This is a genomic window from Paenibacillus sp. OSY-SE, assembly GCF_000283315.1.
GTDB lineage: Bacteria > Bacillota > Bacilli > Paenibacillales > Paenibacillaceae > Paenibacillus_B > Paenibacillus_B profundus.
Map to the genome: position 1 here is coordinate 1 of NZ_ALKF01000180.1, position 57,671 is coordinate 57,671.

A 57,671-nucleotide genomic window follows, 5' to 3' on the forward strand; every position below is an offset into this window, starting at 1 on the left:
CCGATTCGGCTGGTCCCGACCCTACAGAGGAAATGCGAAAGCAGCTCACTGGCGCCAATCCGGTCGATGTCGTCATTTTAGATAGAGATTCATTTCAGCAATTTGTCCGGGACGGACAGTTCAAGCAATTGGATGCGCTGATCCAAAAGGATGGCTTCGATACGAGCGACATCATTCCTTCCGTTATGGACACCATCAAAATGATGGGAGACGGCAATATTTATGGATTGACGCCGACCTTCACATCAAACGCATTGTATTATAATAAAACGTTGTTCAAGGAAGCCGGAGTCGAGCTGCCAACCGACAACATGACGTGGGATGAAGCGTTCGAGTTGGCCCGCAGAGTCGCCAATGGCGAGGGAAAAGACCGGACATACGGCTTCAGCTTCAATCAGTATCGCGGGGGGAATGCTTTTTATAGCGTTGCCAATTATGCGGCGCCGCTGCAGCTGCGCAAGTATGACGACAAGGCTGAAAAGATGACGATCAATACGCCGCAATGGGAGAAGTTGTACGATACAATTGCGAAGCTGTCCCAAGATAACATAATGCCTGGCCGTAAAGATGAAGACAATGGCGGCAGCTACGGCGAGGGGCGTTACAGTCCACTGGACAACGATCTGTTTCTGTCAGGAAAAGCCGCAATGATACTCAGCTACTACAGCTATACTTCGGATTTGTTTGACGCAAACAAAAATGCAGGGAAAATCAAAAACTTCCAAATGCCAGAATGGGATGTCGTCACCATTCCGCACCATCCGGAAGCGCCTGGAATAAGCAGCGGTATGCGCTTCGACTCCATTATGGCCATCAATACGCAAGCGCAGAATCCGGATGACGCTTGGAAATTCGTACAGTTCATCAACGGCGAGGATTGGGCAAAAATCAGATCCCGCTCCACCTATGAGTTGGTGACTCGCAAATCCTTTATTAAACCGAAAGAAGGAATGAATTATAACATCCAGTCCTTCTATGCTATGAAGCCGGCTCCCAGCAATCCTGTCGAAGACAAACTCAACCGTGAGTATAGAAATATGTGGATGATTGATAACTCAGTCTATGAACTATTCGAAAAAAGGATAGAAGGCAAATTAACGACGGCCGACATGCTGAAGCAATGGGAGACAAAAGGGAACCAATTGCTGCCGATGATTAAAAAGAATGATGATGAGGCAGTAATGAAGGAAGTATATGGAGATTAATTGAATACGAAAAAATGCTTCGCGCCGCATTCCGGTCGGAGCATTTTTTGGGTTGAAATGAAGTCATGAAACGAATCCGTTTGCTTTGACGTATGTAATAGCATATTCTTGAATAAGGTGATTATAGGGGCGTTCTCTTCTATCATGATAAGGATCGGCCACTCACAAGTAACAGTCAAAGGAGTCCACGATTTAGATGCAAATTTCGAAAGATTTTTTCAAAGGCCCGGGAATCAAGCGAATCCTTATCTTACTCTTCTTCATCGCACTGCTATTTGCCTTAAGGAGCATTTTACATCTGATTCTTATCACCTTCATCTTGACTTACCTGGTTGACAGGCTGCATATGTTCATTCACAAGGGCATCAACAAGTATGTCAAAATCAATTATAAGGTTACCGTGCTGTGCTTATATGCGGCCCTGCTCCTGATGATGGCTTGGGGAACCTATAATTATTTACCGAAGATCATTACCCAGATCAATCAGTTGGTTAATGTAGTGGTCCATTTCTATAATGTAACCTATATCAACTATGATAATGATATTATGGAGTACATTATGGATTCGCTGCAGAAGATTGACTTGGCCAGCTATTTGAACAAAGGCTTTGATTTCCTAGTTAAATCGATCACCGATCTGAGCCAATGGGGTACCCGCTTCATCATCGCCTTCATACTTAGCCTGTTCTTCGTACTGGAGAAGAAGAGAGTGAAGGAATTTACGATGAATTTCAAGACGAGCAAAATTGCGCCAATCTATTCGGAGCTCGAATATTTCGGCAACAAGTTCTTGTATTCATTCGGCAAGGTCATTGAAGTGCAGTTCCTGATTGCGCTGATCAACTGCATCTTGAGCACGCTGTTCCTCTGGATGATGGGCTTCCCGCAGTTGTTCGGACTGGCGATTATGATTTTCCTGCTCGGCTTGATTCCGGTAATGGGCGTCATCATTTCCCTCATTCCGCTCTGTGCAATTGCATTTAGCATTGGCGGCGTGGTGAAAGTAGTATACGTCATCGTCATGATCTGTGTTGTACATGCTATCGAGGCTTATATTTTGAATCCGAAGCTGATGTCTTCCAAGATACATCTTCCCATCTTCTATACCTTTGCGATTCTAATCGTCTCCCAGCACTTCTTGGGCGTATGGGGATTGATACTCGGCGTGCCAATCTTCATGTTTTTGCTAGATTTGCTTGAAGTCGATGTGAAGGCAGGGAATAAAATCAAATGAAGAAACTAGCCCTAGGCCGAATGCTTTGTCGGTCAAGGGCTTTATTTATGGCCCGTTAACGTTGGCCCAGTCTCCCCCCTCTAGAGCCTTACAGCGGGATAAGATCGCCGTGACGACGAGCTGCTGAAGTGTAGCGCTCTGATGTCTAGAATTTAGAACACTGCGGGATCTTTTAGAACGCTCCATTGGACAATTGGTTTTCCAACCGGGGTGACTGACATTGAGCCTACATAAATATCCGGCTCGGCGGAATGCAGCGCATAATGCTCCAGCATCTTGGTAACAATGGCCGACATGTGCAATTGCGGAAGCGCTTGCGGATGAATCCAGTGCAATTCTCCTTCTGCAGACGATACGACGTTCGGATGGACAGTAGAGGCAAAATAAACATATTGCTGGCGAATCTCCGTCTCTTTCTGGCGCAGCAAAATATACCGCAGGCGGATGTCACGCAGGTCCTTCGCTTGCAGCCCGGTTTCTTCTTCTATTTCCCTGAGACACGCCTCTAACGGATGATTGAGCTCGGCAGGCTCCAAATGCCCTCCAACCCCACTCCAAAACTCAGATGAGCAAATCCGGCTCTCCGACTTTTTCATTAGTAAAATCTGATCCTGATGAAACAGGAATGCGGTTGCCATTTCCCTAATACGCATTACCTCACCTCCGATATCTATTTCTATGTATGTAAAGTGAATGATTGAACTTCGCAATTGTCACTCCCTCACTACACTCTACCAAAGTGATTATTTGCTGCTTCGCATGTAGAAGCCATATCCCTATATTGTTATTCGCGGCCACAGCGAGAAGAGTCGAACCGGATGAGTATCTCCAACACGATTCATTAACGAAGAATTTAGTTCAATTTATATATTATAGAAACAAGAGCAGAAATCCTTCCATTTTCATGAAACGTATAAAAAGAAAGCAGGCCGCTGCCCACAAACCGCTGTTCATGGGCTCGACCTGCTCTCACTTCCTTAACTGTATCCGCAATTATTCATTGTGCCGCGGCATCCATCCATGCCTCGTACATCATTTCCAGCTTGGCCTGCAGCGCTTCCCGCTCCGCGTGCAGGACGGCAAGCTTCTCCGCGTCAGCGGCGAGCGCAGGCGCCATCATCGCTGCGTCCAAGCTGCGCAGCTCCTGCTCCAGCTCGGCGATGTCCCGTTCCAGCCGTAACGGATCTGCGGCGCGATCGTGCGAACGGCCTCCTGAACGCGCGGATTCATCGGACTGCCCCCGTGCAGCCATTGTTTTTCCAGCGCCCGCTTGGTCCAAGCTCTTCTGCCGATCCGTGCATCCAGAGGGATTGGCGTGTGTCCGCGCGGCATCCACCTGTGATGCCGGCACTTTCCTGGCCGTGCTGGTGCTCCTGGCAGCATCCTCCCGTTCACGGCCTTTCGGAGAAGCGCCTCCTTCCCTGGCGCTGTCAGCCTTCGCCTTGTAATTGTCGAAGTTGCCATGCACCGTAACCAGTTGACCTTCCTCCAACGACCAGATCCTCACGGCCAACCGATTAATGAAGTAGCGGTCGTGCGATACGGCGAGCACCGTGCCAGGGAACTCCTCGAGCGCCTCCTCCAATGCCTCGCGGGAATCGATATCGAGATGATTCGTCGGCTCATCAAGCACGAGCAAATTCGGCTGCCGATGCATGAGCAATGCGAATCGCAGACGGCTCCACTCACCGCCGGATAGCGATCGTATGGACTTGAAGACGTCGGCGCCGCAGAACAGGAAACGCGCAAGACGTCCCCGGGCTTCGCCTTCCTCCATTCCGACTGCTTCGCGGAAGTGTTGCAGCACCGTGGCGTTCTCGTCCTCCGGTGCGGCCTCTTGGGCCAAATAACCGACGTCGACTCGCGAACCGAGCCGGATCTCACCTTCGTCCGGTGCTTCAACCCCTAAAATGCACTTTAAGAGCGTGCTCTTGCCTGATCCGTTCTCACCGATGAGCGCTACCCGCTCCCCATAACGGAGCAGTTCGCGTACACCGCTGAACAGCACTCGTTCTCCGAACGCCTTCCCCACGTCTTCCAACGTCAACACTTGGTTGCCAGAGCGGTCGCCTTGCTGCAGCTCGAGCTCCATGGCCCTGCGTTCCATCATCGGACGCTTCAGCTTCACCATGCGATCAAGCGCCTTCTGCATCGAGGCAGCGCGGCGATGGAAGCCTGGGTTCGGCGGATTCGCCCGGTTGCCCCATTCGATGAGCTGCTTAATCGTCTCCTGCATTTTTTTAATCTTCTTCTGCTGCTCCTGGAAGTTGGCGAACTGCTGCAGCAATCGGGCTTCCTTTTCCTGCTGGAATCCCGTGTAATTCGTATGGTACGTCACGGCCTCGCCGTCCTCGAGCTCAATGATCTTGGTCACGACTCGGTCAAGAAAGTAGCGGTCGTGCGAAATGACGACGACAGTCCCTGTGTAAGCCTGTAAAAAACGTTCCAGCCAGTCGATCGCCTGCATATCAAGATGGTTCGTCGGTTCATCAAGCAGCAGCACGTCTGGCTCTTCTATTAACATGGCGGCCAAGCCAACCTTTGTCTTCTCTCCCCCAGACAAAGACGCGAATAATCGCCCGTACTGCGTGTCCGGAATGCCGAGCCCGCCCGCCACTCTCCCGACATGGGCATCGATGTCATAGCCACCAGCCCGTTCGAACTTCTCTTGCAGATCGCCGTAACGATACAGCAGCCGTTCGAACCCGTCTGCGCCCCCTGCTTGCTCCGGATCAGCCATGATCCGTTCCAGTTCCCGCATCTCAGCCAGCCACTGCCTCGGTTCACAAAAGGCTCTCTCCAGCACATCCCGCACCGTCTCGTCGTCTCCGCTGCGAGGTACTTGATCCAGATAGCCAATCCGTGTACCTTTGCGGATCGAAATCTGCCCGCCATCTGGCTTCTCGCTCCCATTAAGCAATTGAAGCAAAGTCGTCTTGCCCGTACCATTGCGGCCGATAAGGCCCACGCGCTCGTTCTCACCGATGTCGCATGTCACTTCCAACAGGACCGATTCGGCCCCGTATCCTTTTTGCACCTGTTGGCATTGAATCATCATCGTTATCTCCCTCTCTGATGACCCTCCTCCCCGCGCTGTATGCCGGTCCTCGAAAAAAACATAAAAAAGGCCGCGGGGAAATGTCCCCGCAGCCCTCTGGTTGAACCAGATGTTCCGTTAAGGCAGAGGCAGGATGGTCACTTCGCTTAAATGTTGAATTCGATTGGAATTACTGAAAATAGACACACGTATCCCGTTGTTTACGGAATCATGGAAAATTCCGAGCAATTGCGTACGAAGCACATTCAAGCGTTCCGACATGACGTTGCGTTGCATCCTGCCACCCCTCCTCGTTTAACATAATAAGAATTACAATACCATATGATGGATAACGAAAGCAAGTGTCAAGTTTATAATCGAATCAATCTGATTTTTATTATAATAAGGCAATATTGGGCTGACTGTGATTGGCGAGGCGGGAACGCCAATGATTTAGATGTCGGGATAGGCGTCTGTGATATGTATGTTCGTGCTGATGAGTTTCAAGCGGAATGTACATGCAGTGGTGTTCATAAGTGTCGACGTTGCGACGAAATTCGTAGACGATATCTTTCTTCCCGAAGGTGTGTGGTCCCCAAGGTGTCAACGTATGTTGAAGGAACGGGCCTGATTCTGTGTCTATCGGCAGAGATACGCGGTATGAGCCTCCCAAAATAACCCGTCTGGATAAACCTTGAGGCATTTCGTTCCATAGGCTTGTCAAGCTTTGAACTTTAATTCCTGCAAAATATAATCCGTTCCTTCCGATACCAAAGCTGGAGTCGATATCCGCTTGGACCGACCTATTTTCCAACAAAAAAGGCAGTGTGCCGCAAGTTCGCTCCATTTCTGATATGGAATCACAATACTTCCCTACCATTGTAAATGACGGCAGTTGAATCGTTTGCTGAGTCTTCATTCAGAACCCCTCCTTGGGAACTTAGTTTTCATCCCATCTTTGTATGATTATAGTAATAAAGAACTATTTCTTTAGACCCTTTTTCCGTATTATCACACCTCCTTTTTACTATTATCGGAATAAAGTCCTAATATTTTGAGATTATTCCAATATTTAATGTATTTATTCCAAAAAAGGCGCTTCCGCTTTTTTTGCGAAAGACGCCCGACTGTTCATTCCTTTCAATCATGCTATCTAAAGGATGTCTGGTAATTGAATGTGGATGCTCGTTCGTGTCGCATTGGATAAATGGGCATGGTGCACAATCGCTTGCGTCTTGATGTATTCCTTGCCGCTCGTCTCCCCTTCCCGTCCGGCGGATAATGACGCAACAAATTCATCCAAGCAATTCGGCGCGTGCACGCCGCTGAAGTCCTCGATTACGGTCGTGCGCTCGTCTTGCGTCAGCAGAATAATGTCGTCTATAAGCTGCAATGAACCTGATGTACCTTCGATGCGCCAGCTGCCGCTCCACGGCGTCGGCTTGCAGCAGGATGCGACTGTCGCATTGTAGCTGACGCGAATACCGCCCTCCATCTCCAGCAGCGCATGCGCGTTAATCATTTCCTCCGCCGAGCCCCATCCTGCAACCGGATGATAGATTTCTGCGTAAATCCGCGCGCCCTCACGGCCGGTCAAATAACGGACCAAATCGAAATGATGAATTCCGATGTCATCTAGTATCTGTACCGCATATTTACGTTCGACCTGATGTTTGCGGTAAAAATCAATATGCAAAGAAGAGATCTCGCCGATGGCTCCTTCATCCAAAAGCTGCTTGAGCTTGCGCATGAAAGGGAAACAACGGTAATTTTCCGCAATCATAAAAGGAATTTCCTCCTTGACCGCACGCTGTACGATCCGCACTGACTCCGTATAATCGAATGAGATCGGCTTCTCGCACAGCACAGGAAGGCGGCGGTCGAACGCTGCTTGGTTGATAGACGTATGCACGAGCGGCGGCGTCACGTTTACGAGAAAATCTACCTGCTCCCGCTGCAACGCCTCTTCCAATGAAGTGTAGAACGGAATCTCTCGCCCGTCCAATTTTCGTTTCATTGTAATGTCCGTTTCTACAATGGCAGCCAGCATTCCGCGTTCGCTCAGCTTCTTATACCAATGAAATCCGGCGGATCCAAACCCGACTAACAATGCTTTCATCTGTCTCTCCCCTTCGCAATATATGTATTTCCTTTATTCCTCGCCCGCATGGCACCATAATGTGACGATTGGATTTTATCCGCCAGCCTTAATCTTTTCACGCTCCCACCACCTCTATTTGTTCTATCTGCATTATAGAGCAGAGCATATAAGAAGAGACAGGTTATCTATTCAGATTCTGTGGAGACACTTCATCATTCACGAAATATTTGGTTCGTACAGTGGCGTGTTCAGACTGAAGGGGGCGCTCATCCGACCCTTTGCTTCAGTCTCCCCTTCCATCAGTGGTTGGCACGCCTAAGGACAACTCTAGGTTTCTGCCATCAGGATTCGGCATGCCCGAGGACGGCTCTGGGTAACTGCAATCATAATCGGCCGCTTCATGGCATGATGTCTGGCGAAACGGCAATTACCTTACCTTGGACGTTATCCATCCTGATTGTATGGGAGAATGGAGCTAAGGGCCATTATAAGGAGAACTGACAGAATATTTTCGTGTAAAAGGGAAAGGGGGAGCTGATGTTCTGAATGCAGGGGAGAGTGATGCAAAGAATGGATCAGGCAACCCTTATCCGGGAAGGGACAGGTGACGACTGCAAGGCGGGAGAACATAAAAGACGACAAAAGACATGCTTAGAGTTCACCCCTTTGTTAGGGATGCCTTCCGAAGCACGTCTTTTCCTTTTTCACATCTGTATATCTTCTATCTCTAATCATCTACATTACTGTTCTTCTTGTATTCCGATGACACCGGTCGGATCAATGCCTGTTTTTGCGCCAAATACCTCTGCCATCGATTCGAATGGAACGTACAACGCGCCGTCCTTGACCACAGGAGCCGTCTTCAACTCTACGTTCATTTTGCCCACGGCAGCATTCTTTTCGCCTTCCTTCAGCGCAATCCATTTCGCGCCGCGCACGAACTCATATGCGCCCGTGTCTGTGTTCCTCTCGACCGTATAACCAAGCGCCTGCCCGATGGCTTCCACCGGCACCATGACACTGTCCTCTGTCGTATATACCTCATCGGACTTCACACCGATGCCTTCGCCATTGACGACAATGACCCAATGCATGCCACCGAAGGAATCTTGCGGAATTTGTTCCGATTGGCTTTGAATCGTAATATTGCCTTGCTCATCCAAGGTTACGTCCGTTTTCAGCACCTCGGATACGAATTGCAGCGGCACGTACATCATATTGTCCTTCAACACAGGCGCTTTGCCTAGCTGAATCGGCATTTTAGCGAAATTGTACTGGTCCTTGTTCAGCTGCACGCTCGTCCACTGGGTGCCCTTCGTCGCTTCAATCGATTTGTGCTCGGCATTCCATTTCAGGTCGTATCCCAAGCTGTCCATGACCGTTCGCAGCGGAACGAGAAGGTATTGCCCGTCTACATCAATGTTGACTGCAACGCTCTGGCCGTCAATAACCAGGTTTTTACGCTCGGATACTTTATGTAACCACTCCTTGTTGAGGCTCGTCTCGCGGGTGGACCCGATAATCTCTCCGTTATCGTTGCGGACAAACTGCTTTACATATTTATCATAAAAATCACGTTCTTGTTCAACAGGAGAATTTACTGCTCCTTGATCGTTCATTGCCTGAACCGGCGCAGCAAAAGCTTGCGCGCTCATCAAGCCGATGGCTAAGGCTAAAGCAGCGGTTACAGTTTTGTTCAACATTCGTCATCCTCTCTAGAGTGCAAGTCTTGTTGTGACTCCAATTGCGCAATTGGTTGCCAACTGATTCACACTCTCAGACGGAGACGCCGTCTATAATGTTTCACGGAATGATTCATCCATTATGTTCCACCTAGGACGGTAATGGAATGACTGATGCATATTGGAAAGTGCAGATGTAAGATGAATGTCTTGTCACCCCCATGCATGAACCCTTGAACCCACTGGGTAAAAAGTATACCGATTTCAGTTACAAATGATAGTTGCGGCCCGTAAATCGTGTTAGAATGTACGTGTCAGAAACAATGAGAGCCATTTTCATTTAAAGGAGCAGTGTGGATGAATATGGAGCCCAATCTATTCGATCGGCACTTCGACAGCCTGGAGGCCATTGCCGATACGGTTAGTGAGCTGCTGCAATGCCCTGTGACGATTGAGGATGCCAGTCACAATCTCGTCGCATACAGCTCGCATCACGCCGAAACCGATTCGGCACGGATCGCGACGATTATTGGCCGGAGGGTTCCGGAGCAGGTCATCAGCACGCTGTGGCGGGAAGGCATCATGCAGCAGCTCATGACAAGCAGCGAACCCGTCCGTATTGGGGAAATTCTCGAAGTCGGACTCGGCAACCGGATTGCAATCGCCATTCGTCATCACGGCGAGGTTCTGGGCTACATATGGGTGCTAGAGTATAACGAGCCGCTTGGCGATACGGCACTGCTGCAGCTAAAGCAAGCGGCAGGCGCCGCCAAGATGAAGCTTATGCAGCTGCAGACGCAGCGGCGCAGACAGGAGCAGCACAGCCATGACTTCTTCTGGCAGCTGCTGACCGGCCATCATGTCTCGGAGACGGTCATTCGCGAGAAGGCCGCCCAGATTGGCATCATGCTTCCGCCATCCTATCAAATCCTTCTCTTGCAATTTGAAACGGCCATAGATGATAGGCTGTACCGGCAGATTCACTATATGGTTAAAACGGCGCAGCGAATGCGCATCGTACTTCACGTGGCGCATAACGACCGCTTAATCATACTTTCCTCCCCTCTTCAAGGAGGCAACGGCGGCATCCGGCAGTACAGGGAGGAATGCGGCCAGCTCGCCCGTCTGCTCAAGCAGCGCTTCGATGCGGAACCGGTGCTAAGCGGCGCAAGCGCATTCCGCGAGCCGTACGCAGCGGTCGAGGATGCGTACCGCGAGGCGCTTGCGGTGCTGCACTTGAAGCGGCGCTTTCCCGCAGAGCTGCAGAATGCCGGCGAGTATGGCGAGTTGGGCTATTACCGCTACCTGCCGCTGCTCGCGGATGAACGCCGCCGGCACCCCGTCGCGCACCCGGGCCTCAGCAAGCTGCGGCAATATGATCTAGAGCACCAAAGCGGATTGCTGCATACGCTCGAGATGATGTTGAAGCATGACGGCAACGTGAAAAAAGCAGCGGAGGCCTTGCATATTCACGGCAATACGCTCATGTATCGAATGAAGCGCATCGCCGACATCAGCGACATCGATCTGGCTAGCATGGATGAGAAGGTGACCTTGTACCTCGAATATAAGCTGAATCAGCTGGAAGCTTGATCCTGTCATTTGTGATTTTTCACAAGTACAGGGTCTTTTTTTCAGGAATTGGAATAAAGCGGTTTCATTGCGCTAGCTTTATACTTTATATGGATAAAATATCAGTTTCAGGTGTAAGGGGGAGTTGCAATGATTATCGGCGTGCCTAAAGAAATCAAAAACAATGAGAATCGCGTCGCGATGACACCAGCCGGTGTGGCGGCGTTCACGCAAGCGGGCCATCAAGTCATGATGGAGCGCGATGCCGGGCTCGGCAGCGGGTTTGCAGACGAGGATTTCAAGCAGGCCGGGGCAACCGTGTCTGACCGGGCGGCCGACGTCTGGGCGAAGGCCGATATGGTCATGAAAGTGAAGGAGCCGCTCCCTTCGGAATATGGATACTTCCGTGAAGGATTACTGTTATTCACTTATTTGCATTTGGCGGCAGAGCCGGAGCTGGCGCGGGCGCTGATGGATAAAGGCGTGACGGCCATCGCCTACGAAACGGTGCAGGTGAACCGCACGCTTCCGCTCCTGACGCCGATGAGCGAGGTGGCTGGCCGGATGGCGGCCCAGATCGGAGCGCAATTTTTGGAGAAGCCGCATGGCGGCAAGGGCATCCTGCTCGGCGGCGTTCCTGGCGTAAAGCGAGGCAAGGTAACCGTCATCGGCGGCGGTGTCGTCGGAACGAATGCGGCGAAAATCGCGGTCGGTCTCGGAGCGGACGTCACCATCATCGACATGAGCGCCGATCGCTTGCGCCAGCTGGATGACATCTTCGGCTCCACCGTGAACACGCTTATGTCCAACCCGCTCAATATTGCGGAAGCTGTGGCCGAGTCCGATCTCGTCATCGGCGCTGTCCTCATTCCGGGCGCGAAGGCACCCAAGCTGGTGACGGAAGCGATGATCCGATCAATGCGGACAGGCTCAGTTGTCGTCGATGTCGCGATCGATCAGGGCGGCATCATCGCCACGGCGGATCGCATCACGACGCACGACAAGCCGACGTACGTGAAGCATGGCGTCGTCCACTATGCGGTGGCGAACATGCCTGGCGCCGTTCCGCGCACGTCCACGATGGCGCTCACGAACGCGACCGTTCCGTATGCGCTGCAGATCGCGGACAAAGGGCTGGAGCAGGCGCTGCGCGACAGCAAGCCATTGCTGCTCGGCGTCAATGCGGCCGGCGGCTCCATCACGTACTCCGCGGTGGCGCGCGACCTCGGCCTGCCTTATGTACCAGTCGAAGAGGCACTCAAGAAAGCGGCCGTAATTCTGTAATATACAATAAGCCGGCGTCGACGAAGTTCCCGCTTCATCGATACCGGCTTAACTTATGCCTGATAGAACATCTTCCGCACACCCACTGCTCCGAAATTACGGTACATTTTTCACGACCTCGTCAAGCCAGCCCCAAAAGATACACTAGTGCAAATCCAAGACACGAAAGTAAAGCGGAACCGATAAGCCCTGCAGCGAACGATTTCATCCCGAGACGACGGAACGTGACCAGATCCACATTCAAGCCGAGGCCCGCCATCGCCATCGCAATGAGCATGTAAGCAATCGTCACGATGACGCTCGCGATGTCCGCCGACACGATGCCAAGCGAGTTGAACCCGCTCACGAGCAGGAAGCCGAGAATGAACCACGGAATCGGAATCGACTTCCATGAGGTCTTCGAGCTTCCGCCCTGTTCCTTCTGTTCTGCACGGCTTGCCCAAATCCCGATCAGGATCGCGACCGGCACGAGCAGAGTCACCCGCGTCAGCTTAACGATGACTGCCATATCAACCGCATCGTTCCCCCCTGGTGCCGCTGCCGCAATGACGTGTGCGATTTCGTGCAGGGTCGCTCCCGAGAATATGCCATACCCGTTCGGCGAGAATCCGAGCACCGGATACAGGAACGTGTATACTAATGTGAATATCGTTCCGAGGATGGCTACCATGGCCGCCCCGATGGCGGTTTCATCATCCTTCGCCTTAATTTGCGGAGCGATCGCCACCACGGCAGCAGCGCCGCATATCGCCGTGCCGCAAGCCGTAAGGATGCCGAGCCGCTTCTCTACCTTGAACAGCTGCGCAAGTCCGTAGACGACCGACAGCGTAAACGTGATGACGATGACGGCGATAAGGAACACCTTCGGCCCCGCATTGACGATATCCATCAAGTTCAGCCGCATGCCGAGCAAGATAATCCCAAGGCGCAACAGCTTCTTGCTTGAAAAGTTCGTGCCGGTAACCAATTGCTCCGGCAATCCGATCGTCGCCCGCCAAGCGATGCCGATTAAGATCGCGATGACGAGCTGCCCCATAATGCTCAAAAACGGAAATCCCGCCAAATATTTGGCAACCAACGCAATGATGAGCGTCAGACCGATTCCGAGCGCGAAGCCTGAATATTGTTTCTGTCTCTTCGGCTTCGTCGCCGCAAGCACTTCCCCTTGACTCATGTTTACCCCCAACTCCTTGTCTATCACTGGGATACAGCTATGAATTACAGTGTTAAAGTATTTGTAGCATGTCGAATAAGCACCGGTCCACGATTTCTCGTCCTTCCGTGCCATTCATGCCTACCATTGCCACTCAATACCATTAACATCACGTTGCTATATTCCAATGAACCTTGTGTTCATAATTCCACTATATAGAGGATTCCGGGGGAAGGGAAATACCGAAATGCTATCGTAACGATTAGGAATACTTATGCTTGTATGGGCAATATGCACCAAGACCGTGTTATTACGGGATTGTTCCGAACAGCGGGAAGGGATAAAATGGGTGGTGGACGTTCAAGATGATGGAACGTATGGCAAGCGGTACAGCTTGCAGACTGCGGAGGAACAACAAAATGATGGTAGATACATTGAAAGTGTATGTAACGGTATTGGAACAGAGCAATTTCTCGCGCGCGGCCAAAGTGCTCAATCTGTCCCAGCCGGGCGTCAGCCTGCACATTCGCAATTTGGAAAATGAATTCGGCGTCAAGCTCATTCACCGTTCCTCGAAGCACGTCAAGATGACGGAAGCAGGGGAGATACTATACGAACGCGCCAAGCAAATGCTCTCGCTCTTCGATACAGCCAAAGAAGAGATTCATCTGTTGCGGGATGAAGTGACGGGCTCTCTTAAAATTGGCGCCAGCTATACAATCGGCGAATATATTTTGCCGCGGCTCATTGCGGAATTCGCCCAGCAATATCCGCAAGTGGACGTTCACGCGACGATTGCGAATACGGAGGATATCGCGCAAGCTATCCGGTCCAATGAGCTTGATATCGGGCTTGTGGAGGGCAAGGTGGACTATGCGGACATTCAAGTGAAGCATCCGTTCATGGAGGACGAAATGGTGCTGGTCGTGCCGCCGGATCACTCCTTGTGCTCCACTCGTACGGCCGATGCGGCCATGCTGCAGCATCAAGTGTGGATACTGCGGGAGAACGGCTCTGGCACGAGGTCTTATTGTGATCAGTTCATTAAGGATCTGGGGCTTGCAGTGAAGCGCACCTTCGTCTTTAATAGCAATCAGGGCGTGAAGGAAGCAGTTATGGCTGGTCTCGGCGCCGCGCTTCTGTCCCGATGGGTCATCCGCAAAGAGCTGGAAGCGGGCGAATTGTGCAGCATCCAAGTGAAGGGCGCGCGCATTACGCGGCAGTTTTTTATTTTGCAGGATACGAAAACCTCTTCCACCATGGCGATGAAAATGTTCGTCCAGAAGCTAAGACAGCTCAACATCTAAGAACGCATCAAGTAAGCAAATAGAAGAAGCCGACCGGAGTTACCCGATCGGCTTTGTTGCTATTGCGGCAGCGAGGGATAGTTCATTCAGGTGTTTTTGCGCAGTGGCGCTTAATCAGCAGCGGCGGCGCCGCTGGACCGGGAGGCTAGCTCGTCGATGCATGCTAGCAGCTCATCCATCTGGCAGATGGCATAAGCGGGCCGATATGCCTCGGGCTGCAACGAAGTGTGCAGCTCCGGGTCTTCCTTGCGCATCTGCTCCTCGCAACGCTGCAGGAACGGCGCCTGTGTCGTCCGTTCTGCCGGGGACAGCACTTCCAATCCGGCAGGTAAATCCCGAGCAACCAGCACGGATGGAATGCCGGATTGGTTCGCCATATGTATATCGTGATCGAGACGGTCTCCGACATGGGCCACGATTATCCCGTCTTGCTGCAGCTCCCGCAATATGCCGGCGTCGGGCTTCCCGCACTCCATTCGCTCTGGGGTGACGATATCATCGAACAAGCTTCCGATGCCAAGCTCCTCCATTACGGGATATTGGTATTTACGGAATCCGTTCGTCACGGCCGCAAGTGAATAACCTTTCTGCTTCAGCTTCTCCAACGTCGGAAGCACCGTGTCATCCAGCAAATAAATTTTGGGCGCGGCAGCATGCTTCAACAGCAGCTGCTCCACATCGATGGACAGGTTAAGTCCCCACTCCTTCGAGAGCTGACGCACGATATCATCCCAATCGTAGGCCGCAACCATCTCCTGCCGCTTCATCCGGAGCTTATGCTCTTGGAACAACGCCTTCCTAACTTCAATATTTCGGTTCAGTTCACCGCAAATCAGTTGTTCCACCTCGGGAAAAATCCATGCGGAAAACGGATTCTGCATCAACGTTCCATCCAAATCAAACGTAATCCATTTGTTCAATGCTCATCCCTGCCTTTTTAACGAGTTCGGCTGTCTGGCCGTCATCTTGCTGCTGCAGCTGCGTACAGTACAGCGCATAATACTTTCCCTCAAGCGCAAGCAGCTCTTCATATGTCCCTCACTCCACAATGCTCCCGTCCTCCATAACCAAAATGGTATCCGCATGGCGGATAGTAGATAGCCTATGAGCGAAAACTAGTGTCGTCTTGTCCTTCATCAGCCTTGACAGCGCATCCTGCACCAGCCGTTCCGATTCATTATCGAGCGCCGCCGTTGCTTCATCCAGCAGCAGCACAGGGGCATTACGTATAATTGCCCGGGCAATAGAAATGCGCTGGCGCTAGCCGCCCGACAGCTGTGAGCCGCGTTCTCCAATTTCCGTATGGAAGCCGTTCGGCAGCTGCATGATGAAGTCATACGCATTCGCATGCTTAGCGGCGGCGCTCACTTCCTCTTCGGTTGCATCAGACTTACCGTCGGAAATATTGCCCCATATCGTTCCAGTATAAATAACTGCGTCTCCTGCGGCACGAAGCCGTAATAATCCCGCACGCAATGCCAAGAGCCAAGATTCACCGCGATACTTATCATCATCGTTGCAAAGAGTCCGGCGTACAACAGCCTATACTGTCTCATATATCCCCCATAATCTGGATAACGTCTTACCTCGATTCATGTGCAATCCTTCTCTTTATCTATATATAGATGTACTTTGAGATAAGACGGATATTTCCATATTTGCCCTTTACTAATGGAACCAAGCGCCATGAAGCCGAGTGATGCCATCTTCGATCTGCTGATTACTTAAGCCGCCGAACCCGAGCAGTAATGCGGCAGCCTGAACGTCTGCCGGCTCCCCCCAATAATTCGAGGTCGGATACACCTTCACCCCAGCGCGGGCGGCGGCTTCCAGCAACCCGGCTTCCGTCATGCCGTTCTGGATCTGTATAAGCAAATGGAGGCCGGAATCGTGGCCAATGATGCGTACTCGATCGCCCATTGTACGCTTCAAAGCAAGCAATAACACCGCATGCTTCTTCTGATACACTTTGCGTATTTTCCGCAAATGCTTCTCCCAATGTCCTTCTTGCATAAATCGTTCCAACGTCAACTGATGAAGCTTGGATGCGGTCTGCTCATACACGGCAAACTCCACCTTGTACCGTTCCAGCAGCGCCGGCGGCAGCACCATGTAGCTTAATCGAATGGAAGGCAGCAGCGATTTGGAGAATGTGCCCATATATACGACCCTTCCTGTCGAATCCAGACCTTGCAGGGCAGGGATTGGCTTCGTATGATATCTGAATTCGCCGTCGTAGTCGTCCTCTATTATAAGTCCATCCCGCTCCTCCGCCCATTGCAGCAATTGCATTCGCTTCGCAACTGACATGACCATCCCAGAAGGAAATTGATGGGATGGGGTAATGTATACCGCTTCCGCCCCGCTCTCCTTCAGCCGGCGCACATTCATTCCGTCTTGCTCCAGCGGAACGGAGACGATACTCAGCCGATGATTGCGGAAGATCGTCCGCGCTCCATCATAGCCGGGATCCTCTACGGCAATGGTCCGCCGATCGCCACCGATCATCTGACTGAGCAGCATAAGCAACTGCTGGATGCCCGCCCCGATGACAATCTGATCCGCTTGGCATGATACTCCACGCGAATGATGCAAATATTGCGCAATCTGCCGGCGCAGCCCCATCTCTCCTTGGCGTTCTCCGTATTGCAGCGCTTCGACAGGCGTCAGGCGGAATACGTCGTTCGACAGCTTGCGCCACAGAGACAGCGGAAAGCCGTCAAAATCAATGTTGCCATGCCGGAAATCGATATCGACGCCGGGTTCGGCCACAGCTTCAGCAACCGTATCCCTTCCACTGTAGACAAGCCGGTTACTAACTCCAGTTGTCTCGCCCATATCGCTCTCAATCTCGCACACGAACAGGCCGATGCGGGAACGACTGTCTACATAACCTTCCGCATGCAATTGCTGATAAGCGGCTTCTACTGTGTTGCGGCTGAGATGCAAGCTGTCTGCCAATTGCCGTATCGAAGGCAGCCTCGTTCCAGCCGAGATGCCGCCGCTCATAATTTGCCGCTTTATATAATGATAGATTTGCATATATTTCGGTTCGTCTGCCTGTTCGTCAATGTAAGGCGTAATCTCCAGCATTCTTCCCCTCCAATCTGTCCCCATATAAATCCACTAATCTGGCACTTATCAACAGGACAGAGTTTGACTATGATTATACCAGACTTTTCAACTCCGTACCGTGAGAAAGGAACAACTATGGCAAGCATTTGGATTAGTTATGTTTTGCTCGGAATTTCGTTGTCTGCACCCGTCGGCCCCGTCAATGTGGCACAAATCAAGGCCGGACTGAGCAATGGGTTCTGGAACGCATGGTTCGTCGGCATTGGCGCGATGTGCGCTGACCTCGTGTTCATGCTGCTTATCTACTTCGGTGCTGCCGCTTATTTGACGACACCGCTGGCGAAGTTGCTCATTTGGATAATGGGCTTTGCCGTCCTTATGCTGCTCGGATACGAGAGCATCCGCGACGCCCGCAAAGGGATAGATATCAGTAGCAGCGGCTCCCGCAAAGAGCATGTCGGGAAATCCTTCCTGTCCGGCTTTCTCATTGCGATCTCCAATCCGTTGAACATCGTGTTCTGGATAGGAATCTATGGGTCTGTCATTACGAAGACGCTGGAGACGATGGGGAACGGTCAGGCGTTATTGTACAGCGGTGCGATTTTTGCCGGAGTGTGCGTGTGGGACCTCTTAGTATCCACCGTCGTGCATGTGAGCCGCAGGGCGGTCACCCCTCGCTTGATGAAGGGAATCTCCGTCATTGCCGGCGTTTCGCTCATTGGATTCGGTCTATATTTCGGTTACTGCGCTGTCGTACAATTTATATCGTTGGCGCAAATGTAAAGTTACTCAAAGGAACTAAGAAACTTCATGAATTCTAGGAATTATACAAAAGAGAGGGATTTAGCAATGCATTTTATTTTCGATATTGATGGAACCATTTCATTCAAAGGTCAACCCGTGTCTGAGACCATCCTCGACTGTCTTCACGAGCTGCAATCTTCCAGGCATGTCATCGGCTTCGCGTCCGCCAGACCGTGCAGGGACATGCTGCCGGTGCTCGATAGCCGATTCCACCAGAATCTATTGATCGGAGCCAACGGCGCAATGACGCATTTTGGTGGAGAGCCTGTAGCGGTGAACCCGATTCCGGAGGCGCTCGCACGGGAAATTATCGGGATTTTGGATTCGTATCACGCATCATATTTGATCGACGATGAGTGGAATTATGCATATAACTGTGGAGAAGATCATCCGTTTCTGATGAATGTCGATGCCTTGCAGCTTGCCCGCCGCGTAGAATTGACCGATCTGAAGCATGTGGTGAAGCTGCTCGTTCTGTCCTGCGATCATTTTGAGGAGTTGGCCAAGACGATGGAGGGGTTGAACGTGACGATTCACCATCATTCCTCAGAAGGAATACTCGATATTACGAATCAAGGTGTCAACAAAATGGCCGCTATCCGTTCGTATGGCATCGCCCCTAGGCAATTCACTTGCTTCGGCAACGATATGAACGATATCCCGATGTTTCAGGAAGCCGGTACCGCCGTCGCGATCGGGAGCTTCGCAGGGTTGACTCCCTTCGCAACGCATCGCCTCGAGACAGTTGATCAGGATATCGAACATCGCATTGTAGACATGCTGAAGGACTTAGCCTCGAAAAGCGAAGAGATACTGCTATCACGTTAAAATAAAGGAGGAGGTCCGTCCAGCAGACTCGATCGTGTGACGGACCTTTTTTTCTCTGCTTATCGCCCCTCGCCTGCAACTAGCGGGACATGCTGTTCGTGAGTTCCTCTAGGTCGAGCAGCATATCGCCTATCCATGCCTCCGAACCGGAAATGACATGCCGCCCGTAATCAAGAATCCACCGTATCGTATGAATGAACCAGCACACGCCTCCCACGCGAACGAGCCAGTCCAATGTCAGCTCGGCATTTCCATAGAGGCCGCTCGCTTCCGCATAGGCTTGCAGCATTTGCTCTCTTGATGCGCCGTATGCCGCGGCTTCTTGACTCAAGCCGTACAAATCGCCCAAATGAGGACTCAGATAAGAGTTTGTCCAGTCAATGACCCTCACCCCTTGCCCTTCTTCCTGCACGATGATGTTCTTCGGAAAATAGTCGTTATGCACGATCGTGACCGGATACTCCGAGTACAGTCGTTCCAAATGCTCGGGGAACAAGAGGACAAGTCGTTCCAGCACCTGTCGCTGCGAGCCAGCGAAAAATGGGTGGCTTGTCACATAGGCAAGATCGTCCAGAAACATATCTTCCCCTTTATAATGTCGGTGAAAAGCTTCTTCCGCCAACGCCCCATCCTTCATAAATGAGGTTGCGGTGCGATGAATGACAGCCAACTGGCGAGCCGCTTGTAGAAAAGCGTCTGCCGAAGGCTTGGATTCCAGCGTATCCGTGCCAACGTCCTCCATCATCATGTAACAGCCGGTCTCATCTTCGAACGCCGCATAAATGCAAGGCCGCTCGATGTGAAGCGGAGCCAGCACGTCGTTATACAAGTCAGGTTCTCCCTTCATTTTGCCGCCAGACCACTTCGCGATGACTGTTGCTCCAGATAACAACGTCACGCGGTACACCCCGGATAAAGACCATTGCCGCAGCGACTCCCAATGCTTCGATTGTTCCACAAGCGGAAAGTGCCCTGCTCTTTCAAGCCATCTGTCGGGAATATGCAATGTCAATCCAATCACTCCTTCCTTTCGGTAGTTTGATTATGAAAGAAAGGAGCATAAAAATATAGACTTATATTTTTATTTTTGATAGACTGTTGATAGAGTTCTAGATATGGAATTGAGCAGCAGCCGACTACGGCTGCTTTTTTGTTAGATGTCACCTTGAGCAACAATGTATGCGCGGCAGCGCCAGCACATCTCCCGGCACGTAAAAAGACACATTCTCCCAAAAGGACGAATGTGTCTCGTGGTGCCTCTCTTATTAAGCCGTTCTCTGCAGACTGGCTCGGAAGGGATCTTATAAAGAATTCTCCGGTTGTTCCTGAGTACGGTTATTCATCAAATAATAGATGATTTCCGCTTCTCGGGCTTCGTTCCACTGCTTCACCATCTTATTCACCAAGAATAGATCCACGATAACCCAGACGGTCAATGCAAGAAAAGAAACGAGCGTCAACGCCAAAAATACATTTGACACCGGATCGTCCATTTCCCCGCCAGCCGTCATGACGCCAAACAAAGCATAAAATACGATCAGCGCAACAAAGAGCGCCAATTGAACGAAAGCGGAGCCGAAGCGGCGCAGATAGAATCGGTGCACCCCAAGATGCCCGCCAATGAGCATCAGGTAGGCGAGCGCCAACGATTTCTCCTGGTGACGCATCTCTGATTGGAGAATAGCCAGCTCCTTCAGACTTAATTGCCGCTTCGCGGAAGCAAAATCATGAAATGCCCCGTTCCTCATTAATAGTTGAACCCTTTGTTATTCAGAATTTGTTGCATAAGCATGCCTTCCGTGTACTGGTTCTTCTCGCGCACCCATGTGTGAAGCAGAAAGGCGTCTACAATCCACCAGATGGAAGTCACAATCAATCCAAAAACCGTTAGCGACAGAATAAGCTGAGCCACGGCTGAGCCCGTCTTCTTCATATAGAAGCGATGTCCGCCGAATAATCCGAGAAAGTACCACAGGATATAAGCCACAAGCATGCTCTTGCCCTGATTTTTCATTTCCGATTCGAGCAGCATAAGCTCTCTCGCATCGAGCTGGTTCTTCATCCCTATCGTGTTGTACAATATGATGCACTCCTTTTACACTATTAGTGAAGTCAGTATAGCAAGCATTGACGCTCCAACACCATGATAATTTTGGAAAAATTCTCATTCATAAAAAAAATAAGGAGCGCCGGTAGCGCACCCTACTTCACATATTATTATAATGTTGGGTTCATAAATATGAACTTTTAGGATGCCATGCAGTCATTTAACTTCTTTTCTTGCCTTGACGAGCATGGATTCACCTTCGAAGCTAACAACACGTTCCTCTTCAACCGCGATGCGAAAATGATGTTGAATCTCTCCCTGTGCGGCAAGCATCGTCTGTTCCAATTCGTCTTTCTCTTGCTGCGGACGTCCCATGCGATCGAACCAGCTGTCGTAGCGGAAACGCTTGGCAAACGTCATCATGAATTCTATCGCCAGACCTTTTTCCTCAAGCGTGCGAAGCCACTCTGTTTTTTTCAATGCGCGGCAATGGCTCGGATCCCGCCGCTTCTCGACCGCATTATAAAATGCGTCATAGGCGTCATTCTCGGGAGATACGTTATCGATAAGCAGAAAGCTGCCGCCAGGCCGAAGCACGCGCCAGGATTCCTGCACGAACGCCAGCACGTCGGGAAAATGGTGCGCCGCAATACGGCAGGTCACCATATCGAAGGCACAGTCAGAAAACGGCAGCCGTTCCGCATCTCCTTGCACGAACTGTACATTGCCATGGCCATTCCCGGCAATGAACCTTCTTGCATGATCGAGCATCGCTGGTGTCAGATCGTACGCTACCACGTTCTCAGCCAGCGGAGCGAGCGCATTCGCGACATGTCCTCCTCCGGTCGCGATGTCCAGCACATCCCGCTTCGTCTCCATCGCCGCCATTTGCAACAGCCACTCCAAGTCCTCGCCTTGAGCATGGCCTTGACTCGTTACATACTTCGCGGCATTTTGACCGAATTGCTGCATGACTTGCTGCTTGATGTCCACCATATTATTATTGCACCTCTCTTGGAAACTGAATTGGTCACCGTTGTTTCACCAGACAAAACTAGGTTTCATTTATCAACTTTGTCATTTTACCAACCATTCCCTGTCCCTGTAAAGAGGCGCTATGGGCATTTTAATTGCCCTTGGAGCCAATGATGTCGTATGCCAGAATAACGTCAATATCTTGGTTGTAGTTCCCGAAGTGCTTGCCGAACAGACTGACGCCTCCAGGATTGACGGAAGTTTCATGCGATGCGATGCGAAAGCCGATATCCTTGCCGAACTGGATGTTTACATCGTCTATCGTCACGTCGGACATTCGTACCCCATCCACATAAGTCCCCCGATCGCTCACCGAAATCGTCTTCAACAATCCGTATTGCGTCCCATTGTTCCACCAACTTGGGGTATATACCCCTTTTCGCTCGCCAAAATCACCCGGACAGGTCCACATGCCGATCGGAATATCATTGATGTAGAAAGAAATGTCCGACGGCCAAGCTTCGTTATATCCAGGCGCTTCGGAACAGAGCTCAAGCGAGATCTCCAAGGAGCGGGCCGCTTGATTGCCGAGCAAAAAATTCGGGAGCCGGTATTCGATATAACCGCTGCCGAACCAGAGGTGGCTGGCGCGGACGTGCGCCGGATCAGCGAAATAGCGCGGATCGTCCATGACGCCAATGATGCGTTCGGATGATGCCAAGCCGCAGGTCGGCCGGACTTCACAAGCGGCATATTGCCCGATCGGAATCGACACGGTATGCGTCAGCGGCCGCGCCCGTTTCGGTCTGAATTCCAGAATGGCTTGTTTCATTTGCAACGAGCAAATTTTTTGCATGCCCCGTTTTCCCGCAACGCTTTCGCACGATACGATGCCCGCTTCGGTCAGCTTCTGAATATGCTTCGTCACGATGGCCGATGAAATGCCGAGCGCTTGTGACATCTCCTTAATATTTAGCGGCTTCTCATTCAACAGCTCAATTATTTTTACCCTTGTCTCTGACGACAGACATTCTAAGAAAGTCATGTTCTGTACAGATACTTCAATTTTCATAAGCAATAACCTCGAATTCATCTATTTTACTGTCATTATATAACCTGCAAGTTAATTAAACCATTAGTATTGACCGTCAGAACTGGCAGCATTATTATAATAACAAATATAGTTCATATATTTATTAATTAATTAACTTTATAGTTAACTTATTGGAGGGAAAAACATGAACACCATTCCTAGACCGGAATATCCGCGGCCGCAAATGGTGCGCGACGAATGGCTCAACTTGAACGGCGAATGGCAATTTGAAATCGATCATGGCCGGAGCGGCAAAGAAAGATCTTTGTACGCACCGGAAGCAGCGTTACAGGACCGCATCATTGTCCCTTTTTGTCCCGAAAGCAAGCTCTCCGGCGTGCATTATACGGATTTCATGGACGCGGTCTGGTACAAACGGGTATTCACTCTGCCAGCGCAGTGGAACGGCCAACGCATATGGCTTCATTTTGGAGCAGTTGATTATGATACAGAGGTATGGATAAATGGAACGTCCGTCGGGACGCATCGCGGAGGATATAGTTCCTTCTCATTCGATATTACACATATGGTTGTACCCGGGGACAATGTGGTGACGGTATGCGCCGGAGACGACGTGCGCTCTCCCCTGCAGCCGCGCGGCAAACAGAGCGAACAATTGCATTCACATGCTTGCGACTACACGCGCACGACCGGCATTTGGCAGACCGTCTGGGTGGAATGCGTGCCGCTAACTTCCATCTCCTCCTTCAAGCTGATTGCCGATCCGGACAATGGATGTGTTCACCTGCAAGCGAATGTGGCCGGAGATACGAATGCATGTGTCCTTGAAGCAGAAGCGTCGCATAGAGGTCGTCCGGTTGGAAGTTCAGCCGCCATCTTGTCCGGCTCATCGCTGCGGCTGACGATTCCGCTTGATGAGGTGTGTCTATGGGAGCCGGGGCATCCGGAGCTATACGATCTGCAGTTAACTATCCGGCGCAACGATGCGGCCATCGATTCAGTCCAATCCTACTTCGGGCTGCGCTCTGTCAAGCTGGACGGCATGGCGTTCCGGTTGAACGGCAAGTCGGTGTTCCAGCGGCTAGTGCTCGATCAAGGTTTTTATCCTGACGGGATATATACCGCTCCGACTGATGATGATCTGCGTCGGGATATTGAGATTTCAATGAATCTCGGTTTCAACGGAGCACGTCTGCACGAGAAAGTATTCGAGCCGCGCTTCCTGTATTGGGCTGACAGGCTCGGATATCTGGTCTGGGGGGAGTATGCCAACTGGGGACTGGACATTACGAGCGCCGCAGGCTTGGAACGGTTTCTTCCCGAATGGCTAGAGACCATCAACCGGGATTTCAACCATCCTTCGATTATTGGCTGGTGTCCGTTTAATGAGACGTGGGATGCCGACGGGAAGAAACAGAATGACGAGATTTTGCGCATCGTCCATTCCGTGACCAAGTTGGTGGATCCGACACGTCCTGTCATCGATACGAGCGGCAATTATCATGTAGTCACTGACATTTTTGACGTCCATGATTATGATCAGAATCCAGATACATTCCGAGAAAAGTATGAACCAATGAAGCACGGCGGACCAGCGTTCGTCACTTTTCCAGAGCGTCAAGCCTATGAAGGCCAACCGTATTTCGTAAGCGAATACGGTGGTATCTGGTGGAATCCGGGGCAAACCGATGGGCATGGCTGGGGCTACGGCGACCGCCCGACAAGCGAACCCGAATTCATCGAGCGATACGGGAAATTGACGAGTACGCTGCTCGATCATCCGATGATGTGTGGCTTCTGTTACACGCAGCTTTATGATATCGAACAGGAAGTAAACGGGCTGTGCACGTACGACCGCAAGCCTAAATTCGATCCTGGCCTCATTCGGCGCATCAACACCCGGAAAGCCGCCATTGAGGACTGACAGCGCAAAGAGAGCGCGCAACCTGTTCATCGGCTGCACGCTCTCTCTTTTATACCCGTCACGCTTCTGCCGCCGGTCGCCCCGCTATGGACGAAAAGCCGCTGTCTTCTTTGGCACGCTCCGCCCTGCGCAAATATTTTTGCCCCTTCCAACGATACAAGGCAAGAAATCCGCGCACATACTCATCAGCAATCATGCAGATATATATGCCTGCCAGTCCCCATCCCCATCCGATGCCTATCACATAGGACAGCGCCGTAGCGATGAGCCACATCGAGAAGAGCGACGCAAGCATCGTGAACCGGGTATCTCCGACCGCATTGAGCGAGTTGTTAATCGCCATGTTCAACATCTTGCCCGGCTGCAGCAATAGATTGAATCCGAGCAGCGAAACACCGAGCGCAATAATGTCCGTGTCGGTCGTAAATAAGCCGAGCAGCCATTTGCCGAAAACGAAGATCATAAACGCATTCACCACTACCAGCGCAAGCCCGACGCCAAGTGCCCGATACGCTACCTTGTATGCATCACGCGTGCGCCCTGCACCGTACAAATGGGCAATCTGAATCTGAACCGCGAGCGCGATGGAATTACCGAGCAAGAAGCAGTACGATTCCAACGTATTCATATACGTCCGTGCTGCCAGCTCCTTCGCTCCCAGCAAAGCGATGAACGTGAAGATGACAAGCTGGGAGAACACCCAGCAGGACATATTAACGCCCAGCGGCCATCCGATGCGAAGAATCTCTTTGAACAGCTTGCTATCGAACGTCAGCAAGTCCCGCGTACGGATGCTTGGCTCGAACGAGCGCACAAACAGATATAATAGCAGCACGGTAGCAAGCAGACGGCTGACGAGCGTCGAGATCGCCACCCCGGTCAAGCCCCATTGCGGAAATCCGAATTCTCCAAAAATGAACCCGTAGTTCATAATTACGTGCACGACATTCATGCCGATCGCCGTATACATCGGACCTTTCGTATTGCCGGTATTGCGGATGACTGTACTGAGGGTGGACATGAGCGCCGTCAGCACCATGCCCCCGCCCACAATCGAAATATATACTTCCGCAAGCGGCAGCAGGTTATCAGGCAGCTGCAGCACGGATGCGATAGCGCGCGGCTGCGCGTACAATAACAGACTGAGCAGAACACCAATAAACGCACTGGCCGTCACCGCCATAATCGCAATCGTGCGAGCATCATTCTCTTGACGGGATCCCAGCTTCTGCGCAATGAGAATGCCAGCCCCGCTGGCTACCGTCATGAACAGCGTCGTCAGCGCCATGAACAATTGGTTGGAAAATCCGACAACCGCCACTGCGTCATCCGAAATGCGGCTGACCATGAGCGTATCCGCCGCTCCGAGCAAAAACTGCAAAAACAATTCTACAAAAATAGGCCATGCCAGCAGACCTAATGAAAACTTATTCCGTTCGTCATTCACAAAACAAACCTCCTGCTTTCCCCTGGTGTCACAACACTGAAATTACGTCTCTAAGCAGATAGAACGATATTATTATAGATGGTATACTTGATGCGATGTATCAGGAATCCAACCTAAACAGCCTGCACTTTTTGCAATCGAAAACCGATGTTGTAATAATCTACGCCTTGATTTCCGCAGACAGGTAAAACTACTGAGCAGACCAAATACTCGTCCGCTCGCTGGCGGCGGCAAATCACTTCTGCTGGGCGAGCCGGAACTACTCTTCGTATCGATCCAGTTAGCTGTCAATTATGCTTCCTGCTTCGTGCATCGCTCTGCGTAGCTTCAATTGTAGGCAGTAGTGTATCCACTTGATTTTTCATATACGTTTACTTCGACAGAACCCTCACCGCTTCCTGCTCCAGATGCCGATAGAGGTGACTTTTTCAGGAGTTAGCAGCAATAAGAATAGTCAGGATCGTGTTAGACTTTTTCATGGAGTCGCCACCTTTCGGTTAAGTTTGTAGGGGTACAAACATTTTGCCGGGTTAGAGATTCTTTTCCTACCATTTAGTGGTTATTCAACAAACGTGCTGTTGTAAAATAGGAATAACAAAAAAGCAAAGTAGAAAACTGTGACCAGGTATTATCATTCTGGCTGTAGCTTCTAATTTGCTTGAATATATCTGAATAATTGGGTAGAGTTGAAAGCGTTTTTTATCGAAATCTCATTAAAGAGTCCAGGAAGGAGATCATTTATTTATTTTGCTCTTGTTTCAATTTTCTTTAGAGTGGTAACCAATATGGATTCATCTGTAATTTCTTCCTCTATCTGAAATATGATGCGAAGGTTTGGATCAATCCATATTTTCACTTTATTATCCATAGTAGTTAATGCGATCGAATTAATTTTTCCTGATATAGAGTTTTTTATGTCTTCATTCCCTTTATTAATGTAACTATTAATTTTCCCGTCCAATGTATTGCAAAAAATATACTTATCATTTAAGTTCTTAATAAGAAATGGAATTTGAAAGTAAGACCCTGAACTTAACATATAATTATCAGGATAAGCAATTTGTACGTTGGAAGTATTATTTTTACCATCTAGAGTATGTTCAGTAGATTTTGTGTCAATAACAATTGAATTATCTGAAATTCTTGTACTAACTTCTCTTTCATACCGTTCTTTGTTATCTATATATTCTGTTTCAGATAAATCCACTAATGAATATTCAGAGTTTAACTTATATTTTTTTATGTTAAGTAAGTCTTTTCCCAACCCCACTAAAAATTCCTTTTTCAAAAATCTTTTCTCATCGAGTATATAGTAATCACCTTCCTGATGTATTGATATTTCTTGGGTCCCAATTAATTCAGAAGTTGGTTTATTCCTAATCTCGTAATACAAAATTGATGAATCAATTTTATCAGTTAAAATTATCTTTTCTGAGTTATCATTGGCCGTTATGTCTGAATTATCCTTGGTTGAATTTTGACAAGCGCTGAGAAGAATGATAACTAATAAAAGAAACATATATTTTATCCATTTCATAATTATGATGCCTCACATTCAACAGATAGTTCAAAGAGGAGGGGGTTATCCTACTACACAATCATAATCAATTTTCAAGTTTTTTTGTGTAGAGCCTTAAATCAATACCAGTAGCTGTATGACCAATTCCATTGCCACCAAAATTGTAAACCTGGTTCATCTCCATTTTTAACAAACCAAGCTGTTGCGCCTTCTTGTGCTACATTTGCAGGGTGAACTACAGGATCCCCAGTCCAAGTCTCACTGAAAGTATTGGTACTTGGTTCCGCTACAAGCAGTCCTTCATCCAATTGAAATGATCCACCAATCGAACCTACACTCACCCCTTCAATCGAGGGGTTGATGGCCCAATTGAAGGCACTTGTTGATTTTTGCTTTGTAGTCCCTTTTGGCGACCAGTCATTTAGGCTGATAGAACCTCCTTCGGAGGAATAGTATGATGTCCACTTCAACTGCGATATTCCTGAAGATTTACTATCTTTCGTAATTCCTGACGCAGTAGAAACTTGTTCTAGAACATACAACTTATGTTTTCCCGCATCCTTTGCTTTGTACAAACGCACGACACCATAAAAATTAGAGTAATCATCTCCTTCTTGTGTTGGGGAGGAATTCAGGAGAGTGTAGTCAGAACTAGCATAAGTAGATGAATTCAAAAAGTAGCTAATGTTATCATTTAAAGAAAGGTTCCCGTACGACTTAATTAAATCTTGATTTTTGACCGGGTCAGTAGTTAAGTAAAACCGTTGGGTCGAATGTTTGCTTTCATTTACATTCGAAGAACTTTGATCAGTAGCGGCAGTACAAACAGAAGTGGCCATCGCTGATAAGAGTAACAACAAAACAAGGAATGTGGACCATTTTTTAAACACTTTTAACGCCTCCTTTAGTATATAAGGATATGCATCTATTATAAGGTTAAGACAATTGGATACATTTGTAAAGTTTTGCGTTGTAAATTTACGATAGGATCTCTGAACTCGATTCTCGAAAGCAACTCCATCTAAAAAGCTCAAATCTTTGGTAAACGGCTTCGCGATGAGCCTGTCGTTAGGAAAGCGATAGTTCCCAGTAGCCGACGCAGCTCGCGTGGTCGTCTTTGGCTGCTGTTCGGCCATTGAAAGGTGCCGCGCTTGCCAGAAAAGCTTGCAGCAATCCAATCAGTTTTTTCGATGCGCTATCGCATCGAGCAAGCCAAAATTCTGCTGCTGCAGACTGATTTGACCGTCTCCCGCATCGCCGAAGACATCGGGTTCCGTCATGCTGCCTACTTCACCTCATGCTTCAGCAAATATGAGGGAATTGCGCCGCGCAGCTACCGCCAGCGCTTTTTCTCCATTTGATAATGGCGAACTGACTTGCTTTCAATGAGGGTACAGTGCGTCGAACTCCTGGCTGCATGCTATAAGACGTGATATATGATCTTGGCCTTCCGTTCCGTTATAATAGATAGTGCAGACCACAGAAACGGCATAGCAGCCTTATTTATTACATAAAGGAGATTCGTTTCTGCAATCGATTCTGCGCAAATTAGTGCAATGGAGGCGAGAGCATGTTAGTCGTTACAAACACAATCAGAATTAAAGCTGGATTCGGGAAGCAGGTGGCGGAACGCTTCGCGAACGCGAAGGGCGTACAGCAAATGCCCGGCTTCGTCCGCATGGAGGCTTGGCTTGGCGAAGGCAAAGAAGGCGAAGAAGAACTGAAAGTGTGCACACTCTGGGAGAATGAAGAAGCATTTCACAATTGGACATCCAGCGAAACGTTCCGCGCTTCGCACCGTGGAGCTGGAGACAGCAAAGAATACATGCTGGGCGCATCGCTGAATAAATATGAGCTGGTCGTCAGTCACAATACACAACAAGGAGCGGTAACGGAATGAACTTAAACAACAAAGTCGCTCTCATCACCGGTGCGGGCAAAGGAATCGGCAGAGCCCTCGCGATCGCCTTGGCGAAGGAAGGAACGCATCTCGGACTTGTCGCCCGGACGACTTCCGATCTGGAAGCTCTAAAATCTTCACTGACGAAGGAGTATGGCGTGAAGGTCAGCATCGCCGCAGCGGATATTTCCGTGCAAGCGGAAGCGGACAAGGCAGTTGCCGCCATCCGAGACGAACTCGGCACAATTGATATTTTGGTAAATAACGCCGGTATCGCCAAGTTCGGCACTGTTCTGGATATGGATCCTGCAGAATGGGAGCGCATCATCCAGGTCAATCTGATGGGCACTTACTACGTAACGCGCGCCGTGCTGCCGACTATGATCGGACAGAACTCCGGCAGCATCATCAATGTAGCCTCCACTGCTGGTGAACGCGGATTTGCGACGGGCTCCGCCTATAATGCCTCCAAGTTTGCCGTCATGGGCCTGACCGAGGCGTTGATGCAGGAAGTGCGCAAGCACAATATCCGTGTCACGGCGTTGACACCGAGCACCGTCAACACAGAGCTTGCCGTAAGCGCCGGCCTCAAGATTGGCGACGAGGACCGGATGATGCAGCCAGAGGATGTCGCCGATCTGGCACTCGCTACCTTGAAGCTGCCTGAGCGCATTTTCATCAAGACGGCGGGCATTTGGACCACGAATCCACAATAACCATTGTCCATTAACATATCGCATGAGAAGACAGGGGAGCTTATATCCCCTGTTTTTCTTTTTTACCGGAACTTTCCGCGTCCGTTATTGAATTTCTTGATTAGAGTTTGATACGCTTCGTTACTTATCTCAAGTTATTGGAGAGGCTGTACTCTCTCCGTTCGTGTATCAAATTGGCTCGGGATGACGACGCAGCTCGCACAAATCATCTGTGGAAACCCTTGTCGGTACTGCTTCAGAGCTTTATGGGGAATGTCCCGGAACAAAACATTCGGAAGCTCCAAATTGCAAATCGTCCGCAACTTATTAACTTCCTTCAACACGCTATCAACTCCGGCACGCACGGGATCTGCTTTTAATTCATTAAATGATAGCTGTCCGTTGTCCTCACTGTTGACTTCGTTATCGTTAGTTTCCAAATAAGCAATATTATCAATCAAAGAATCTAACTTATCTAAGGTTAAATGAAATGTGGTTTGGAAGAAGGTTTCTTCATAGGTGTGAATGGATGACCTAATTAACCGCTCGATTCGATCCGGGGTGGGCGGTACAATTTTTAACTCTCGAAAACAACGGTAAACGTATTCTTCAGATGCTCTATTTCATGATCATTATGAAGGTTAAATTATGCAACTAATTTTGTCGAATTAAGAAAAAAAGATGTAACATTATAATATTTTGGTAAGAATGGTTTTTCATGAGCATGGCCATGAATTCGAAGTTGATTAGGACTAGTCGGTCTGAATTGATTTCTTCTTATGGCTGAGCTATGCTATCGACACAGACGGAATTGCGGCTGCTGGAACATGTTCGGAGTTGCAATTACAAAAAGCCCAGGGATGAATCCCCGGGCTTTCCTTATGACTGCAGCAGTTCCAAATTGAAAAGTGCTTTTCAAAAGCTGTTAGTATTACATATGTAATACTACTAATTTCGATGTAAACAAGAAAGCCCAAGAAGCTCCTTGGGCTTTTTCAATATTAGTTTGGAGAGATCATAGTGCTCCCATTAAAATGTTTTCTATAGTAATCTGTGGTGTTCTTAGAATGAGATTTACTCCAACCAAGATGAACTATTTCCCAAAGATCTAAATTAACCTCAACAGCCTCAGTCGAACCCTTTTGAACTGCAGTCTCTGCATATCCACTATAAGAAATTTGGAGTTTGCCCGAGGCTTGTATAGTTCCTTGAGTGAAATTTTTGATAACAGTAAAACTACCAGAGTATGGAGCAAGGTATCCTGAGCTATCATACACTTGCTTGAATCTCTTTGAAGTGGATTGTCCAAACATAAATTCTTCAATTTGAACAAGGGTTCCAGCCTTTATTTTAACTCCTCCACCAATATCAAATGTTGTTGAATATTCTGCATCATATGTCTGGTAATACTGATCTCCGAGAATTTCAGGAGAAGTTTTTTCAGAATTGAGAAATTCTGATTTAACTTGAGCAATACTTTTTCCGGTGATTTCAGCGTATCGAGCGTAAAATTGATCTCGGCTCAATCTGGTAATCTGTGAATCTTCAACATGAACATTACCAGATTCCATTACCAGTGGTGCATATTTTACTGGAAAAGTTTTTGGAACAGTTACATCTTCGGCTGCGGAAGCAGGAGCAGTACTTAATACAAAAGAGGCACCCAGCAAAGCAGACAAAAACAACATCGAGATTTTCTTGATTTTCTTCAATTGTTGCCCATCCTTTTAATGGTTAATTTTGGATCCTAAAATGAATAGTATTCTACACAGTGCGTCTAAATCCCTTTTTTTGTTTTGTATCCTATATATTTATATGAATATCCAAATTTTGTGTTACAAACGTAATTCAATCGTAATGTAGCAACCATAGTCATTTAATGCAAAGGTAATACAAAAGTAATACACAATACAATGCCGACTATTTAGCCCCCTAATTAGATTGGAGAATAGAATACCAGATAAAGTATACCTTTCACAGGGGGCGATTCATGATGAGACAACGCGGTAAAGCATTCGAAAAAATCAGACATCAGGTTGCAGAAGAAGCGATGAGCGGCATGAAAACCGGATGTCTTGCACGGAATTATGGGATCATCCAGAGACCGTCCGTACATGGGTCAGAGGGTACAAAGAAACGGTGGGAGCTGACAACCTGTCGAGCGTAAGTGACCGTGTTGTAGAAGCCAAGCGCGTAGAAGAGCTGGAAGAAAACTATGCACGCGCAGTCAAAGACTTAGGAGAGAAAGAACTCGAAGTCGCGCTCTTGCGTGAACTGGTAAAAAAAACAACTAATGTTTGTCAAGCTTTTTAACTTTGAAGGCAAGTAATCTTCAGTTATACTGTTTTTAGGCAAAGCAAACAACCTCCACTTTAATGGATTTTTTTGGTTTTTTGTATAATCAGATGTTTAGCTTAGACAATAGGGCTGGCCCTTAACAAGAATGGCATGTATGTGATGAAGTAGCTTGTTGGCGCAAGCGATCACTGCCACCTTGTAGGGCTTGCCTTCCTTCTTTTTCTTTTCGTAAAATTCCTGAATCCTTGTATTATTGCCTCTAAGTCCACATAGTACTGCTAAATACATCGCACGTCTCAGCCGCTTTGAACCACGTTTTGTAATCCGGTTGCTTGACGCTGTAAATTTGCCTGAACTGAACACGCTTGGGTCTAATCCAGCATAAGCAATGAGTTGCTTAGCATGCCGAAATTGCGTGACGTCCCCAAACTCCGCTGCAATAGTGTCAGACAACTTATCCCCTATCCCTGATATTGTCTTTAGCAGCGCAACCTCTGGCAGCACTACGGTTGTCTCCTCGATTTGTTGCTCCAAAACACTCAACTGTTCTTGAAACTGCAACAACAGGACAACCATACTCCTCACAGCGACTACTAGCGTTTTGCTCGGATGCTCAATAGGATTTTGTTTGATCGCATTTGTCAGAAGGTCGATCTTCTTCTGAATCCATGCTTCTCCGTGAGACCTTCCAGGTATTTTTCGGATCGCATCCTCTGGTTGATCTGGTTGATTAAGACATTGTTGCAACACAAACAGTGATGACTTGCTATAAACATCACAAAAGACCTGAGTGAATGTTGGAAACACCTGATCTAGCAATGCTTGGGTATTGAGCTTAGCCTGTACGTAGAGTGACGTAATGAACTCATGTTGACGGGTCAAGTGTTGCAACTCGATCAGCGGTTCATTCTGTTCACGATGTGGCATTACCTCCTCTCGATAGTACATTTCCGCCAAATGCCAGGCATCAGTTGCATCTGTTTTTACCTTTCTGAGTTTTGTGTTTTTGGCGCGTTTTGATTGTAATGGATTAACCATTATATAACGGTGTTCATTCCTGTCTAGGAAAGCTGTTAGCCCTCGGTGATAGTGGCCGGTTGCTTCGAGAATAACAATTGGATCAGCTCCGGCCCGCTCTTTTAGAGTTAGCAATAAGTGATGCAATTGCTCCAAGCCTTCCCGTGTGTGCAAGATAGTTACCAACTTTCCATACGACTCATTACGATGAATAAAGGCTTGTAGCGTACTTATACCTTTTGAAACATCCAAGCCAACGACTGGTTCCATAATGACTCCTTTCTAAACAGATCAATTGTCGTACTCCTGCGATGGTTCTAACCCCATAGCTTCGCTTGTGATACGAGATCTGTGTTTCTACCAGCTCAAACATGGTAATTAGGAACAGGAGGGAGAACAGTTTTCAAATACGGGGTACTTGCCCCTAAATCCCCCTACATTCTCCCGACTACCGCCATCATATAGCATATATAAAAAGAGGTCAGCCAGAAATCTCTGGTTGACCTCATAATACGAAGAACCCTGCCTCGATGAAAAACTAAACGTTGCCCAGACGTTCATCAGGCAGGGGAATCCGGCAGCTACTGTATTACGTATGGCGGGTGTAGCGTCTTCCACATATTATGCTCGTCAGGCAAAGAACCGTAGAGTCTCGAATGCTGCGGATACCCACGTTCGTAGAGGACGCCCCAGACCTGGATACTCCTTGACCCAAGACGGGATGCGTGCCAACGACGAACAAACGAAGGAATGGCTCATGGAACTCATAGCTGGAGAGGAACATATCTACGGGTACTACCTATTGACGCAATGTTTACGCGATCAGCATCAGTTGATCATTAACCACAAAAAGGTATATCGACTGTGTGATGAATTGGATATTCTGCAACCCCAACGACGTAAAATTGTCCATCATCCGAGAAGATTGGCCCGAAATCACAACATTACCGGCCCGAACCAACTGTGGCAACTTGATATTAAATATGGGTGCGTAGCTGGTCGTGACCAATTCTTTTTTGTTGCGGATATGATTGACGTATTCGACCGCAAGATAAGCCGGATATTACAGGGCCACGCGACCTGCTTAGTAAAGTAACGTTTGATACGTTCCAGGAGGCGTTTCAAGCTATAGATGATCATATGGAATTTTATAATAACCGCAAGATGCATAGAAGCTTAAAAAAGCGATCGCCGATCGCCTTTCTAAAGGGTGTTGAGGATGGCACTGTTGATGCTGGTAAATTCGCAGTGGCGGTCTAAGTGTGAGTTTCTTAAATTGAAGCGATTCTTTGAAAAAACAAGCTATTCTACGATCGCAATTGATTATCTGCCCAGTTCTCCATAATTAGGGGGTCGGACCGATTCCCTTGCTTTGAACTCCACATTTGCAGTTCAAACGCCGAAAATGGTGGTATTTTGCAAAACAACTGTACAAAGGCAGTATTCGTCGGATTTTCTCCTGGAAATCGTCCAACAGCCTGTCTCGTCAGAGGCTGAAATCTGTCCTTTTAATTGGAAACCATTTAGATGAAATCCGACGGAACAGTACGTCAGTGATTCCTTCGTTTACGTGTTCAAAATGGAAATGGATATAATACCTCCTTATCCGTTCGGCGCTTCCGATCACTCTCCCCTTCGATCAGTAAACAAAGATTCCCGCCTATCTCAGGCGCTAGGCGGTGTGATCTAAAGGTGATGTTGCTGCATCGTCTAAGAAGCTACGGAGGGATGCCCCTTCTGAACGAGTGGGAGAATGGAGAGAAGTACTTGGCAGCGTATCGTTATTGAATGGAAATGTGATCTTTCTTTCGTTCAATTTATATAGCTCCCCTACTATTTCATAAAAAAAACGCACAATATGAAAATTTATACAGTATCACATATTTACTAACTCGTAACACCATGCTATAGTGTTACAGATTGTGTAATTCGTGATACCACTAACGGCTTGGGAGAGGATGTTGTGCTTCGATTTGTATTGTCACGAATTGGCGAGGCTGCAGTCGTGCTGCTGATCGTCAGCGTAATCGTCTTCATCTTTATCCGCCTGTTGCCCGGCGATCCGGCGATGGCTCTATATGGCGATAACATCCAGAAGATGACACCTGCCGATCAGCTGCGCATCCGCGACAATCTCGGATTGGATGAACCGCTTCACATCCAGTACACCAAATGGCTCGAAGGTGTGATGCACGGCGAACTCGGACGCTCCTATCTGAATGGGGAACCCGTCAGCACCATCATTTATAATGCGGTCGGCCCCACCGTGCAGTTGATGCTGACAGGGACGTTCCTTACCGTGCTCACCTCTCTGCTGCTTGGAACCTACACCGGGCTCAGGCATGCTTCCAAGACTGATGTTGTTGTAACCGTCTTCAGTTACTTATTGATGTCCATGCCCGCATTTTATCAAGCGTTGCTGTTCATGCTCGTGTTCTCTCTGTATTTCGGTTGGTTCCCCATCGCAGGCATGGGAAACCCGCATGGAGGATTCGGCGAGTGGCTCCGCCACATTACGCTTCCCGCACTCGTTCTGTCCTTATCATACATCGGTTATTACATACGCCTTTTACGAAATCATGTCCTTATAACAAAGGAAAAGGACTTCGTGCGTGCGCTCGAAGCCCGTGGCGTTCCTTACCTGCGTATCGTAACCCGTCACATCGCACCTAATTCAGCACTGCCGTTTCTTACGTATATCGGGATGTCATTATCGTTGACAATGGCTGGTTCCGTCGTCATTGAAACGCTGTTTTCTTGGCCTGGTCTTGGCATGCTGTCCTTGAAATCGGCGCTGACGCGAGACTATCCGGTACTCATCGCCGCAATTCTGCTCGGCACGTTCGTTGTCATTATCGGCAGCTTGCTTATCGATCTGTTCTGCGCCTGGTTCAATCCGCGCATCCGGCGGCAGCTTGTAAAGGAAGGAGCAGCTTCATGAAACTGACGAAATGGCTGGCTGTCACCGCCTGCGCCTATCTATGTCTCTTGCTTCTGCTCTCGTTCGCCGCACCGTATGCAACCGGGCACGACCCGGTTGATGTCAATCTGGGATCCATTCTGCAGCCGCCGCGGCCAGAGCATCTGATGGGTACGGACGAGATGGGGCGCGACGTGTTCACTCGCTTGTTGTACGGCGCGAGAGTATCGCTCTCTGTCGGATTCGCCGCTATGCTCGTGTCGCTCGTCGTCGGTGTCGTCTACGGTACCGTAAGCGGATACTGCGGCGGCTGGATCGACCGGATCATGATGCGGCTTCTGGATACGCTGCTCAGCATCCCGAGCTTGCTTATCATGATTGGAGTACAAGCCATCCTCTCCCCCGGTCTGCTCACAGTCGTCCTCGTCATCGGCCTGACGGGCTGGATGTCGCTTGCCCGCCTCATCCGTACCGAAATGTTCGAGCGCAAGGAAGAAGTATTCATTCAAGCATCAATCGTTGTCGGCGCTTCGCCTTATCGGCTGTTCGTCCGCCACTTGGTTCCGCATTCCTTGCCGACGATACTGGTCATGTCGGCGAGCGGCGTCGGCCATGCCATTTTGTCCGAATCGACGCTTAGCTTTCTAGGCCTCGGTATCCCGCCGCATGAAGCTTCGTGGGGGAACATGCTCGTAGGCGCACAAAATCATCTGCTGACAGGCGCCTGGTGGGCAGTCGCCTTCCCCGGAGCGTGCATCGTGTTGACGGTGCTGGCTATTACCTTCCTCGGTGATTGGCTTCAGAACCGCTATGGCAGCCCGCAATTCAATCCGAAGAAATGAAGAGCACGTGTTCAAAAAAGTGCCTTTCAGTATCGAGAAGCACAAGTATTCGTAAGAAAACTGCATCGGAAGCATTCCCGAAGAAGGAGGAAAGGAACATGCCTACCGAGATCGATTTACTGCGTGTGAATGGACTCACGCTTTCCTTTGACGACGGTGCCATGAAGAAGGATGTATTGAAACAGTTGTCCTTCTCACTTCTGCGAGGCAGGGTGACGGCTCTCATCGGCGAAAGCGGTTCGGGGAAAAGCCTGACTGCCCAAGCCCTGTTGGGAATGTTGCCACAGGAAGCGTATGTAAGTTCAGGCACGATCCTGTTCGAAGGGGAGGACATACGAACGTGGTCGGAGCATCTGCTGCAATCGTACCGAGGGGGCCAAGTCGGCATCGTCTTTCAAGATACGTTCGGAACCTTCGATCCGCTGTACAGAGTCGGCAGCCATTTTCAAGAGCTGTATGCCGTACATGCGAAGCTGTCGAAATCCGAAGCGAAGGAACGGGCTCTCCAGCTGCTCGGGGAAATGCAATTTCCCGACCCGGACCGCGTCTATCGGGCCTATCCGCACGAATTGTCCGGCGGGATGCGGCAGCGCATCCAGCTCGGATTGGCGCTCGCTCCTGAGCCGAAGCTTCTTATCGCGGACGAGCCTACGACCGCCTTGGACATGCCCATACAGGCTGACATCCTGCGATTAATTTCGCGCTGGAATCGCCGTACCGGAGCAAGTGTCCTCTTCATTACGCATGATCTGGGCGTCGTCGACGAGATTGCGGATGAGGTTCTCGTCATGCAGCATGGTGAGATCGTCGAGTCCGGATCGAAGCTGGACATCATGACCCGACCTGCTCATTCACATACAAAAGCACTGCTCGCTGACTATGCTTCGTTATCGGCGTCGAATCAAGCAAGCCTGGCTATCGGATCCGGCAGCATCGTTAAAGTGCGGGATGTAAGCAAATCGTATCGTGCCCATCGTGGCTGGAGCAAAGCCAAAAGCCAGATAAACGCCGTGCGAAACGCATCATTCCAGATCGGCGAAGCGGAATTGTTGGGACTCATCGGAGAGAGCGGCAGCGGCAAGAGCACCTTGTCGCGTCTGCTGCTCCAGCTTGATACACCAGACAGCGGATCCATCTGCTGGTGCAGCAAGACAGAGCCGCGGCGTTCCGTACAGTGGGTTCATCAAGACCCGCTTGCCTCCTTCGACCCGCGCTGGACCGTCGCCCAAATCGTCGGAGAAGGATTGGATTATGGTTGCAAGCTCTCGCAAGACGAGACTCGCGCCCGCATCAAGCACGCACTCAACAGCGTCGGACTCGGCGAGGAATTCGCTGGTACATATCCCCGCCAATTGTCTGGCGGCATGCGGCAGAGAGTTGCGCTGGCCCGCGCCTCGATTGTTCAGCCGCGTCTGCTCATTCTTGATGAACCCTTCGCTAGTCTGGATATGACCCAGCAAAGACAGATGCTTGCACTTCTCCGGCACATGAATGAAAGACAAGGAACGGCCATGCTCTTCATCACCCATGATGTCCGTGCCGCTATGCTGCTGTGTCATCGCGTCATGGTTATGCGTCAGGGGGAGATTATCGAGCAGCTTCCAGCGGCTCTGCTTCCGCATTCCGACCATCCTTACACGAAGCGGCTGCTGGCGGCGATTCCTGGCTTTGCCCACAGTTCGAACAAAAAAATTACTAAAGGAGTTATATGCACATGACGAAAACATGCAAATTGCTGCTGGCGTTGTTCTCTATTGCAAGTCTGCTTGCCATGTTAGGCTGTTCTTCAACGCAATCTGGCGATCAGGCAGGATCCGTTCCTGCTGCACAGTCAGCAGCAGCGCCGAAAACGATCGTATTCGGCACGGAAAGCGAAGTTGAGATGATCAATCCGGTATTGAACGGCGATCAGGATGTCGATACGCTCCTATTCCGCGGTCTGACGAAGCCAACCTCCGATAACGAGGTTGCTCCGGACATTGCTAAGGAATGGACGGTCTCTACCGATCAGCGGGAATATACATTTGTGCTGCGGGAAGATGTCGCATGGGAGGACGGGAACCCGCTTACGGCTGAAGATGTCAAGTTCACACTCGACACGCTGCTCAATCCGGCAACAAATTCCCCGATTCAAAGCGACTTTAACGAGATCGACCGGGTCGAGGTGCTTGAGCCGCACAAGGTGAAAATTACGTTGAAGGATCCGTTTCCGCCGCTCTTGAACAAGCTGAAGCTCGGTCTGCTTCCTAAGCATCTATTGGAAGGCAAAGAGATCAACACGGCGGAATTCAACCGCAAGCCTGTCGGGAACGGACCATTCAAATTGAAAGAATGGAAGACGGATCAGTCGATTGTTCTCGTCCGTAATGACAAGTTCCACGGCACGAAGCCGCAGATCGACGAGATGATTATCCGGCCCGTAACGGACCCGAATACACGGCTGATGCAATTGAAGACAGGTGAGATCGACTTAGCCTACATGGAGCTCAACCAAGAAGGCAGCGTGAAGGATACCGATCCGTTCATCGCGCTTCAGATGACAACGGTCGATTACCGCGGCATTCTGTACAATTTCCGCAACCCGTTGTTCCAAGATCCCCAAGTCCGCCTGGCGATGAGCGCTGCCTTGGATCGCGAAGCCTTAGTGCAGGGCGTGCTGTTCGGCAAAGGCCAACCAGCATACGGCCCGCTGCAGAAATCTTGGGCAAATGATCCGGCTCCGGAAGGGGCGGAGCTTCGTCCCGAAGAAGCAAGAGCGTTGCTGGAGAAGGCGGGCTGGAAGCCAGGCGCAGACGGCGTTCTCGTGAAGGACGGCACACGATTCGAGTTCGACTTGGTCTCGCCAGCGACAGATACGGTCCGTGTGGCGTTAGCCAATGCGGTTCGCACCCAGTTGAAGCCGCTCGGCATTTCCGTCAACCCGAAACCGCTGGATTGGAGCGCGATTCAATTCGACAAGATCGACGCGTTCATGATCGCATGGGGCAGTGAATTTGATCCTGACGACCATACGTATCGCGTATTCCACAGCAGCCAGATTGAGACCGGATTGTACAATTACGGCGCATACCGTAATGACAAGGTCGATAAGAGGCTGACCGAAGCGCGGATCGAACCGGAGCGCGACAAACGTAAAGATCTGTATGCCGAATTCCAGCGCGAGCTGCGGAAGGATCCTGCCTTCAATTTCCTTGTCTACGTTGATGCCTTGTATGGCGTCAGCAAAAAAATAAGCGGAGTCGGCAATCGCCCGTTGGGGCACCACGGCGCCGGCGTACTGTGGAACATTGAAGAGTGGACTGTGAAATAATCGGTATCATCGGGGAATTAGCCATCATGCGTATCAGCTTTTAGATACGAACGCCTCTATTTTCATACCTAAATTCCGCTTTTGCCGTATTTATGGTAGAGTTATTATAAAAAGTTGTTTTATGAGGTGCGTCATGAATGATTCCAATTTAAAACGGTTTGGCGTTTCCATGGATGGCAAGCTGCTAGAAAAGTTTGATGAGACAATTAAAGCAAAAGGGTATGAGAATCGATCCGAAGCGGTCCGTGACTTGGTCCGTGACGCCCTGGTCAAGGAATTCCTTGAAGATGACGACAAAGTGGTAGCTGGCAGCATATTGCTGTTCTATAACCACCATCACCGGAATCTCCTTGATGAGTTATCCAATCTTCAGCATGAGATGCATGATCTCATCCTGGCGACGACCCATTTCCACTTGGATCCGAGTAACTGCCTCGAGCTCATCGTTGTCAAAGGGAAAGCCAAGGAACTTAAAGTGCTGAGCGATCAGATCATCAGTTTAAAAGGTGTCAAATACGGAAAATTCACAGTGGCTCCCATTGATGAACCTCATTCATAATAAATATGTATATCCGGCAAGCCCCCTGCTTCAGGCAAGGGGCTTTGTTGTCCTCGCCCCTGGGCCTGTTTTTGAACAATTTTTACACTTTTGCAGATCCGAAATCTGCTTTGTTACTCAACTTGCGTAAAAAATACCTCCCTTGAGCGGACCTGAACCTGTCAGGCACGACAAAGGAGGTATCCCTACCTGCTTTCATTTTTTCCTCATTTTGCTGAAAAAGAATAAGATGAAAACTTCATATGATTGCGTAAAGCGTCCCATATATCAATGGTTTCCGATCCGACGGACCAATAAGCGAATCCGGCTATATTCCTCTGTTCCGCAAGCTCGGATTTCACGGAAAGTGAACGGCTATCCTCTGTCCAGATGCGATGAGGCACGCCCTGTTGCATATAATCTGCTGTATACTGGCCTATGTTGGCATCCCATGCCATCTTGGGTTTGTGCGCACGAAGTATGTTTCCTTGCTCGGCTAGAGTAAGATCCTGCGCTGTTGTGCCGCTCTGCTTCAAAGACCAATCACGCGTATACAGCGGCAAGCCCACGATTAGTTTTTCAGACGGAATCATAGTAATGAGCTTATCGATACCACGCTGCAGCCATGGCAGCGAAGAAACCGAGCCAGCCGCCGGAGCTCCGTCCCAATGCTCGTCATACCCCATAAGCACGATGTAATCGGCATTGGTTCCTAAAGCAGCATAATCAAACGCAGCCGTCCAATCTGTTCCCAAATCCGGGGACACATCGACAGACAATACCGCTTGCAGAAGATGCAGCTCTGCGGCCAGCTTCGACACAAACGCTGTGAACGCCTCCCGATCCTGCGGATAGACGTTCTCGAAATCAAGGTTCAATCCGTCAAGCCCATATTGGCGGACATAAGTCGTCAATTGTCCGATAACGGCATCCCTTTTGTTCGGATCGGTAAGAACGGAATGGGTCAGATCGGCATTGAAGCCATTGCCTACCATAGCCCATATTTTCTTGCCATTCTTCTTCGCCCAATCGATAAGCTCACGATCTGTATGATCCGCTACCGTCTGTGTCTTGTCGAGATAATACCATCTTGGGGATAGCGTGTTGACTGTGGACTTCTCGACACGAGCGATGTATTGCTGTGTTGTCAACTCGTATTGCCAGCCCATCTGGATGCTTTGTGGCGGATTCGCCTTCAACGCTGCCGACCAGCCCGGACGCTCCAGCGCTCTTGCCAAGACGACTGCAGTCTCCTGACGCGTCAACGGATCGTTCGGCCGGAATATCCCGGCATCTCCGTTCATTAGGCCGAGCTGCTGCATCGAGCCGACATAAGGAACGGCCCACGCAGCGATGCGACTCGCATCCTTGAAGGTCGGTTCCACCGGGGATTTGGAACGGGCCTGCTTGAACGCGCGCACGAGGACGGCTGCCGCTTCCTGACGGGTAATAGGCTGCTGCGGCTCAAACGTGCGTGCTCCCGTTCCATCTATGACCTGCAGCAGAAGCGCCGCCTGTACAGCTCCGTAATACCATGCACTCCGAGGAACATCGTCGAATGCGGGAATGTCGCTCGCCACCGGCTTGACGTTCAGCACACGGTTCACCATGGCTGTAAACTCCGCGCGCGATATGGGCTTATCCGGCTCGAAGGTACGTTGGCCCGTTCCGTTTACGATATGTCTTTCATACAAATCTACAATCTGTTTCTGTCCATAACTGTTGCCAATATCGTCGAACGGCAACGGTGTACGGCCCGACTCTCCCCACACCAGACTGGCAGTGAAGAAAAGAGCCGTTGATGCAAGCAGAATTAGTATTTTGCGAAAATAATTCAATGAATTGGCCTCACTTTACTAGAAATGATAGATATAATCATCCTAGCAAATAAAAGGAAGCCCGTTTACTATAAAATATTGGAAGTTGTTTTTTACCTCTATAATGTTAACAGTTGATGGCGAAGCAGAGACATTTGCTGATCCATCTGGAAAGAGGATTTGGCCAAGTCGACCAACTGCTTTCTTGCATCCTCCGGCACGTCTCCCCCTTCATATTTATAATTCAGTTTATGTTCCGTCGCGGCCCAGAAATCCATGGATGAGGTTCGTAGTTGTATTTCAGCAGGGACCCACAAGTTGCCGCTCGACAGAATCACCTTCGTCTGTACGACCATATGCAAGCTCTTATAGCCGCTTGGCTTCGGGTGTTCGATGTAGTCCTTCACTTGCAGCACCCGGATATCATCCCGCCGCTCGATATGCTCCTTCATCATGTAAACGTCATCGAGAAACGTCGTCACGATGCGCAAGCCCGCTATGTCTTGTATCTGCTCCTGCACCGCTTCCTGAGTGAAGGGAATGTTTTTTCTTTCCATCTTTTTCAACATGGATAGCGGCTCTTTGATCCGCCCCTTGATATGCTCTATTGGTGAATAGCCGTGTCTTGTTCTCCAATCCAAATCGATGATCTGAAAATCGCTTCTCAGCTCGTTTAACGCCATTTGGTATTGGCGGAAGAAGCCGCCCCAATTTTTCTGCAGCGTCTCGAGCACCTCGACCCGGTTGATCATGTTAATCAATTGATTGGTATGGTCTATCATGTTGCCCCTCCGTCATGTTCCAATGTAAATATTTTCGTTAATTCTAGATTAACCGGATCGAATCGCAATATCAAATAACAGGACAACGCGCCTCGCCTTTATGTGTCTGACATCGGTACAGTCCGTGCATGTGCGCGGAAATCAACACTTGCAAACGAGCACGATGCTTCCAACAGAATGACTTGCTCCAATAGTTCCGTCAAGTCGTGCACCGCCATCGCCCTCGTGTATTCTTCGTCGTCATCGAGCTGACAAGCGACTTCCAACAGACCGGTCTTCAGTTGGCTGTACCGTATCAGGTGATGTATATCCATTTCCCCTTCCCTCCTTTACGTAATTTACGTAATTGTACTGTTTTGTACCTCAAAGTGTGGTATTCTGGAATAGCATATGGATTATATGGTGCTGTGAAAGGAATTTCTGAGGTGTATCCCGCAAACCAAGAATAGCGTTCTTTGCAACTACTATAGCGTAGTGGTATGATGTTTGCAAGCCAAGAATTGCATTTTTACATGTGTTATTTTACTTTTTTTCAAGGAGGTATGTTATGAGTATCGGAGCACTGCTGCGGGAATTGCGCGGCAAGCGGTCGCTTAGGGAAATTGAGCGCGAGTCGGGGGTTAGCCACACTTATTTAAGCAGTCTTGAAAAAGGATATGATCCGCGAACGGGAAAGGAACGGAAGCCTACACCCGACACGTTGAAGAAGCTGGCGCAGGTGTACGACATTTCGTACGAGCAGCTGATGCTCAGCGCCGGATATATGGATATGGACAGGAACGATAACCGTTCGTTGACGGAGATGCTGGAAGACACTCTCGTTGCAGACAACGACTCTGATATGAATTATAGCTCGCACGCCCGGAGAAACCCGCAGCAGCGAACGGTCAAAGAGACGCGGCCATGCTACGAGCTTGCCGACGTTCTGCAAGGAGATGTTCCCGTATATTACCGCGGGCATCTGTTGAATGAAGCGGATTGCCAACGCACGCTCACCATGCTGGATGTGCTCTTTCCGGATTCGAAGCATACGAAGCCAGAAGAGGGCAAGCCGGACGATAAGCAGCTGTGAAGCTGAACGGAACCATTTCGGGTCACGGGCAGACTCTTTTTCCGACGATAATCAAATCACGCTCTATCCCGTCTATCTCAGCGATATTCGGTAAATGAGCCCACCTGTCAAATCCGAAGCGCTCAAACATATACAGACTTGCTTCATTATGTCCAAATATAAATCCGAGCAAGGTTTTGATCTGCAATGAGGGACAGGCCTCAATGCCTTTCTGGAGCATGTATTTGCCGAGCCCTTTCCCTCTATATTGTTCATGAATGTAGATGCTCACTTCTGCTGTCGCGTTATATGCGGGCCTTCCGTAAAAAGATTGAAAGCTGAACCATCCGCAAAGGTTCCCTTGTTGCTCCACGCACCACAGCGGTCTGGAATCAGGCGAATGCTCGTGGAACCATAGTTCTCTGCTCTCCACGGTAACCGGGCTGGTATCTGCGGTTACGATACGGCTTGGCACGGTAGAATTGTATATATCGACAATGGCCGGCAAATCGCTGATTACAGCATTTCGAATCGTAATGTTGTCTATCATTTCGAGCGTCACGTCCTTCAGGCAACAAGATTGGCACAGCGGTGAATCGCCGCCGATTTTAAAATTGTATACCAATCTATGTCCAAAAGGAAATAATTTTATGTGCCTTCCCTATTGGAGAATGCATGCTTACAAAACAAAAACGATGAGCAAAGGGATTAGCTCATCGCTTTCATGTCCATGTTACAAATTGTCCATGCCATTCGCTGCGAGAATGATTCCGGCGATACTATCATTCACTCCAAGGCAGCGCAAGCGGCAGCAGCGCCATGATTACATGGTAGTCGCCAGGAAAGACAGCTTCTGTGCGACCGCAGACGCTCAATCTGCCGTTCTTCGCTGAAAAGCAGCGTATAATGGCGGCGCATCTAGCACAGCGGGGCCATATCTAAATGGGACAGCGCCCCGACAGAGCGGAGCTGCTCGATGCTTATGAATCCGCCTCCTGCTCTGGATGCTGTGTTTGTTGGCGGGTGAGATAGACTTCATAAGCCTGCTCGAATAGCTCCAGCAGTTCAGGCTCCAGTGGATACATCCCGATCTGAGCGGATTGCTCCGGGCACTTCCGGATTTTCCACAGTTTATCGAGGAATTCATCTTCCCCTGAAAATGATTCGTCGGTTTTTTCCAATATACGTCTGACAATCCGCTGTACCTGAGGAGCATCCGGTCCGGCATCCCTATTCTTGCGGAGCTGTGCAATCAGCCCGATCCATTCCAGCGAGTCGGGATCATCTCCGTTCACTTTCGGCAGGCGCGACACGAGCTTCTGCTCGTGCTCCTCGAACAGTAGCTTGCGGTATTTCTTCCGCGTTTCCTGACTGCGGCCTGACAACTGAATCAGCTTCCGAACCGCGGCTCCCTTCGCTTCTCCTTCGAAGGCCATGCTGTGCAGCAGTTCGCGCAAATAATTCTCCATCTGCTTGAGCTTCTCTTGTTCTTCCAATACATAAGCCAGCTGGTTGTTCAGACTGGCGGACCAATCCCGGTCCTGAATGGTGAGCATCTCATCTATCTCCTGCAGCCTGAAGCCCATCTGCTTCAAAAATTGAATATGCTTCAGCCTCATCAAATCATCATGAGAATAAATTCGATGTCCGCCAGGCGTCTTGGCTGAAGGGTTCAGCAACCCGATCTGATCGTAATAGCGCAGCGTGCGGACCGTTATGCCAGTCTGTTTGGTAACGTCTTGAATCGGAATCGTAGCGCAACACCTTCTTTGGTGAATAATGTAATCCCTTAATTTAAGATGACGTGACGTCACTTTCAATCCCTAGTTTTTATTTTTCCCCAGCCCAAGTTCCCTTGTCCGTTTCGCATAATCTCCATCGGCCTCCCGGCTAATCTCTTTATGATACAGGGCCTTATATTGCTTGGAGGACAGCCATACGTGGTATATTATAGCAAAGTATCCCCTTTAAGGCGCCGAGAAGAAAAAAATAATGATCAATAGAGCGTTCATCAACCCATGTAGAATAATAGGCATCCACAAAGTGCCCCTTTTTTCGTAAAATATAGCAAAAAGGCAACCAGTTACAGTGGCATTGAGCATAAGCTCTGGCGCATGGCCAATCCCAAAAATGAGCCCGCTAATCACAACTCCAACAACTACGCCGAAACGAGAGCGAAGATACCTGTAAATAACCCCACGATTTATAATCTCTTCTACGATCGGGGCAATGCAGGACTAAGTCCTAGATGTTCGAACTGATCCCCAACAGCCCCCATTATTGTATCCGTCAGCATTATTCTCCATATAATCAAAATAAGCAGCAAATCGATTACATTCCAGGGCACCTTGTCATGTTTAACTGAGTCATGATGAATCGTAGAATTGTCGCTCAACAAAATTCCCCTTTCATTTCGCCGCATTCGCGTCATCGATATTATTCCTCCTATCAATATGAAAAATCTGGGATGAACATTTGCAATTGTATAAGACGACGTAACGTCACTATCAATGTACAAATTGTGAACAAAGGGACGGAGCGAACGGGTCAGATGAGAAGCTTTCTGAGGGTGCCTGATGGTAGAGAGGGGAAGATCTGCGGCCAAAATACAAAAGCGTGCAGACCCGATATCGGCTGCACGCTTTGTTCATTTATATTTCTTCCAGTCCATTTTACTGTTGTTCAGCAAGTATTCGAAATTGCTATCAAGCCGTTTCTGTTCGGCATGGCGGACTTCCTCCGCCTGCTTCCGCTCGTCTTCCTTGCGCTTTGCTTCTTCCGCCTTCAGCTCAGTCGCCTGTGCCTTCAGCTTGTCCAGGATGTCGGAGCTGAGCAAATCCTTCAACGTGGCTGGTTTGTCTGTTGAAGCCGGTGCAGGTGCAGCGGCTTGTCTCTTTTTTTTCGCCATTGAACTCACCTCGATTTCCCCTCATTATAGCATATTTTGAGCTATGCAGTTCATTTCGGTTTGTTTTTCATACGGCTATAAATGGTGGCGACAATCGGCCCCGATATGTTATGCCATACACTAAAAATAGCGCTCGGAACGGCAGATAGCGGCGAAAAATGAGCGCTGGCAATAGCTGCGCCCAAACCGGAATTCTGCATGCCTACTTCAATGGAGACCGCTTTGCGGCTCGCCATATCGAGTCCAAGCATCTTTCCGAATAAATATCCGAGCAATAGGCCTAGTCCGTTGTGCAGAATAACGACGGCAAAGATGATTAATCCCGTCTCTGCGATCTTTTGCTGGCTGCCCGCTACAACCGCTGCTACAATCGCGACAATGGCAATGGTGGATATCAATGGGAGCGCTTTGACCCCCATTTCAGCCGGCTTGCGCAGAAATGTTTTGAATATGAAGCCCAAAATAATCGGAATAATGACGATTTGCAAAATGGACCATAGCAATGACGTCGCATTAATCGGCACCCATTGACTGGCAAACAAAAGAATGAGACCAGGGGTAACAATGGGAGCTAATAATGTCGTAATGGAAGTGACCGTTACAGAGAGCGGCACGTCACCCTTCGCAAGATATGTCATGACATTGGACGAGGTCCCCCCCGGGCAGCAGCCAACCAAGATAACCCCTACTGCGATCTCAGGCGGCAGCTGCAGGCCTTTCGCCAGAGCAAATGCGAGCAGCGGCATAATGATGAACTGTCCGATGACGCCGATGGCAACATCCTTTGGTCTGCGAAATACCTCTTTGAAATCGGCAGGAGAGACGGTTAAGCCCATACCGAACATAATAATGCCCAGTAACGGGGTTATGTACGTACCCAACCATTTGAATGAATCCGGAAAATAGAAAGCAAGACATGCAAATAATATAACCCAAATCGCAAACGTTTTCCCCACAAACTGACTGACTTTCTCCAATCGTTCCATCTCCTGAATTTTAGTTTTAAACTTTATTATAAGAGATGAAAAAAATAATTTCCAGAAAGAATTGACGTCCTTCCCGATAATAGATAGGCTCTGCTCCTCAACCACTCAACAACTGTCCACTAGATTCCATATAAATGATCGATAGATTCATAACCCAATCATGAACATAGTGGGTCGTTACCCTGTTCCCTTCCCAAACATATACATACATTGATGATAGGAAAAATATACCCAGGCCGACCTAATGACGGCCATTACAACATAAGTTTGGTTCGACCTATTCAGGAAAAGGAGTGTATTTATGACCTTCGACAAATTCAAACCTCTAAATGCACTTCCTGCTTCCATCTTTCCTCCGCAAAGCTGTCCAAACATATTTCCGCCTCCACCTGTTCCACCAAATAATGGGCCGACGGGACCTACTGGGGCGACGGGGGTTACGGGCTCTACCGGCGCGACGGGGGCCACTGGAGATTCAGGGGCTTCGGGCGCGACTGGAGCCACGGGTGCTACTGGAGCCACGGGCGATACGGGTACCACAGGTGCTACTGGCGCTGCAGGAGCGACGGGCGTTACGGGCGTTACGGGCACCACGGGAGATACTGGCGATACGGGTGCCACGGGAGATACTGGGGCTACTGGAGCCACTGGTGCTACTGGCGCTACTGGAGCCACTGGCGATACGGGTGCCACGGGGACCACAGGTGCTACCGGAGCCACGGGGGCCACAGGTGCTACCGGAGCCACGGGGGCCACGGGCGCTACTGGTGCGACGGGCGATACCGGGGCCACTGGTGCTACAGGAGCCACAGGCGATACGGGAGCCACGGGTGCTACCGGAACCACGGGAGCTACGGGTGCCACTGGTGCCACTGGTGCTACAGGCATCACGGGAGCCACTGGCGTTACGGGCGATACGGGCGATACGGGCGATACGGGTGCCACTGGTGCCACTGGTGCTACTGGCTCTACCGGAGCCACTGGTGTTACGGGCACCACTGGCGGTACTGGAGCCACGGGAGCTACGGGCACCACGGGAGATACTGGGGCTACTGGAGCCACGGGCGCTACTGGTGCTACGGGCACCACAGGTGCCACGGGGGCTACAGGAGCCACGGGGGCTACGGGCACCACGGGGGCTACGGGCACTACGGGAGCCACTGGCGATACGGGTGCCACGGGCGTTACGGGCACCACGGGGGCTACGGGCACTACTGGAGCCACGGGCGCTACTGGCGCTACTGGAGTCACGGGCGCAACAGGAGCCACTGGTGCTACGGGTACCACGGGAGCCACTGGCGATACGGGTGCTACCGGAGCCACGGGAGATACTGGCGCTACTTGAGCCATGGGCGCCACTGGTTCTACCGGAACCACGGGAGCCACTGGTTCTACGGGCACCACGGGAGATACTGGGGCTACTGGAGTCACGGGCGCAACAGGAGCCACTGGTGCTACGGGTACCACGGGAGCCACGGGCGCGACTGGAGCTACGGGAGCCACGGGCGATACGGGTGCCACGGGCGTTACGGGCACCACGGGAGACACGGGCGTTACGGGCACCACGGGGGCTACCGGAGCCACTGGCGTTACGGGCACCACGGGTGCCACTGGTGCTACTGGCTCTACCGGAGCCACAGGTGTTACGGGCACCACGGGTGCTACTGGCTCTACCGGAGCCACGGGTGCTACAGGAGCCACTGGCGATACCGGAGCCACGGGCGTTACGGGTGCCACAGGTGCTACCGGAGCCACCGGTACCGGCACCACGGCCACCTCCTCTTTTGCAGCGAACACATCGGGCAGCATCATCGCTGTCCTTCTAGGCGGCACCAACATCCCGCTCCCGAACGCTCAAAATATCGGAGCCGGCATTACCGTCAATGCCGCAAACGACACGTTTACGGTATCTACAGCAGGAAGGTACTATATTACCTATCAAATCAATCTGACCGCTGCATTACTGGTCAGTTCGCGACTGCTTATCAATGGAGCCGCCAATGTAGCTTCAACCATCGTGCCTATATTATCGTTGTCCAGCTTCAACAACGACATCATCGTCACATTAACGGCGGGATCTACTATTACTCTTCAGCTGTTTGGATTGCTGGGAGCTGCTACGCTGATAAACAACAGCGCTGGAGCCGCCTTGACCATTATTCGTTTGAGTTAGTCATGCCTAGCCGTGCAGTTCCTTGTCTGCACGGCTTTTTGTTTTACATACATATCCATTATTGAGGTACATAGTCGAACGAATAGAATATGTATATTTAAGACGTGATGAAGATACGAGACGGAGTGATTGAATGGCAACCATAAGCTTATGCATGATAGTCCGAAATGAAGAGGACACGCTTGAGCGCTGCCTCTCCTCACTTGCCAATTTGGCAGATGAAATCATCATTGTTGACACCGGTTCGACGGATGAGACGAAATCGGTCGCGCAACGATTTACAGATCGAATTTACGATTTTGCATGGATCGAAGATTTTGCGGCGGCCCGCAATTACGCCTTCAGCCTAGCGAGGATGGATTACATTTTATGGCTGGATGCAGATGATATTTTCAGGGAACGGGACCGTCGGAAGCTGTCTGCGTTCAAATGCACGCTTGATCCAACAATTGATTCCGTCACGATGGAATATCATTTGGCTTTTGACGAATTCGGAAATGTGACTGCACGCAACCGGCGCAATCGGCTCGTCAAGAGAGCTAACGAGTTCCGATGGATAGGCAAAGTGCACGAATACCTTGAAGTCTGGGGCAACATCGTAAACAGCGATATCGCCGTTACCCATGCCAGCGTCCAACACGATAGTGATCGGAACATACGAATTTATGAAGCAGCGTTGGCCCGCGGGGAATCGCTGTCACCGCGGGACTTGTACTATTTCGCCAATGAGTTGAAGGATCATGGGAGATACCTAAAGGCCATCGATTATTATGAAAAGTTTCTGGCAACGGGTCAGGGCTGGATCGAGGATGTTCTGTCCTCCTGCGGCAAGATGGCGGACTGCTACCATGCGCTGGACGACACCGAGCGGGAATTGGAATGCACGCTGTGTTCCTTTCGATACGCTGCACCGCGCGCAGAATTTTGCTGTCGACTCGGATATTACTTTTTACAGCGAAATGAGGTAGACTCATCGATTTTTTGGTACAATGTCGCCGCCAATCTGGATCAACCAAAGGAAAATTTGGGCTTTACGAATGTTGCCTGCTCGACATGGCTCCCCCATTTGCAGCTGTGCGTCTGCTATGACCGTAAAGGACAGCACGAGTTGGCCTATGCCCATAACGAAATGGCGCTTCGATATCGACCTCACGATGAGAGAATGCTTCATAACCAACAGTACTTGCAGAACGTTCTCGCGGAAGCAAAGCCCGTATCAATGGAGAGCGTTGCATCTGTAGAGACAAAGTAACTAATAGGCAAGGGCCCGCCCTGTGGTTCCAAAAGGTCAGGTCGCAGCAGCTCCACTGGAAAATATACAGCAACATATGCGGTTTGGCGGCTGAACGACATCTAGACTGTAGTTTGTCCAGTGGATTTGGCTGTTTCTAAGCGATTGCTTCGGAATATGTGGTAACCCCCACCGGCCAAAACAAAAATCCTGATGCCAAGGAGATAGGCTAACTGCCCATTTCCTTAACAACAGGAGTAATGCGGGAGGAACCTTTTCAATCGAATATGTCTCCAAGGCGATCCAGGACGCTTTTCTTTCTTTTCTCCTTATAGTGCGGCGGGTATCCGGCATTCGGGTTATGATGAGGATAATCTGACTTGTGCGGACGTCGGTCACGGTCATCATACCACTCATTGAACACTTTACGTTCTTCCCTTACGTCAGACATAAGCTTCTCCAGCTCGCCTCTATCCAGCCATACTCCCTTGCAATCTGGACATACATCAATCACTACGCCCTCTTTTTCAACTTCACGCATGCGGACATCGTTGCAAATTGGACAATTCATCGAATATCCCTCCATTTATCGTTAAGACTGAAAAAGACCTCTGCCAAGCAATTGGCAAAGGTCTTTTATAATTCACATAAAATCCTTCACCTATTGCTGGCAAAGGTCTTGCTTACAACGAAATACGTTGCCAATAAAGCCGGGGCATGCACCCGAATTGACGACTTTACTGTAGTAGCTACTCCCCTTCTACACAGAAGCGCTATTCAATTATCCACATTATAGAATTGCTTAATCTGAATGTCAATCACAGATATGTAAACTACTTCCGTATTCTCTTAAAATAGGTGATGAGCCATACGATCGAACCGACAACATAGAAAGGGCCTATTACAGTTAATAGCGTTGCAGCGTCAGCCAAGTCATCCCAACCGCCATGGTTCTGCAACATTTGAGCCAAAAAAATAGCGCATGCCACAGCATAAATGACAAATGCGGGCCAATACCGCTTTATGGCCGCTGCTAACGGAAAGAACAACAATACAGTCCAGATGATGATATATGCAACATTCGACATCTTTGCGCCGCCTCTCCTGCATCCCGCCGTAAGCAGATTTTTTACCAGAGTATCAATACGTTACCCCTATGGCACACAGCTTAATCGCAACGAGTGTTGGACGTCACTTCATCGGCGGTAGATCCATGGTACATTGGGTCATATAGAACGCAAAAGGCGGTGAGAATTATGGCTATCATCCGATTGGACATGTTGGGAGAGATGTGTCCTATTCCTGTAGCTAAAAGCCAAATCGCTTTAAAAAACATGACTCCAGCGGACACCCTCATCCTCATTACCGATCATAGCTGTGTGGAAAGCAATATCCGCTCCTCTTTTTCCAAGAAAACGCATACGATTCAATCCGCGGAAGTGATGATCGGCATATGGGAGGTGACCATTAGAAAAAAGGAATGATTCCGTGTCTCTAACAAAATCCTCTTTCCTTAGAAGTAAGAAACCGGATGAATTCTTTCTCTGTCTGATGCAGCTGCTTTTTGGCCAAGTGAATGAGGGAACAGCGCCACTTCAAATCCATTCCTTCGATGCGAATGACTTTGAGCATGTCTGTATACAGTTCTTTTTTAATCGCCATGTAAGGTAAAAAGGCCATGCCCTTCCCTGAGACGACTAATGATTTGATGGATTCCAAGTAATCAAATTCTAATTTGGTCTGCAGTTGGTTCACATCAATCCCGAATGGATGCAGCTCTTGTTGCAATAGCGAACGCGTACGACTGCTCTTCGTCGGCAACACAAAAGGCAGCCTATATAGCTCTTCCGGTTGGATCCATTCCTTATCGACAAAGCTTCGCTTGGCGGACATCACCAGATGAATGTCACTCGTAAATAGCTCGTGGCATACGATCTCTGGATTTTTACTAGTGCCGTTGATGAGTCCAATTTGGATCGTATGATTTTTCAAGCTTTCAATAACTTCACGGGAAGCAACCGTTTTCTGATCGATGCACGTATGCGGGTACTTTTCTTTGAAGCTGTACAAGCTGCACGGTATTAAATATTCTGCCAATGTGGGGCATGTCCCCAGCAAAATCTGGCTATACTTCAACTCGGCATGCTTCTTTAGCTTATTATCCATATCATCGAGCAGTTCCAACACGTTTTTGGCATATTCAAACACGATCTGCCCCTCTTCCGTTGCCGTTACGCCTCGATTCGTTCGATGGAGCAGCGTATACCCTAATTCTCGCTCCAGCGTCTGCAGCTGCATGCTGAGGGCCGGTTGGGACATATGCAATTTTTGCGCAGCTTTGGAAATGCTCTTCATTTGAAGTGTCTCATAATATGCGTACAAGGCTTCCGTATTCATCTGATCACCACCTGCAAATGATGAATGCTCTGAATCATGATGTGCTCCTTAATGGATGAATGCATCCTGCCACGAGCGCTTGCTATAAAGACTTCTTATAGCTAATAAGCGTTTGTTATGACCGCTTACCGAAGTTCTCGCTTATACTCTAATTATAAAACAAACCGGTTTGTTTAGATATGTGAAAACAATCACATCAGAGAAGGAGAGAATCTTGTGGCAAAGATCGCTGCTTCCACAGCAACAGATGCAACGCCATCCGCTAGAACAGGTGCAAGACCGCAAAAGAAACGCAAAAAATCACAAATTCCGTACGCTGCTATCGCGCTTGTCATGATTGTGATCGCTGGCATCCTCTTCGCCAGAAAAAGTGACAACCTGTCGATCTCCTGGATATTTGGCATTGCGTTTGGCTTCGTGTTGCAAAAGACTCGATTCTGCTTTACTGCATCGCTGCGTGATCCAGTCTTGACCGGAAGCACCTCGATTTCAAAAGCGGTCATTATCGCGTTTGCCATCGCTACGGCTGGTTTTGCAGCTATTCAATATAGCGCATCTCTCGCTGACCCAGCCAACATTCCCGGAAATATTCACCCTGCCGGTATTCATATTATGATTGGCGCAACGCTATTCGGCATTGGGATGGTTATCGCTGGCGGATGTGCTTCGGGGACGTTGATGCGTATGGGCGAAGGTTTTACGATGCAATGGATTACCATTATTGGCTTTGTAGCCGGATCTGTATGGGGCATTAAAGACTATACGTTCTGGGACAGCAACTTTTTTCAAAAATCACCAACGATCTGGTTGCCCGATTATTTAGGCTGGGGAGGCGCCGTATTTTTACAGCTTCTGGTGCTTGGTCTGTTATATTGGGTGGCTGACTCGTTCAGCAAGCGCAAGTTAGATTCGTAAAGGTGTTTCCGCGGTTAACATCATTATTTCATTATATAACTACACAAACGGAGGTCATTTATCATGGCAGAAGTAAGATTGGATTGTATGGGAGAAGCTTGTCCGGTTCCTTTGTTAAAAACACAAAAGAAATTGAAAGAATTAAACAAAGGCGATGTCCTTATCGTAGAGATTGATCACAGCTGTGCGATGAAGAACGTTCCCGAATGGGCACGTAAAGAAGGCTACCCTGTTGAGTTGGAAGAAGTAGATGAAGGCGAATGGGAAGTTATCATTGAACTGAACAAGTAAGAGGAGGGCTCTCCCTTGGATAAAATTCAAAACCACCCGGTATATAAAGTCATTTTTAAAAATGCTTGGCCGTATTGGGTTGGCGGTATTTTGCTCGGATTGCTCAATGTTTGCTTGTTTATTGTACAAGGCAAGCCTTGGGGTGTCACAACTACGTTTGTCTATTGGGGGACCTGGATTATGGATGCGGTCGGAATCGACCCGTCCGGCTGGGACTACTTTCAGATTCCAAACAATGCGGCGAATCAGGCCAAAAACTTCCTGACTCACAGCGGGTCTGTCATGAATATCGGCATCATTGTCGGAGCGCTGTTTGCGGCATTGGCGGCTTCCCAATTTAAAATTAAAAAAATCAAGTCTTGGAAACAGGTCGCCTCTGCTCTTGGGGGCGGATTGATTATGGGCTATGGCGCCCGCATCGCATTCGGCTGCAACATTGGCGCTTTTTTCAGCGGGATTGCTTCCCTTTCGCTGCATGGCTGGTTATATGCCGTGTTCATTTTCATCGGCGCCTGGATCGGCAGCAAAATTCTCGTGAAGTTTTTGATGTGATCATATAATGCGGATAAAAGCAGGGATTCCTGCTTTTTATCCATGTAAAGGCGGGCTACACATGGAAAAACGGACAGAAGAGTATGATATCGTCATTATTGGCGGCGGTGCGGGCGGCATGACTGCTGCCATCTACTGCGGCCGCGCACGACTTAAAACATTGCTCATCGAAAAGACGTTGATGGGCGGGCTTGCTACCTATACGAATGAAATTGAGAACTATCCCGGCTTCCCAGACGGCAGCACCGGCATCGATCTCATGAAGCAATTCGAAAAACAAGCGAAAAGATTCGGCGTCAAAATCAAGCTGACCGATGTCAAAGGCATCGTAGATGAAGGAACTGTGAAAATCGTTCAAACCTATCGGACCGACTACAAGGCAAAAGCCGTCATTATTGCTACAGGCGGCAAGCCTCGCCTGACCGGTGCGACAGGAGAGCAGGATTTTCTGTACGATAAAGGCATTTCGTTCTGCGCCACATGCGACGCTGCGCGGTACACCGACCAGCATGTGCTCATTGTCGGCAGTGGCGATGCTGCGATTGAGGAAGGTCTGTTCCTGACAAAGTTCGCTCGCACAGTAACGGTGTCCGTCATCCACGATGAAGGCGTCATGGATGCCAACAAGATTGCCCAGGAGAAAGCGCTGCAAAATCCTAAAATGAATTTTATTTGGAATACGGTAGTGGATCAGTTCGCGGGAAATGATTCACTTGAAAAGGTCATTCTGCGAAATGTCAAAACGAATGAATCCATTCCGGTTGACGTCGATGGCTGCTTCTTGTTCATCGGCTATGTTC

61 protein-coding genes and 1 pseudogene (1 of these 62 running past the window's edge) are annotated in these 57,671 nt (G+C 49.5%); 28 read left to right on the top strand and 34 right to left on the bottom strand.

The genetic code is table 11. The features are described from left to right. Positions 1 to 1,205, top strand: a 1,205-nt coding sequence (locus tag A372_RS33930) for an ABC transporter substrate-binding protein (RefSeq protein WP_019421476.1), incomplete at its 5' end; no start/stop codon positions are given. Between the two features lie 196 nt (positions 1,206 to 1,401). Beyond that, positions 1,402 to 2,439 (top strand): AI-2E family transporter, encoded by a 1,038-nt coding sequence (locus A372_RS0113940; protein ID WP_019421478.1) that lies wholly within the window; start codon positions 1,402 to 1,404, stop codon positions 2,437 to 2,439. A gap of 152 nt (positions 2,440 to 2,591) precedes the next feature. On the opposite strand, the gene A372_RS0113945 is transcribed toward A372_RS0113940, so the two are convergent. The 6 genes from A372_RS0113945 to A372_RS0113970 all read right to left on the bottom strand — a co-directional run bounded on the left by A372_RS0113945 (position 2,592) and on the right by A372_RS0113970 (position 9,280). Then, entirely contained in the window at positions 2,592 to 3,092 is a 501-nt protein-coding gene (locus A372_RS0113945) for an NUDIX domain-containing protein (RefSeq protein WP_019421479.1), read from the bottom strand. Positions 3,093 to 3,436: 344 nt separating this feature from the next. Continuing rightward, entirely contained in the window at positions 3,437 to 5,497 is a 2,061-nt protein-coding gene (gene abc-f / locus A372_RS0113950) for a ribosomal protection-like ABC-F family protein (RefSeq protein WP_026011064.1), read from the bottom strand. Between the two features lie 117 nt (positions 5,498 to 5,614). Continuing rightward, positions 5,615 to 5,773, bottom strand: coding sequence for an RAxF-45 family protein (locus tag A372_RS37360; protein ID WP_019421481.1), 159 nt, complete (start codon positions 5,771 to 5,773; stop codon positions 5,615 to 5,617). 100 nt (positions 5,774 to 5,873) lie between these two features. After that, complete coding sequence (locus A372_RS0113960; RefSeq protein WP_019421482.1) at positions 5,874 to 6,395, bottom strand: hypothetical protein; 522 nt, start codon at positions 6,393 to 6,395, stop codon at positions 5,874 to 5,876. Between the two features lie 234 nt (positions 6,396 to 6,629). Then, positions 6,630 to 7,595: a Gfo/Idh/MocA family protein gene (locus A372_RS0113965; protein ID WP_019421483.1), complete on the bottom strand. Its 966-nt coding sequence runs from the start codon at positions 7,593 to 7,595 to the stop codon at positions 6,630 to 6,632. 722 nt (positions 7,596 to 8,317) lie between these two features. Then, on the bottom strand, positions 8,318 to 9,280 hold the full coding sequence (locus tag A372_RS0113970) for a copper amine oxidase N-terminal domain-containing protein (RefSeq protein WP_019421484.1): 963 nt from the start codon (positions 9,278 to 9,280) through the stop codon (positions 8,318 to 8,320). Between the two features lie 336 nt (positions 9,281 to 9,616). Here A372_RS0113970 and A372_RS0113975 point away from each other — a divergent pair, with 336 nt between their 5' ends. Then, a complete protein-coding gene (locus tag A372_RS0113975; RefSeq protein WP_019421485.1) occupies positions 9,617 to 10,852 on the top strand; it encodes a PucR family transcriptional regulator in 1,236 nt (411 codons plus the stop codon). Between the two features lie 129 nt (positions 10,853 to 10,981). Then, on the top strand, positions 10,982 to 12,115 hold the full coding sequence (ald, locus tag A372_RS0113980) for an alanine dehydrogenase (protein WP_019421486.1): 1,134 nt from the start codon (positions 10,982 to 10,984) through the stop codon (positions 12,113 to 12,115). Between the two features lie 121 nt (positions 12,116 to 12,236). Here the strand turns inward: ald and A372_RS0113985 are convergent, their stop codons facing one another. Continuing rightward, entirely contained in the window at positions 12,237 to 13,289 is a 1,053-nt protein-coding gene (locus A372_RS0113985) for a YeiH family protein (RefSeq protein ID WP_019421487.1), read from the bottom strand. A gap of 398 nt (positions 13,290 to 13,687) precedes the next feature. On the opposite strand from A372_RS0113985, the gene A372_RS0113990 reads away from it, so the two are divergent. Beyond that, entirely contained in the window at positions 13,688 to 14,575 is an 888-nt protein-coding gene (locus A372_RS0113990; protein WP_019421488.1) for a LysR substrate-binding domain-containing protein, read from the top strand. A gap of 110 nt (positions 14,576 to 14,685) precedes the next feature. On the opposite strand, the gene A372_RS33935 is transcribed toward A372_RS0113990, so the two are convergent. From A372_RS33935 to pdxR, 4 genes are all read right to left on the bottom strand, one after another. Further along, positions 14,686 to 15,495: an HAD family hydrolase gene (locus tag A372_RS33935; RefSeq protein ID WP_019421489.1), complete on the bottom strand. Its 810-nt coding sequence runs from the start codon at positions 15,493 to 15,495 to the stop codon at positions 14,686 to 14,688. 118 nt (positions 15,496 to 15,613) lie between these two features. After that, entirely contained in the window at positions 15,614 to 15,790 is a 177-nt protein-coding gene (locus tag A372_RS0114000; protein ID WP_019421490.1) for a hypothetical protein, read from the bottom strand. Between the two features lie 45 nt (positions 15,791 to 15,835). After that, the gene (locus A372_RS0114005) at positions 15,836 to 16,057 is read right to left on the bottom strand and encodes a hypothetical protein (protein ID WP_026011066.1); all 222 of its coding nucleotides are present in this window, start codon (positions 16,055 to 16,057) and stop codon (positions 15,836 to 15,838) included. 186 nt (positions 16,058 to 16,243) lie between these two features. After that, the gene (gene pdxR, locus A372_RS0114010) at positions 16,244 to 17,668 is read right to left on the bottom strand and encodes a MocR-like pyridoxine biosynthesis transcription factor PdxR (protein ID WP_019421491.1); all 1,425 of its coding nucleotides are present in this window, start codon (positions 17,666 to 17,668) and stop codon (positions 16,244 to 16,246) included. Positions 17,669 to 17,785: 117 nt separating this feature from the next. Here pdxR and A372_RS0114015 point away from each other — a divergent pair, with 117 nt between their 5' ends. Both A372_RS0114015 and A372_RS0114020 read left to right on the top strand, forming a co-directional pair. Continuing rightward, a complete protein-coding gene (locus tag A372_RS0114015; protein ID WP_019421492.1) occupies positions 17,786 to 18,433 on the top strand; it encodes a LysE family translocator in 648 nt (215 codons plus the stop codon). Between the two features lie 66 nt (positions 18,434 to 18,499). Further along, on the top strand, positions 18,500 to 19,282 hold the full coding sequence (locus tag A372_RS0114020) for an HAD-IIB family hydrolase (RefSeq protein ID WP_019421493.1): 783 nt from the start codon (positions 18,500 to 18,502) through the stop codon (positions 19,280 to 19,282). Positions 19,283 to 19,361: 79 nt separating this feature from the next. Here the strand turns inward: A372_RS0114020 and A372_RS0114025 are convergent, their stop codons facing one another. The 5 genes from A372_RS0114025 to A372_RS0114045 all read right to left on the bottom strand — a co-directional run bounded on the left by A372_RS0114025 (position 19,362) and on the right by A372_RS0114045 (position 23,376). Next, on the bottom strand, positions 19,362 to 20,294 hold the full coding sequence (locus A372_RS0114025) for a phosphotransferase family protein (RefSeq protein WP_019421494.1): 933 nt from the start codon (positions 20,292 to 20,294) through the stop codon (positions 19,362 to 19,364). Positions 20,295 to 20,583: 289 nt separating this feature from the next. Further along, positions 20,584 to 21,030: an NINE protein gene (locus A372_RS0114030; RefSeq protein ID WP_019421495.1), complete on the bottom strand. Its 447-nt coding sequence runs from the start codon at positions 21,028 to 21,030 to the stop codon at positions 20,584 to 20,586. Further along, entirely contained in the window at positions 21,030 to 21,362 is a 333-nt protein-coding gene (locus tag A372_RS0114035; protein ID WP_019421496.1) for an NINE protein, read from the bottom strand. The genes A372_RS0114030 and A372_RS0114035 overlap by 1 nt, the downstream gene beginning before the upstream one ends. 183 nt (positions 21,363 to 21,545) lie before the next feature. Next, complete coding sequence (locus tag A372_RS0114040; protein ID WP_019421497.1) at positions 21,546 to 22,325, bottom strand: class I SAM-dependent methyltransferase; 780 nt, start codon at positions 22,323 to 22,325, stop codon at positions 21,546 to 21,548. A gap of 130 nt (positions 22,326 to 22,455) precedes the next feature. Next, a complete protein-coding gene (locus A372_RS0114045) occupies positions 22,456 to 23,376 on the bottom strand; it encodes an ArsR/SmtB family transcription factor (protein WP_019421498.1) in 921 nt (306 codons plus the stop codon). A 166-nt stretch (positions 23,377 to 23,542) separates the two neighbouring features. On the opposite strand from A372_RS0114045, the gene A372_RS0114050 reads away from it, so the two are divergent. Further along, positions 23,543 to 25,282 carry a glycoside hydrolase family 2 protein gene (locus tag A372_RS0114050; protein WP_019421499.1) on the top strand — a complete coding sequence of 580 codons (1,740 nt, stop codon included), beginning with the start codon at positions 23,543 to 23,545 and terminating at the stop codon, positions 25,280 to 25,282. Between the two features lie 58 nt (positions 25,283 to 25,340). On the opposite strand, the gene A372_RS0114055 is transcribed toward A372_RS0114050, so the two are convergent. The 3 genes from A372_RS0114055 to A372_RS0114065 form a co-directional block, all read right to left on the bottom strand. Next, on the bottom strand, positions 25,341 to 26,729 hold the full coding sequence (locus tag A372_RS0114055; RefSeq protein ID WP_019421500.1) for an MATE family efflux transporter: 1,389 nt from the start codon (positions 26,727 to 26,729) through the stop codon (positions 25,341 to 25,343). A 742-nt stretch (positions 26,730 to 27,471) separates the two neighbouring features. Next, on the bottom strand, positions 27,472 to 28,266 hold the full coding sequence (locus A372_RS0114060) for a hypothetical protein (RefSeq protein ID WP_019421501.1): 795 nt from the start codon (positions 28,264 to 28,266) through the stop codon (positions 27,472 to 27,474). Between the two features lie 101 nt (positions 28,267 to 28,367). After that, positions 28,368 to 29,138, bottom strand: coding sequence for a hypothetical protein (locus A372_RS0114065; RefSeq protein ID WP_019421502.1), 771 nt, complete (start codon positions 29,136 to 29,138; stop codon positions 28,368 to 28,370). Between the two features lie 294 nt (positions 29,139 to 29,432). On the opposite strand from A372_RS0114065, the pseudogene A372_RS0114070 reads away from it, so the two are divergent. From A372_RS0114070 to A372_RS0114080, 3 genes and pseudogenes are all read left to right on the top strand, one after another. Continuing rightward, a pseudogene (locus tag A372_RS0114070) lies at positions 29,433 to 29,609 on the top strand (helix-turn-helix domain-containing protein); the annotation flags it as partial. 209 nt (positions 29,610 to 29,818) lie between these two features. Continuing rightward, positions 29,819 to 30,148 (top strand): antibiotic biosynthesis monooxygenase, encoded by a 330-nt coding sequence (locus A372_RS0114075; protein ID WP_019421504.1) that lies wholly within the window; start codon positions 29,819 to 29,821, stop codon positions 30,146 to 30,148. Beyond that, positions 30,145 to 30,864 carry a 3-ketoacyl-ACP reductase gene (locus A372_RS0114080; RefSeq protein ID WP_019421505.1) on the top strand — a complete coding sequence of 240 codons (720 nt, stop codon included), beginning with the start codon at positions 30,145 to 30,147 and terminating at the stop codon, positions 30,862 to 30,864. The genes A372_RS0114075 and A372_RS0114080 overlap by 4 nt, the downstream gene beginning before the upstream one ends. 134 nt (positions 30,865 to 30,998) lie before the next feature. On the opposite strand, the gene A372_RS0114085 is transcribed toward A372_RS0114080, so the two are convergent. Both A372_RS0114085 and A372_RS0114090 read right to left on the bottom strand, forming a co-directional pair. Beyond that, the gene (locus A372_RS0114085) at positions 30,999 to 31,304 is read right to left on the bottom strand and encodes a hypothetical protein (protein WP_026011067.1); all 306 of its coding nucleotides are present in this window, start codon (positions 31,302 to 31,304) and stop codon (positions 30,999 to 31,001) included. Between the two features lie 540 nt (positions 31,305 to 31,844). Continuing rightward, positions 31,845 to 32,555: a hypothetical protein gene (locus A372_RS0114090; RefSeq protein ID WP_019421506.1), complete on the bottom strand. Its 711-nt coding sequence runs from the start codon at positions 32,553 to 32,555 to the stop codon at positions 31,845 to 31,847. A 427-nt stretch (positions 32,556 to 32,982) separates the two neighbouring features. Between A372_RS0114090 and A372_RS0114095 the strand changes: the two genes are divergently transcribed. Further along, entirely contained in the window at positions 32,983 to 33,156 is a 174-nt protein-coding gene (locus A372_RS0114095) for a hypothetical protein (protein ID WP_157259557.1), read from the top strand. 96 nt (positions 33,157 to 33,252) lie between these two features. Here A372_RS0114095 and A372_RS0114100 read toward each other — a convergent pair whose 3' ends face one another. After that, entirely contained in the window at positions 33,253 to 34,428 is a 1,176-nt protein-coding gene (locus tag A372_RS0114100) for an IS110 family transposase (RefSeq protein ID WP_019421508.1), read from the bottom strand. A gap of 436 nt (positions 34,429 to 34,864) precedes the next feature. Between A372_RS0114100 and A372_RS0114105 the strand changes: the two genes are divergently transcribed. From A372_RS0114105 to nikR, 7 genes are all read left to right on the top strand, one after another. Continuing rightward, positions 34,865 to 35,254, top strand: a complete 390-nt coding sequence (locus A372_RS0114105; RefSeq protein ID WP_157259558.1) for an IS3 family transposase — start codon at positions 34,865 to 34,867, stop codon at positions 35,252 to 35,254. A gap of 32 nt (positions 35,255 to 35,286) precedes the next feature. Further along, positions 35,287 to 35,418, top strand: a complete 132-nt coding sequence (locus A372_RS39555) for a hypothetical protein (RefSeq protein ID WP_443146838.1) — start codon at positions 35,287 to 35,289, stop codon at positions 35,416 to 35,418. A 703-nt stretch (positions 35,419 to 36,121) separates the two neighbouring features. Further along, positions 36,122 to 37,099, top strand: a complete 978-nt coding sequence (locus A372_RS0114115; protein ID WP_019421511.1) for an ABC transporter permease — start codon at positions 36,122 to 36,124, stop codon at positions 37,097 to 37,099. Next, complete coding sequence (locus A372_RS0114120) at positions 37,096 to 37,920, top strand: ABC transporter permease (RefSeq protein WP_019421512.1); 825 nt, start codon at positions 37,096 to 37,098, stop codon at positions 37,918 to 37,920. The genes A372_RS0114115 and A372_RS0114120 overlap by 4 nt, the downstream gene beginning before the upstream one ends. Before the next feature lie 98 nt (positions 37,921 to 38,018). After that, on the top strand, positions 38,019 to 39,638 hold the full coding sequence (nikE, locus tag A372_RS0114125) for a nickel ABC transporter ATP-binding protein NikE (RefSeq protein WP_019421513.1): 1,620 nt from the start codon (positions 38,019 to 38,021) through the stop codon (positions 39,636 to 39,638). Further along, positions 39,635 to 41,230, top strand: coding sequence for an ABC transporter substrate-binding protein (locus A372_RS0114130; protein ID WP_019421514.1), 1,596 nt, complete (start codon positions 39,635 to 39,637; stop codon positions 41,228 to 41,230). The genes nikE and A372_RS0114130 overlap by 4 nt, the downstream gene beginning before the upstream one ends. A gap of 133 nt (positions 41,231 to 41,363) precedes the next feature. Next, positions 41,364 to 41,789, top strand: coding sequence for a nickel-responsive transcriptional regulator NikR (nikR, locus tag A372_RS0114135; RefSeq protein ID WP_019421515.1), 426 nt, complete (start codon positions 41,364 to 41,366; stop codon positions 41,787 to 41,789). A gap of 206 nt (positions 41,790 to 41,995) precedes the next feature. Here nikR and A372_RS0114140 read toward each other — a convergent pair whose 3' ends face one another. The 3 genes from A372_RS0114140 to A372_RS33940 all read right to left on the bottom strand — a co-directional run bounded on the left by A372_RS0114140 (position 41,996) and on the right by A372_RS33940 (position 44,681). Then, on the bottom strand, positions 41,996 to 43,606 hold the full coding sequence (locus A372_RS0114140) for an S-layer homology domain-containing protein (protein WP_019421516.1): 1,611 nt from the start codon (positions 43,604 to 43,606) through the stop codon (positions 41,996 to 41,998). A gap of 98 nt (positions 43,607 to 43,704) precedes the next feature. Continuing rightward, positions 43,705 to 44,367, bottom strand: a complete 663-nt coding sequence (locus tag A372_RS0114145) for a GTP pyrophosphokinase (protein ID WP_019421517.1) — start codon at positions 44,365 to 44,367, stop codon at positions 43,705 to 43,707. A gap of 98 nt (positions 44,368 to 44,465) precedes the next feature. Further along, positions 44,466 to 44,681 carry a hypothetical protein gene (locus A372_RS33940; protein ID WP_019421518.1) on the bottom strand — a complete coding sequence of 72 codons (216 nt, stop codon included), beginning with the start codon at positions 44,679 to 44,681 and terminating at the stop codon, positions 44,466 to 44,468. A gap of 233 nt (positions 44,682 to 44,914) precedes the next feature. On the opposite strand from A372_RS33940, the gene A372_RS35485 reads away from it, so the two are divergent. After that, positions 44,915 to 45,439 (top strand): helix-turn-helix domain-containing protein, encoded by a 525-nt coding sequence (locus tag A372_RS35485; RefSeq protein ID WP_019421519.1) that lies wholly within the window; start codon positions 44,915 to 44,917, stop codon positions 45,437 to 45,439. Between the two features lie 22 nt (positions 45,440 to 45,461). Here the strand turns inward: A372_RS35485 and A372_RS0114160 are convergent, their stop codons facing one another. The 6 genes from A372_RS0114160 to A372_RS0114180 form a co-directional block, all read right to left on the bottom strand. Further along, complete coding sequence (locus A372_RS0114160; RefSeq protein WP_026011070.1) at positions 45,462 to 45,968, bottom strand: GNAT family N-acetyltransferase; 507 nt, start codon at positions 45,966 to 45,968, stop codon at positions 45,462 to 45,464. A gap of 430 nt (positions 45,969 to 46,398) precedes the next feature. Then, the gene (locus tag A372_RS0114165) at positions 46,399 to 47,232 is read right to left on the bottom strand and encodes a MerR family transcriptional regulator (protein WP_019421521.1); all 834 of its coding nucleotides are present in this window, start codon (positions 47,230 to 47,232) and stop codon (positions 46,399 to 46,401) included. A gap of 153 nt (positions 47,233 to 47,385) precedes the next feature. Next, a complete protein-coding gene (locus A372_RS39560; RefSeq protein WP_083858852.1) occupies positions 47,386 to 47,649 on the bottom strand; it encodes a CPBP family intramembrane glutamic endopeptidase in 264 nt (87 codons plus the stop codon). After that, positions 47,634 to 47,849 carry a hypothetical protein gene (locus tag A372_RS0114170; RefSeq protein ID WP_019421522.1) on the bottom strand — a complete coding sequence of 72 codons (216 nt, stop codon included), beginning with the start codon at positions 47,847 to 47,849 and terminating at the stop codon, positions 47,634 to 47,636. Before A372_RS0114170 ends, A372_RS39560 begins: the two co-directional genes overlap by 16 nt. A 216-nt stretch (positions 47,850 to 48,065) precedes the next feature. Then, a complete protein-coding gene (locus A372_RS0114175; protein WP_019421523.1) occupies positions 48,066 to 48,326 on the bottom strand; it encodes a YqkE family protein in 261 nt (86 codons plus the stop codon). 50 nt (positions 48,327 to 48,376) lie between these two features. Next, positions 48,377 to 49,312, bottom strand: coding sequence for a bile acid:sodium symporter family protein (locus tag A372_RS0114180; protein ID WP_036704258.1), 936 nt, complete (start codon positions 49,310 to 49,312; stop codon positions 48,377 to 48,379). Positions 49,313 to 49,685: 373 nt separating this feature from the next. On the opposite strand from A372_RS0114180, the gene A372_RS39290 reads away from it, so the two are divergent. From A372_RS39290 to A372_RS0114195, 3 genes are all read left to right on the top strand, one after another. After that, on the top strand, positions 49,686 to 50,657 hold the full coding sequence (locus A372_RS39290; RefSeq protein ID WP_443146839.1) for a hypothetical protein: 972 nt from the start codon (positions 49,686 to 49,688) through the stop codon (positions 50,655 to 50,657). Between the two features lie 3 nt (positions 50,658 to 50,660). Continuing rightward, positions 50,661 to 51,485 (top strand): BclA C-terminal domain-containing protein, encoded by an 825-nt coding sequence (locus tag A372_RS38130; RefSeq protein WP_019421526.1) that lies wholly within the window; start codon positions 50,661 to 50,663, stop codon positions 51,483 to 51,485. Between the two features lie 133 nt (positions 51,486 to 51,618). Continuing rightward, the gene (locus tag A372_RS0114195; protein ID WP_019421527.1) at positions 51,619 to 52,737 is read left to right on the top strand and encodes a tetratricopeptide repeat-containing glycosyltransferase family 2 protein; all 1,119 of its coding nucleotides are present in this window, start codon (positions 51,619 to 51,621) and stop codon (positions 52,735 to 52,737) included. 256 nt (positions 52,738 to 52,993) lie between these two features. Here A372_RS0114195 and A372_RS0114200 read toward each other — a convergent pair whose 3' ends face one another. Together A372_RS0114200 and A372_RS0114205 are read right to left on the bottom strand one after the other, a co-directional pair. After that, entirely contained in the window at positions 52,994 to 53,287 is a 294-nt protein-coding gene (locus A372_RS0114200) for a TFIIB-type zinc ribbon-containing protein (RefSeq protein ID WP_019421528.1), read from the bottom strand. 262 nt (positions 53,288 to 53,549) lie between these two features. Continuing rightward, complete coding sequence (locus A372_RS0114205; protein ID WP_019421529.1) at positions 53,550 to 53,804, bottom strand: hypothetical protein; 255 nt, start codon at positions 53,802 to 53,804, stop codon at positions 53,550 to 53,552. Positions 53,805 to 53,972: 168 nt separating this feature from the next. Here A372_RS0114205 and A372_RS0114210 point away from each other — a divergent pair, with 168 nt between their 5' ends. Next, the gene (locus A372_RS0114210) at positions 53,973 to 54,200 is read left to right on the top strand and encodes a sulfurtransferase TusA family protein (protein ID WP_019421530.1); all 228 of its coding nucleotides are present in this window, start codon (positions 53,973 to 53,975) and stop codon (positions 54,198 to 54,200) included. A gap of 10 nt (positions 54,201 to 54,210) precedes the next feature. Here the strand turns inward: A372_RS0114210 and A372_RS0114215 are convergent, their stop codons facing one another. Then, entirely contained in the window at positions 54,211 to 55,113 is a 903-nt protein-coding gene (locus tag A372_RS0114215; protein ID WP_019421531.1) for a LysR family transcriptional regulator, read from the bottom strand. A gap of 216 nt (positions 55,114 to 55,329) precedes the next feature. On the opposite strand from A372_RS0114215, the gene A372_RS0114220 reads away from it, so the two are divergent. The 4 genes from A372_RS0114220 to A372_RS0114235 form a co-directional block, all read left to right on the top strand. Beyond that, entirely contained in the window at positions 55,330 to 56,028 is a 699-nt protein-coding gene (locus A372_RS0114220) for a YeeE/YedE thiosulfate transporter family protein (RefSeq protein ID WP_019421532.1), read from the top strand. 63 nt (positions 56,029 to 56,091) lie between these two features. After that, positions 56,092 to 56,319, top strand: a complete 228-nt coding sequence (locus A372_RS0114225) for a sulfurtransferase TusA family protein (protein ID WP_019421533.1) — start codon at positions 56,092 to 56,094, stop codon at positions 56,317 to 56,319. 15 nt (positions 56,320 to 56,334) lie between these two features. Beyond that, positions 56,335 to 56,871: a YeeE/YedE thiosulfate transporter family protein gene (locus tag A372_RS0114230; protein ID WP_019421534.1), complete on the top strand. Its 537-nt coding sequence runs from the start codon at positions 56,335 to 56,337 to the stop codon at positions 56,869 to 56,871. Between the two features lie 61 nt (positions 56,872 to 56,932). Further along, positions 56,933 to 57,671: the 5' portion of an FAD-dependent oxidoreductase gene (locus tag A372_RS0114235; protein WP_019421535.1), read on the top strand. The gene runs 500 nt beyond the window's last position; 739 of the gene's 1,239 nt are visible here — the first part of the coding sequence; its start codon is at positions 56,933 to 56,935; its stop codon lies off the right edge, out of view.

Bases quoted from the DNA above. Each gene is read 5' to 3' on its own strand.
- A372_RS0113940 (WP_019421478.1), top strand. From the start codon at position 1,402: ATGCAAATTTCGAAAGATTTTTTCAAAGGCCCGGGAATCAAGCGAATC.
- A372_RS0113945 (WP_019421479.1), bottom strand. From the start codon at position 3,092: ATGCGTATTAGGGAAATGGCAACCGCATTCCTGTTTCATCAGGATCAG.
- abc-f (WP_026011064.1), bottom strand. From the start codon at position 5,497: ATGATGATTCAATGCCAACAGGTGCAAAAAGGATACGGGGCCGAATCG.
- A372_RS37360 (WP_019421481.1), bottom strand. From the start codon at position 5,773: ATGCAACGCAACGTCATGTCGGAACGCTTGAATGTGCTTCGTACGCAA.
- A372_RS0113960 (WP_019421482.1), bottom strand. From the start codon at position 6,395: ATGAAGACTCAGCAAACGATTCAACTGCCGTCATTTACAATGGTAGGG.
- A372_RS0113965 (WP_019421483.1), bottom strand. From the start codon at position 7,595: ATGAAAGCATTGTTAGTCGGGTTTGGATCCGCCGGATTTCATTGGTAT.
- A372_RS0113970 (WP_019421484.1), bottom strand. From the start codon at position 9,280: ATGTTGAACAAAACTGTAACCGCTGCTTTAGCCTTAGCCATCGGCTTG.
- A372_RS0113975 (WP_019421485.1), top strand. From the start codon at position 9,617: ATGAATATGGAGCCCAATCTATTCGATCGGCACTTCGACAGCCTGGAG.
- ald (WP_019421486.1), top strand. From the start codon at position 10,982: ATGATTATCGGCGTGCCTAAAGAAATCAAAAACAATGAGAATCGCGTC.
- A372_RS0113985 (WP_019421487.1), bottom strand. From the start codon at position 13,289: ATGAGTCAAGGGGAAGTGCTTGCGGCGACGAAGCCGAAGAGACAGAAA.
- A372_RS0113990 (WP_019421488.1), top strand. From the start codon at position 13,688: ATGATGGTAGATACATTGAAAGTGTATGTAACGGTATTGGAACAGAGC.
- pdxR (WP_019421491.1), bottom strand. From the start codon at position 17,668: ATGCTGGAGATTACGCCTTACATTGACGAACAGGCAGACGAACCGAAA.
- A372_RS0114015 (WP_019421492.1), top strand. From the start codon at position 17,786: ATGGCAAGCATTTGGATTAGTTATGTTTTGCTCGGAATTTCGTTGTCT.
- A372_RS0114020 (WP_019421493.1), top strand. From the start codon at position 18,500: ATGCATTTTATTTTCGATATTGATGGAACCATTTCATTCAAAGGTCAA.
- A372_RS0114030 (WP_019421495.1), bottom strand. From the start codon at position 21,030: ATGAGGAACGGGGCATTTCATGATTTTGCTTCCGCGAAGCGGCAATTA.
- A372_RS0114040 (WP_019421497.1), bottom strand. From the start codon at position 22,325: ATGGTGGACATCAAGCAGCAAGTCATGCAGCAATTCGGTCAAAATGCC.
- A372_RS0114045 (WP_019421498.1), bottom strand. From the start codon at position 23,376: ATGAAAATTGAAGTATCTGTACAGAACATGACTTTCTTAGAATGTCTG.
- A372_RS0114050 (WP_019421499.1), top strand. From the start codon at position 23,543: ATGAACACCATTCCTAGACCGGAATATCCGCGGCCGCAAATGGTGCGC.
- A372_RS0114060 (WP_019421501.1), bottom strand. From the start codon at position 28,266: ATGAAATGGATAAAATATATGTTTCTTTTATTAGTTATCATTCTTCTC.
- A372_RS0114075 (WP_019421504.1), top strand. From the start codon at position 29,819: ATGTTAGTCGTTACAAACACAATCAGAATTAAAGCTGGATTCGGGAAG.
- A372_RS0114080 (WP_019421505.1), top strand. From the start codon at position 30,145: ATGAACTTAAACAACAAAGTCGCTCTCATCACCGGTGCGGGCAAAGGA.
- A372_RS0114100 (WP_019421508.1), bottom strand. From the start codon at position 34,428: ATGGAACCAGTCGTTGGCTTGGATGTTTCAAAAGGTATAAGTACGCTA.
- A372_RS0114120 (WP_019421512.1), top strand. From the start codon at position 37,096: ATGAAACTGACGAAATGGCTGGCTGTCACCGCCTGCGCCTATCTATGT.
- nikE (WP_019421513.1), top strand. From the start codon at position 38,019: ATGCCTACCGAGATCGATTTACTGCGTGTGAATGGACTCACGCTTTCC.
- A372_RS0114130 (WP_019421514.1), top strand. From the start codon at position 39,635: ATGACGAAAACATGCAAATTGCTGCTGGCGTTGTTCTCTATTGCAAGT.
- nikR (WP_019421515.1), top strand. From the start codon at position 41,364: ATGAATGATTCCAATTTAAAACGGTTTGGCGTTTCCATGGATGGCAAG.
- A372_RS0114145 (WP_019421517.1), bottom strand. From the start codon at position 44,367: ATGATAGACCATACCAATCAATTGATTAACATGATCAACCGGGTCGAG.
- A372_RS33940 (WP_019421518.1), bottom strand. From the start codon at position 44,681: ATGGATATACATCACCTGATACGGTACAGCCAACTGAAGACCGGTCTG.
- A372_RS35485 (WP_019421519.1), top strand. From the start codon at position 44,915: ATGAGTATCGGAGCACTGCTGCGGGAATTGCGCGGCAAGCGGTCGCTT.
- A372_RS0114160 (WP_026011070.1), bottom strand. From the start codon at position 45,968: ATGATAGACAACATTACGATTCGAAATGCTGTAATCAGCGATTTGCCG.
- A372_RS0114170 (WP_019421522.1), bottom strand. From the start codon at position 47,849: ATGACGCGAATGCGGCGAAATGAAAGGGGAATTTTGTTGAGCGACAAT.
- A372_RS0114175 (WP_019421523.1), bottom strand. From the start codon at position 48,326: ATGGCGAAAAAAAAGAGACAAGCCGCTGCACCTGCACCGGCTTCAACA.
- A372_RS0114180 (WP_036704258.1), bottom strand. From the start codon at position 49,312: ATGGAACGATTGGAGAAAGTCAGTCAGTTTGTGGGGAAAACGTTTGCG.
- A372_RS38130 (WP_019421526.1), top strand. From the start codon at position 50,661: ATGGGCGCCACTGGTTCTACCGGAACCACGGGAGCCACTGGTTCTACG.
- A372_RS0114195 (WP_019421527.1), top strand. From the start codon at position 51,619: ATGGCAACCATAAGCTTATGCATGATAGTCCGAAATGAAGAGGACACG.
- A372_RS0114200 (WP_019421528.1), bottom strand. From the start codon at position 53,287: ATGAATTGTCCAATTTGCAACGATGTCCGCATGCGTGAAGTTGAAAAA.
- A372_RS0114205 (WP_019421529.1), bottom strand. From the start codon at position 53,804: ATGTCGAATGTTGCATATATCATCATCTGGACTGTATTGTTGTTCTTT.
- A372_RS0114210 (WP_019421530.1), top strand. From the start codon at position 53,973: ATGGCTATCATCCGATTGGACATGTTGGGAGAGATGTGTCCTATTCCT.
- A372_RS0114215 (WP_019421531.1), bottom strand. From the start codon at position 55,113: ATGAATACGGAAGCCTTGTACGCATATTATGAGACACTTCAAATGAAG.
- A372_RS0114225 (WP_019421533.1), top strand. From the start codon at position 56,092: ATGGCAGAAGTAAGATTGGATTGTATGGGAGAAGCTTGTCCGGTTCCT.